54 protein-coding genes, 1 other RNA gene and 2 pseudogenes (1 of these 57 running past the window's edge) are annotated in these 57467 nt (G+C 43.4%); 36 read left to right on the top strand and 21 right to left on the bottom strand.

The window, feature by feature from the left end:
* The 3 genes from ACERC5_RS00285 to ACERC5_RS00275 all read left to right on the top strand — a co-directional run.
* Positions 1-273, top strand: partial view of a lactose-specific PTS transporter subunit EIIC gene (locus tag ACERC5_RS00285; RefSeq protein WP_373658471.1) — the 3' end only. The gene continues 1428 nt to the left of window position 1, outside the view; 273 of the gene's 1701 nt are visible here — the last part of the coding sequence; the start codon falls outside the window, past its left edge; its stop codon occupies positions 271-273.
* Positions 274-349: 76 nt separating this feature from the next.
* Positions 350-1756, top strand: coding sequence for a 6-phospho-beta-galactosidase (lacG, locus tag ACERC5_RS00280; RefSeq protein WP_373658470.1), 1407 nt, complete (start codon positions 350-352; stop codon positions 1754-1756).
* A gap of 63 nt (positions 1757-1819) precedes the next feature.
* On the top strand, positions 1820-2704 hold the full coding sequence (locus tag ACERC5_RS00275) for an aldose 1-epimerase family protein (RefSeq protein WP_373659909.1): 885 nt from the start codon (positions 1820-1822) through the stop codon (positions 2702-2704).
* 243 nt (positions 2705-2947) lie between these two features.
* On the opposite strand, the gene ACERC5_RS00270 is transcribed toward ACERC5_RS00275, so the two are convergent.
* Positions 2948-3412 carry a MerR family transcriptional regulator gene (locus ACERC5_RS00270; protein WP_373659864.1) on the bottom strand — a complete coding sequence of 155 codons (465 nt, stop codon included), beginning with the start codon at positions 3410-3412 and terminating at the stop codon, positions 2948-2950.
* Positions 3413-3487: 75 nt separating this feature from the next.
* On the opposite strand from ACERC5_RS00270, the gene ACERC5_RS00265 reads away from it, so the two are divergent.
* Positions 3488-4597: a carboxylesterase family protein gene (locus ACERC5_RS00265; RefSeq protein ID WP_373659862.1), complete on the top strand. Its 1110-nt coding sequence runs from the start codon at positions 3488-3490 to the stop codon at positions 4595-4597.
* Between the two features lie 200 nt (positions 4598-4797).
* On the opposite strand, the gene ACERC5_RS00260 is transcribed toward ACERC5_RS00265, so the two are convergent.
* The 3 genes and pseudogenes from ACERC5_RS00260 to ACERC5_RS00250 form a co-directional block, all read right to left on the bottom strand.
* Positions 4798-5091, bottom strand: coding sequence for a DUF5960 family protein (locus ACERC5_RS00260; RefSeq protein ID WP_373659861.1), 294 nt, complete (start codon positions 5089-5091; stop codon positions 4798-4800).
* Positions 5078-5381, bottom strand: a pseudogene (locus ACERC5_RS00255) (hypothetical protein). Before ACERC5_RS00255 ends, ACERC5_RS00260 begins: the two are co-directional and overlap by 14 nt.
* 102 nt (positions 5382-5483) lie before the next feature.
* On the bottom strand, positions 5484-5702 hold the full coding sequence (locus ACERC5_RS00250; RefSeq protein WP_373659860.1) for a hypothetical protein: 219 nt from the start codon (positions 5700-5702) through the stop codon (positions 5484-5486).
* Positions 5703-5731: 29 nt separating this feature from the next.
* Here ACERC5_RS00250 and ACERC5_RS00245 point away from each other — a divergent pair, with 29 nt between their 5' ends.
* From ACERC5_RS00245 to nox, 14 genes are all read left to right on the top strand, one after another.
* A complete protein-coding gene (locus ACERC5_RS00245; protein ID WP_373658463.1) occupies positions 5732-5884 on the top strand; it encodes a hypothetical protein in 153 nt (50 codons plus the stop codon).
* A 34-nt stretch (positions 5885-5918) separates the two neighbouring features.
* Positions 5919-6206, top strand: coding sequence for a hypothetical protein (locus ACERC5_RS00240; protein WP_373659859.1), 288 nt, complete (start codon positions 5919-5921; stop codon positions 6204-6206).
* 103 nt (positions 6207-6309) lie between these two features.
* The gene (gene gyrA / locus ACERC5_RS00235; protein WP_373659858.1) at positions 6310-8775 is read left to right on the top strand and encodes a DNA gyrase subunit A; all 2466 of its coding nucleotides are present in this window, start codon (positions 6310-6312) and stop codon (positions 8773-8775) included.
* Positions 8759-9508: a class A sortase gene (locus tag ACERC5_RS00230; RefSeq protein ID WP_373659857.1), complete on the top strand. Its 750-nt coding sequence runs from the start codon at positions 8759-8761 to the stop codon at positions 9506-9508. The genes gyrA and ACERC5_RS00230 overlap by 17 nt, the downstream gene beginning before the upstream one ends.
* A gap of 47 nt (positions 9509-9555) precedes the next feature.
* The gene (locus ACERC5_RS00225) at positions 9556-9975 is read left to right on the top strand and encodes a VOC family protein (protein ID WP_373658459.1); all 420 of its coding nucleotides are present in this window, start codon (positions 9556-9558) and stop codon (positions 9973-9975) included.
* 420 nt (positions 9976-10395) lie between these two features.
* The gene (locus tag ACERC5_RS00220) at positions 10396-10995 is read left to right on the top strand and encodes a class I SAM-dependent methyltransferase (RefSeq protein WP_373658478.1); all 600 of its coding nucleotides are present in this window, start codon (positions 10396-10398) and stop codon (positions 10993-10995) included.
* The gene (locus ACERC5_RS00215; protein WP_373658458.1) at positions 10982-12259 is read left to right on the top strand and encodes a pyrimidine-nucleoside phosphorylase; all 1278 of its coding nucleotides are present in this window, start codon (positions 10982-10984) and stop codon (positions 12257-12259) included. The genes ACERC5_RS00220 and ACERC5_RS00215 overlap by 14 nt, the downstream gene beginning before the upstream one ends.
* Positions 12260-12272: 13 nt before the next feature.
* Positions 12273-12935 carry a deoxyribose-phosphate aldolase gene (gene deoC, locus ACERC5_RS00210; RefSeq protein WP_373658457.1) on the top strand — a complete coding sequence of 221 codons (663 nt, stop codon included), beginning with the start codon at positions 12273-12275 and terminating at the stop codon, positions 12933-12935.
* On the top strand, positions 12922-13311 hold the full coding sequence (locus ACERC5_RS00205; RefSeq protein ID WP_373658456.1) for a cytidine deaminase: 390 nt from the start codon (positions 12922-12924) through the stop codon (positions 13309-13311). Before deoC ends, ACERC5_RS00205 begins: the two co-directional genes overlap by 14 nt.
* A gap of 81 nt (positions 13312-13392) precedes the next feature.
* A complete protein-coding gene (locus ACERC5_RS00200) occupies positions 13393-14454 on the top strand; it encodes a BMP family protein (protein WP_373658455.1) in 1062 nt (353 codons plus the stop codon).
* 129 nt (positions 14455-14583) lie between these two features.
* The gene (locus tag ACERC5_RS00195) at positions 14584-16116 is read left to right on the top strand and encodes an ABC transporter ATP-binding protein (protein WP_373658454.1); all 1533 of its coding nucleotides are present in this window, start codon (positions 14584-14586) and stop codon (positions 16114-16116) included.
* The gene (locus tag ACERC5_RS00190; RefSeq protein ID WP_373659856.1) at positions 16109-17170 is read left to right on the top strand and encodes an ABC transporter permease; all 1062 of its coding nucleotides are present in this window, start codon (positions 16109-16111) and stop codon (positions 17168-17170) included. The genes ACERC5_RS00195 and ACERC5_RS00190 overlap by 8 nt, the downstream gene beginning before the upstream one ends.
* A 1-nt stretch (position 17171) precedes the next feature.
* Positions 17172-18119: an ABC transporter permease gene (locus ACERC5_RS00185; RefSeq protein ID WP_373658452.1), complete on the top strand. Its 948-nt coding sequence runs from the start codon at positions 17172-17174 to the stop codon at positions 18117-18119.
* Between the two features lie 295 nt (positions 18120-18414).
* Positions 18415-19782, top strand: a complete 1368-nt coding sequence (gene nox / locus ACERC5_RS00180) for a H2O-forming NADH oxidase (RefSeq protein WP_373659854.1) — start codon at positions 18415-18417, stop codon at positions 19780-19782.
* A gap of 415 nt (positions 19783-20197) precedes the next feature.
* Here the strand turns inward: nox and ssrA are convergent.
* Positions 20198-20544, bottom strand: a transfer-messenger RNA (tmRNA) gene (gene ssrA, locus ACERC5_RS00175).
* Positions 20545-20624: 80 nt separating this feature from the next.
* On the opposite strand from ssrA, the gene ACERC5_RS00170 reads away from it, so the two are divergent.
* Both ACERC5_RS00170 and ACERC5_RS00165 read left to right on the top strand, forming a co-directional pair.
* The gene (locus ACERC5_RS00170) at positions 20625-21224 is read left to right on the top strand and encodes a TVP38/TMEM64 family protein (RefSeq protein ID WP_373659852.1); all 600 of its coding nucleotides are present in this window, start codon (positions 20625-20627) and stop codon (positions 21222-21224) included.
* 12 nt (positions 21225-21236) lie between these two features.
* A pseudogene (locus ACERC5_RS00165) lies at positions 21237-21616 on the top strand (PH domain-containing protein).
* A gap of 29 nt (positions 21617-21645) precedes the next feature.
* Here ACERC5_RS00165 and ACERC5_RS00160 read toward each other — a convergent pair.
* Entirely contained in the window at positions 21646-22839 is a 1194-nt protein-coding gene (locus tag ACERC5_RS00160; RefSeq protein WP_373658448.1) for a cation diffusion facilitator family transporter, read from the bottom strand.
* A gap of 99 nt (positions 22840-22938) precedes the next feature.
* Here ACERC5_RS00160 and pcrA point away from each other — a divergent pair, with 99 nt between their 5' ends.
* A complete protein-coding gene (gene pcrA / locus ACERC5_RS00155) occupies positions 22939-25215 on the top strand; it encodes a DNA helicase PcrA (RefSeq protein WP_373658447.1) in 2277 nt (758 codons plus the stop codon).
* 115 nt (positions 25216-25330) lie between these two features.
* Here pcrA and ACERC5_RS00150 read toward each other — a convergent pair whose 3' ends face one another.
* Complete coding sequence (locus ACERC5_RS00150; protein WP_373658477.1) at positions 25331-25846, bottom strand: Gx transporter family protein; 516 nt, start codon at positions 25844-25846, stop codon at positions 25331-25333.
* Positions 25847-26112: 266 nt separating this feature from the next.
* Here ACERC5_RS00150 and ACERC5_RS00145 point away from each other — a divergent pair, with 266 nt between their 5' ends.
* The 5 genes from ACERC5_RS00145 to ACERC5_RS00125 all read left to right on the top strand — a co-directional run bounded on the left by ACERC5_RS00145 (position 26113) and on the right by ACERC5_RS00125 (position 31858).
* On the top strand, positions 26113-27996 hold the full coding sequence (locus tag ACERC5_RS00145; protein ID WP_373658445.1) for an FAD-dependent oxidoreductase: 1884 nt from the start codon (positions 26113-26115) through the stop codon (positions 27994-27996).
* Between the two features lie 261 nt (positions 27997-28257).
* Positions 28258-29229: a polyprenyl synthetase family protein gene (locus tag ACERC5_RS00140; RefSeq protein ID WP_373658444.1), complete on the top strand. Its 972-nt coding sequence runs from the start codon at positions 28258-28260 to the stop codon at positions 29227-29229.
* 61 nt (positions 29230-29290) lie between these two features.
* The gene (locus ACERC5_RS00135; RefSeq protein ID WP_373658443.1) at positions 29291-29818 is read left to right on the top strand and encodes an FMN-binding protein; all 528 of its coding nucleotides are present in this window, start codon (positions 29291-29293) and stop codon (positions 29816-29818) included.
* 53 nt (positions 29819-29871) lie between these two features.
* A complete protein-coding gene (locus ACERC5_RS00130; RefSeq protein ID WP_373658442.1) occupies positions 29872-30912 on the top strand; it encodes an FAD:protein FMN transferase in 1041 nt (346 codons plus the stop codon).
* Positions 30902-31858: a 1,4-dihydroxy-2-naphthoate polyprenyltransferase gene (locus ACERC5_RS00125; RefSeq protein ID WP_373658441.1), complete on the top strand. Its 957-nt coding sequence runs from the start codon at positions 30902-30904 to the stop codon at positions 31856-31858. The genes ACERC5_RS00130 and ACERC5_RS00125 overlap by 11 nt, the downstream gene beginning before the upstream one ends.
* A 30-nt stretch (positions 31859-31888) precedes the next feature.
* Here ACERC5_RS00125 and ACERC5_RS00120 read toward each other — a convergent pair whose 3' ends face one another.
* Entirely contained in the window at positions 31889-32296 is a 408-nt protein-coding gene (locus tag ACERC5_RS00120) for a NusG domain II-containing protein (protein ID WP_373658440.1), read from the bottom strand.
* Between the two features lie 144 nt (positions 32297-32440).
* On the opposite strand from ACERC5_RS00120, the gene efeO reads away from it, so the two are divergent.
* Genes efeO through ACERC5_RS00090 form a run of 6 tightly spaced genes read left to right on the top strand, consistent with a single transcriptional unit; the run spans position 32441 to position 37475 of the window.
* Positions 32441-33304 (top strand): iron uptake system protein EfeO, encoded by an 864-nt coding sequence (gene efeO, locus ACERC5_RS00115; RefSeq protein WP_373658439.1) that lies wholly within the window; start codon positions 32441-32443, stop codon positions 33302-33304.
* A 9-nt stretch (positions 33305-33313) separates the two neighbouring features.
* The gene (efeB, locus tag ACERC5_RS00110; protein WP_373659850.1) at positions 33314-34555 is read left to right on the top strand and encodes an iron uptake transporter deferrochelatase/peroxidase subunit; all 1242 of its coding nucleotides are present in this window, start codon (positions 33314-33316) and stop codon (positions 34553-34555) included.
* On the top strand, positions 34533-36230 hold the full coding sequence (locus ACERC5_RS00105; RefSeq protein ID WP_373659848.1) for an FTR1 family protein: 1698 nt from the start codon (positions 34533-34535) through the stop codon (positions 36228-36230). Before efeB ends, ACERC5_RS00105 begins: the two co-directional genes overlap by 23 nt.
* Positions 36227-36931, top strand: coding sequence for a twin-arginine translocase subunit TatC (gene tatC, locus ACERC5_RS00100; RefSeq protein WP_373658436.1), 705 nt, complete (start codon positions 36227-36229; stop codon positions 36929-36931). Before ACERC5_RS00105 ends, tatC begins: the two co-directional genes overlap by 4 nt.
* Before the next feature lie 2 nt (positions 36932-36933).
* Complete coding sequence (locus ACERC5_RS00095) at positions 36934-37107, top strand: twin-arginine translocase TatA/TatE family subunit (RefSeq protein ID WP_373658435.1); 174 nt, start codon at positions 36934-36936, stop codon at positions 37105-37107.
* Positions 37107-37475 (top strand): OsmC family protein, encoded by a 369-nt coding sequence (locus tag ACERC5_RS00090; protein ID WP_373658434.1) that lies wholly within the window; start codon positions 37107-37109, stop codon positions 37473-37475. Before ACERC5_RS00095 ends, ACERC5_RS00090 begins: the two co-directional genes overlap by 1 nt.
* A gap of 58 nt (positions 37476-37533) precedes the next feature.
* Here the strand turns inward: ACERC5_RS00090 and xerS are convergent, their stop codons facing one another.
* The 5 genes from xerS to ACERC5_RS00065 form a co-directional block, all read right to left on the bottom strand.
* Entirely contained in the window at positions 37534-38604 is a 1071-nt protein-coding gene (xerS, locus tag ACERC5_RS00085) for a tyrosine recombinase XerS (protein WP_373658433.1), read from the bottom strand.
* 160 nt (positions 38605-38764) lie between these two features.
* Positions 38765-39790 carry an adenosine deaminase gene (add, locus tag ACERC5_RS00080; RefSeq protein WP_373659847.1) on the bottom strand — a complete coding sequence of 342 codons (1026 nt, stop codon included), beginning with the start codon at positions 39788-39790 and terminating at the stop codon, positions 38765-38767.
* 148 nt (positions 39791-39938) lie between these two features.
* Positions 39939-41498 carry a signal recognition particle protein gene (ffh, locus tag ACERC5_RS00075; protein ID WP_373658431.1) on the bottom strand — a complete coding sequence of 520 codons (1560 nt, stop codon included), beginning with the start codon at positions 41496-41498 and terminating at the stop codon, positions 39939-39941.
* A 90-nt stretch (positions 41499-41588) separates the two neighbouring features.
* Entirely contained in the window at positions 41589-41921 is a 333-nt protein-coding gene (locus ACERC5_RS00070; protein WP_373659845.1) for a putative DNA-binding protein, read from the bottom strand.
* A gap of 133 nt (positions 41922-42054) precedes the next feature.
* The gene (locus ACERC5_RS00065) at positions 42055-42201 is read right to left on the bottom strand and encodes a hypothetical protein (RefSeq protein ID WP_373659843.1); all 147 of its coding nucleotides are present in this window, start codon (positions 42199-42201) and stop codon (positions 42055-42057) included.
* A 110-nt stretch (positions 42202-42311) separates the two neighbouring features.
* Between ACERC5_RS00065 and ACERC5_RS00060 the strand changes: the two genes are divergently transcribed.
* Positions 42312-43229 carry a neutral zinc metallopeptidase gene (locus ACERC5_RS00060; protein WP_373659842.1) on the top strand — a complete coding sequence of 306 codons (918 nt, stop codon included), beginning with the start codon at positions 42312-42314 and terminating at the stop codon, positions 43227-43229.
* Positions 43230-43267: 38 nt separating this feature from the next.
* Here the strand turns inward: ACERC5_RS00060 and ACERC5_RS00055 are convergent, their stop codons facing one another.
* The 5 genes from ACERC5_RS00055 to ACERC5_RS00035 form a co-directional block, all read right to left on the bottom strand.
* Positions 43268-43726 carry a Fur family transcriptional regulator gene (locus tag ACERC5_RS00055; RefSeq protein WP_373658427.1) on the bottom strand — a complete coding sequence of 153 codons (459 nt, stop codon included), beginning with the start codon at positions 43724-43726 and terminating at the stop codon, positions 43268-43270.
* A 41-nt stretch (positions 43727-43767) separates the two neighbouring features.
* A complete protein-coding gene (locus ACERC5_RS00050; RefSeq protein WP_373659841.1) occupies positions 43768-44760 on the bottom strand; it encodes an aromatic acid exporter family protein in 993 nt (330 codons plus the stop codon).
* 79 nt (positions 44761-44839) lie between these two features.
* A complete protein-coding gene (pyk, locus tag ACERC5_RS00045) occupies positions 44840-46345 on the bottom strand; it encodes a pyruvate kinase (protein WP_373658425.1) in 1506 nt (501 codons plus the stop codon).
* A 33-nt stretch (positions 46346-46378) separates the two neighbouring features.
* The gene (gene pfkA / locus ACERC5_RS00040; RefSeq protein WP_373658424.1) at positions 46379-47392 is read right to left on the bottom strand and encodes a 6-phosphofructokinase; all 1014 of its coding nucleotides are present in this window, start codon (positions 47390-47392) and stop codon (positions 46379-46381) included.
* Positions 47393-47505: 113 nt separating this feature from the next.
* The gene (locus tag ACERC5_RS00035; protein WP_373659840.1) at positions 47506-50613 is read right to left on the bottom strand and encodes a DNA polymerase III subunit alpha; all 3108 of its coding nucleotides are present in this window, start codon (positions 50611-50613) and stop codon (positions 47506-47508) included.
* A gap of 531 nt (positions 50614-51144) precedes the next feature.
* On the opposite strand from ACERC5_RS00035, the gene ACERC5_RS00030 reads away from it, so the two are divergent.
* The 3 genes from ACERC5_RS00030 to ACERC5_RS00020 all read left to right on the top strand — a co-directional run bounded on the left by ACERC5_RS00030 (position 51145) and on the right by ACERC5_RS00020 (position 53133).
* Positions 51145-51516: a GntR family transcriptional regulator gene (locus ACERC5_RS00030; RefSeq protein ID WP_018368935.1), complete on the top strand. Its 372-nt coding sequence runs from the start codon at positions 51145-51147 to the stop codon at positions 51514-51516.
* A 132-nt stretch (positions 51517-51648) separates the two neighbouring features.
* Positions 51649-52347, top strand: a complete 699-nt coding sequence (locus tag ACERC5_RS00025) for an ABC transporter ATP-binding protein (RefSeq protein ID WP_373659839.1) — start codon at positions 51649-51651, stop codon at positions 52345-52347.
* Between the two features lie 9 nt (positions 52348-52356).
* The gene (locus tag ACERC5_RS00020) at positions 52357-53133 is read left to right on the top strand and encodes an ABC transporter permease (RefSeq protein ID WP_373658420.1); all 777 of its coding nucleotides are present in this window, start codon (positions 52357-52359) and stop codon (positions 53131-53133) included.
* A gap of 62 nt (positions 53134-53195) precedes the next feature.
* Here the strand turns inward: ACERC5_RS00020 and ACERC5_RS00015 are convergent, their stop codons facing one another.
* From ACERC5_RS00015 to murF, 3 genes are all read right to left on the bottom strand, one after another.
* Positions 53196-54740 (bottom strand): peptide chain release factor 3, encoded by a 1545-nt coding sequence (locus tag ACERC5_RS00015; protein ID WP_373658419.1) that lies wholly within the window; start codon positions 54738-54740, stop codon positions 53196-53198.
* A 183-nt stretch (positions 54741-54923) separates the two neighbouring features.
* Positions 54924-55592: a TIGR02206 family membrane protein gene (locus ACERC5_RS00010; RefSeq protein WP_373658418.1), complete on the bottom strand. Its 669-nt coding sequence runs from the start codon at positions 55590-55592 to the stop codon at positions 54924-54926.
* Entirely contained in the window at positions 55585-56952 is a 1368-nt protein-coding gene (murF, locus tag ACERC5_RS00005; protein WP_373658417.1) for a UDP-N-acetylmuramoyl-tripeptide--D-alanyl-D-alanine ligase, read from the bottom strand. Before murF ends, ACERC5_RS00010 begins: the two co-directional genes overlap by 8 nt.
* Positions 56953-57467 lie beyond the last annotated feature (515 nt).

The following is a 57467-nucleotide window of genomic DNA, read 5'->3' as shown; positions in this document are numbered from 1 at the left end:
GGTCTCCTGGCTAATGCCTTGAATAAAGCGGCTAAAGAATATGGTGCTCCAGTAACTGCTGCTGCTGGAAGCTATGGTGCTCACCGTGAAATTTTGCCACAGTATCAATTGGTTATTCTAGCCCCTCAAGTCGCTTCTAACTATGAAGATATGAAGGTGGAAACAGATAAACTTGGCATTAAATTGGCTAAGACTGAAGGGGCTCAATACATTGGTTTGACCCGTGATGGTCAAGGTTCACTTGAATTTGTTAAGCAACAATTTGAAAATTAAATAAGAAAACATGGAAGGTTGGGGGAACTAAGCCTTCTCTTTGGCTTAGAAGAACTAGTTTTAGAAGAGGAATATGATGACAAAAACATTGCCAAAAGACTTTATTTTCGGTGGCGCAACAGCTGCTTACCAAGCAGAAGGGGCAACAAAAACAGATGGTAAGGGGTCGGTTGCTTGGGATAAATACCTGGAAGAAAATTACTGGTACACTGCAGAGCCAGCTAGTGATTTTTATAACCGTTATCCAGTTGATTTGAAGTTAGCAGAGGAATTTGGTGTTAATGGCATTCGGATTTCAATTGCTTGGTCACGCATTTTTCCAACTGGATTTGGAGAGGTCAATCCCAAAGGTGTTGCATACTATCACAATCTTTTTGAGGAATGCCATAAACGTGGGGTGGAGCCATTTGTCACGTTGCACCATTTTGATACCCCGGAAGCACTACATTCAAATGGTGACTTCTTGAACCGTGACAATATTGACCACTTTGTGAATTATGCAGCCTTTTGCTTTGAAGAATTCACAGAAGTTAATTACTGGACAACCTTCAATGAAATTGGTCCAATTGGTGATGGGCAATACTTGGTTGGAAAATTCCCTCCTGGAATCCAGTACGATTTAGCTAAAGTGTTCCAATCTCACCATAACATGATGGTTTCTCATGCGCGTGCGGTTAAACTCTATAAAGATAAGGGTTATACTGGTGAAATTGGTGTGGTTCATGCTTTGCCGACCAAATACCCATATGATCCTGAAAACCCAGAAGACGTTCGTGCAGCGGAATTAGAGGATATTATCCATAATAAATTTATCCTTGATGCCACCTATTTGGGTCATTATTCTGAAGCAACTATGACTGGTGTTCGTCACATTTTAGCAACAAATGGCGGGGAATTAGATCTCCGTGATGACGATTTTGCAGCCTTAGAAGCAGCCAAAGCTCTTAATGATTTCTTGGGAATTAACTATTATATGAGTGATTGGATGCGGGCTTTCGATGGTGAGACGGAAATCATTCATAATGGCAAGGGAGAAAAAGGCAGTTCTAAATACCAAATTAAGGGGATAGGACGTCGTGAGGCACCTGGCAATATTCCAAAAACTGACTGGGATTGGATTATTTACCCACAAGGGTTGTATGATCAAATCATGCGTGTCAAAACAGATTATCCAAACTATAAAAAAATCTATATTACAGAAAACGGTTTGGGTTATAAAGATGAATTTGTCGATGGTACTGTTTATGATGATGGTCGGATTGACTATGTCAAAAAACACCTAGAAGTGATTTCTGATGCGATTGCTGACGGTGCAAATGTCAAAGGCTACTTTATCTGGTCTCTGATGGATGTTTTCTCATGGTCAAACGGCTACGAAAAACGTTATGGTTTGTTCTATGTTGATTTTGAAACTCAAGAAAGATACCCTAAGAAATCGGCTTATTGGTACAAAGAAGTAGCTGAGACATTAACAATTTTATAAGAGATATTTTTGATGGGAGGGTCGCACTTAACGCCTCTCCCTCTTCTGCGTGGAGGATAGATGATGGTTATTCAATTAAAAAATGATGAGCTAACGGTTGAATTTTCAACTTTTGGCGGAGCTCTTTCGTCAATCAAAGATAAAGACGGTATCGAATACCTTTGGCAGGGAGATGCCACTTATTGGAGTGGGCAAGCACCAGTTCTTTTTCCTATTTGTGGCAGCTTGCGAAATGACAAAGCTATTTACGACGATAATGAAGTTGGTTTTATGCCACGTCATGGTCTTGTTCGTAAGTGTGAATTTGAATTAGTAGACCATAGTGAGAATCAGGTAACATTTGGTATTCAAGCAACTGATGAGATGTTGGCACAATACCCTTATCGGTTTGAATTGAAGATTACTTATACCTTAATTGGAAAAACGCTTAGGACAACTTATCAGGTAATCAACCATGAAACAGAGAAGGAATTGCCTTATTTTATCGGTGGTCATCCTGGTTTCAATTGTCCTCTACTTGATGGTGAAGCTTACGAAGATTATTATCTGGAGTTCGAGACTGATGAAACCTGTACCGTTCCACGGAGCTTCCCAGAAACTGGTTTGTTGGATGTAAACGACCGAACACCATTTTTGAATGGACAAAAGATTTTAGATTTAGATTACGATTTATTTAGTCATGATGCGATTACGCTAGATCAACTGATTTCTCGTAGTGTCAGCCTCAAATCTAGAACAAGTCATAAGGGTCTGAGAGTGGATTTTGCTGACTTTTCAAATCTTATCATTTGGTCAACAACCAATAAAGGTCCATTTATTGCCCTGGAACCCTGGAGTGGTCTCTCGACGTCTCTTGAGGAAAGTGATGACTTCCATCAAAAACGTCAAGTTGAAATGATTGAACCTGATCAAATGAATCGTAAAGAGTTTGACATCACGATCTTATAAAGGTAAGAATCGTTTTAATTTTTATTAGCGAGCCTCCATATTGTTCGTGGAGGTTTTTATTATTAAGCATAGCCAGGAGCACTCTGAAAGTCATACAGTAACTTCGATTGTCCAAATAGGACAATTCAAAAAAAGTCTTTGGCACTAGAACAGGTGACCAGGCTAGTGAATCCACATAAAACAATTTATACTTTTGTTTGTTATAGCAATTGTACTAATTAGAAATTTAATTTTTCAGTCATTTTAGATTAATAAGCTAGCGATATCGGGATGTAGTTGTCCACTGTTAACCTGTTCAATCCAACTGTTAACAGGCTTATGAGATGAATTGTGTTCAAACCAATCAAAGGATACGAATTCATCAATAAGTTGTTCGTGTGATTCAAGAGCGTTAAGTCTACGTTTTAAGGATATGAGTTGTTTAAGCTGATTCTCACTGTGAGATTTTTGGTCATTGATTAACTCTAGAATCAGTGTTTTTGTTAGGGTCTTCTCAGTTATTTTTCTCAATATTGTCCTGATTTGTTCAAGAGTTAAGCCCAAGCCTGAAAAGTACAAAATGAGATGGAGTGTTTTGACTCTTTGGTCAGGGTAATTACGGTAGTTATTGGGTAAACGCTCAGGCTCAGGCAGAAGTCCTCTTCGCTCGTAATATCGGATGGTGGAGATAGGTAGTCCTGTTGCTTTTGCTAATTCTTTAATTGTCATAATCTTACCTCTTGACATTAAACTATGGTTCATAGTTTATACTAAGTTGGATAAAAAAACAAGAGGTTATAGACAATGAGAGCAAGTGTATTTCAAGAGACAACTTTTGGTCGTGTGCACGGTAGTAGCGACGGGGTAACTGAGCGGTTTGCAGGGCTTCGATATGCCCATGCCCAGCACTATGGTATTCCTCAGCCCTTTTCTTATGAAGGTGGCGTGATTGATGCGACCAAGCTGGCACCAATTGCAGCCCAGCCAAACATCTATTTCAAGGAATACTACTTCAAGCAAAATTACAGCAGTCAGGAGCAGACTGAGCACCCGCAAATCCTATCCATTTACCGACCGGTCGGAACGACAGAGGCTGACCAGTTGCCTGTCATGATTTGGATTCATGGAGGAGCATTTACGAATGGGAGTGGGGAGAGTAGTGAGTACACTCCAGATTTATTGGTTTCCCAAGAGCGGGTCATCGTGGTTAATATCAGCTACCGTTTTGGGGGGTTGGGATATTTGCGAGACCAAGCTGGTCACTTGGCCAATCTTGGCTTGCTAGACCAAATTGAAGCAATTAAGTGGATTAAGGCACAAATTGCTCAATTTGGTGGTAATCCTGCTCAAATGACACTCTTTGGCCAATCGGCTGGAGCAGAATCAGTACGAGCCATCCTGCTTGCAGATGGGACAGAAGGTCTTATTCAGAGAGCGATAATACAGAGTGACCCAATCGGGGCTGCACAAGCTGACCGCTCTGCCATGTTCCAAGAGATGCTGGACAAGTTGCTGGAACTCCCGCTAGATGCTCCCCTGTCTGAACTGTTGACTAAGCAGGTGGAGATTGAGGAGACGACCAAGGTCAGGGGGCTGGCTCGTTTTATGAAGTTTGACCCGCACTATGGGGTCTATCCTTTGCCTAGTTTGGCTGAGATTCCTGATCGTTTAGAGGCGCGTGCCAAGGAGGTGACCCTCTTTATCGGCAGTAACACCAGAGAAGTGGCCAGCTTTTTGCCGACCCAGCCTAAGATTTTGGGATTGAGCGACAAACGCCTGGGCCGCAAGGCCATTGAGCTAGTGGTCAAGAAGCTCAGTCGGAAGATTTTTAACCAACCTGCCCTGGACTTTGCCCAAGCCTATGCTGAGGCTGGTGGGAAAACTTACCATTACAGCTTTTTTTGGCAAGATTAGAGCCACCTTGTTGCTGCGGGTCACGATTTAGAATTGCCACTACTTTTTAATTTCTCTGCTTTTCCGGATTCGCCCTTTCTTTTGGGAAAAAGCTGATCTGAAACTCAAGTTGATGGTCAACGACTTCGCAGAGTTTGGGGACAGTTTGCCCGAACAGGTCAGGTTGACCTAGTCGGTATACCGCTTATGTTGGAAATTAATCAAGTTAAATATGTTGTAGTTTTCTTATACGAATATTGGTAGATTAGTGGATTCTCTTCTAAGGTTCTTACCTCAAAAATGAAGAAGTGATCACGGTTATCTCTTGCCTTCTCCTTATTTAGGACAAAGTAATTCTTACGTGAAGTCGCCATTGTTTTGAGGATATCATCGATCAGGAAGGTCAATGGAATATTCATGTTGGAGTAACGGTAGAAGTCACGTTCAAAATCTTGGTAGCTCTCGCTATAATAGTCCATTTGCAGGTGATTACGCTGAAACTCAAGCTGATTCATAAAGCACCTCCTCAACAAGTTCAATACTCAAAATATCTTTCAATTTCAAATTGATGTGGGCTGTTGTAGTTTTTATCAAAATGAAATCCTTATTCAGACTTGGTATTGTTCCAGTGTAGGAAGTTTTTATCAATCAGATGAATGCGCGTGTGTAGCTGCCCAGCGTATACTTGACTGAGGAGTAATAATTTCTTCTCCAGTGACAAATCTGACATGTACGTTATTTTGTTTGTGTCATCAAAGAGTGCTGATGTATGCTCAGATAGGAAAAATCCCATCCATTTTTGCATCTTAGTATCCTGGTGCTCTCTTGCTGACTGAAATGGTAAGTATGAACGGTCAACAGTCTCTTGCGTGATGCGCACGCATTCCATGAAAATTGATTAAATTTTTCATTTCCTACCTGAAAAGACGGGGTCTTCATTGTCAATATTTTTAAATGTATCTAAAACTGTAGGTACATCTTTTGGTAAGATTAATTGTTCCTGCCGTTTACCTCCTTTACCGCGTTTAACGACAACATAAAAATTTCCAGCTTCATCTTGAATGAGATCTTTTCCGGTTAGGTTATGTTTGTGTCTCTTTTTTTTGTGTCTTTTTCGATGATCCATTCAAAATTTTTGGGAAGAAGGATGACGTAATGATGTTAAATGCAACTATTGAAATAAGAGACATAGATGAATTAGCAAGATTTTTGGAAGAAATGCTAGAAAAATATGGAAACAAGGTAATGGATCAAATAAATAAAGATAATCTCTCATATTCCAAAGGAAGTTTTGAATCTGGTTCGTAATTTAAGGAATGCTGCAGCCCATAACAATTGCATCTTGTCTGATTTGAATTCTAAAACAACAGTTTCAACTCAAGCTATTATTGACTTTGTAAAAAGTATAGAAGGAATTACAAAATTCAGTAGAAGAAAAAAATTATCTTCTCGGGCTTTATTAGAATCTGTTGCACTTATTTATGTTTATGATATCTTTTTTGAGATGAACTTTCTTGATGTAGAGTTGCTCATTCCAAGCAATGGCATAAACTACGCAGTTATAACCAATCTTATAACCATATTTTTAGCCCTGATGTTCTGTCATCAATCACTTAAAAACCATCAATGACTTTAAAATAATTAACTGAGAAGTTTAATCGCCGATAAATCTGCTAAATTCCTTAATTTGTGGTATAATGGTAATTGATTAACCTCAAAGAAAGAGAATGGTTATGCAAGATAAAAACCTAGTTACGGTCAATTTAACCAGCGAAATGAAAACGAGTTTTATTGACTACGCCATGAGTGTCATCGTGGCTCGGGCTCTTCCGGATGTTCGAGATGGGCTTAAACCTGTTCATCGCCGTATCCTCTATGGCATGAATGAACTTGGTGTGACGCCTGATAAGCCTCACAAAAAATCCGCCCGTATCACGGGTGATGTCATGGGTAAATACCACCCTCATGGGGACAGTTCTATCTATGAGGCCATGGTGCGAATGGCTCAGTGGTGGAGCTACCGCCACATGCTGGTTGACGGTCACGGCAACTTTGGCTCCATGGATGGTGATGGGGCTGCTGCTCAGCGTTACACCGAAGCTCGCATGAGTAAGATTGCCCTTGAAATGCTCCGTGACATCAACAAAAACACCGTTGATTTTACCGACAACTACGATGGCAATGAGAAAGAGCCCTTGGTGCTTCCTGCTCGCTTCCCTAACCTCTTGGTGAATGGAGCGACAGGGATTGCCGTTGGTATGGCAACCAATATCCCCCCTCATAACCTCGGTGAAACCATCGAGGCAGTCAAGTTGGTGATGGACAAGCCAGAGGTGACGACGCGTGAATTGATGGAGGTTTTGCCTGGACCAGACTTCCCTACAGGGGCTCTGGTTATGGGGAAATCAGGCATTCACCGCGCTTACGATACAGGTAAAGGGTCGATTGTTCTGAGGTCACGAACTGAAATCGAAACCACCAAGTCTGGTCGAGAACGCATCGTGGTGACAGAATTCCCTTACATGGTCAACAAAAGTAAGGTCCTTGAGCATATTGTTAAGCTTGCTCAGGAGAAGCGAATAGAAGGCATCACCGCTGTTCGGGATGAGTCCAGTCGTGAAGGGGTACGGATGGTGATTGAAGTTAAGCGTGATGCCTCAGTTAGTGTTATCCTCAACAACCTCTTCAAGCTGACGCAGCTTCAAACTAATTTTAGTTTTAACATGCTGGCCATTGAAAATGGCATTCCAAAAATCCTCTCCCTGAGGGCGATTTTGGATAATTACATCGCTCACCAGAAGGAAGTCATTGTTCGTCGCACCCAATTTGATAAAGACAAGGCAGAAAGTAAGGCGCATATCTTAGCCGGTCTTTTGATTGCCCTTGATCACATTGATGAAGTCATTCGGATTATCCGAAATAGTGAGACAGATGCCCAAGCTCAGGCAGAATTGATGGCTAAGTTTGACCTGTCAGAGCGTCAGAGTCAAGCTATCTTGGATATGCGTCTGCGTCGTTTGACGGGCTTGGAACGTGACAAGATTCAGTCCGAATATGATGAGTTAATTGCCTTGATTGCTGATTTGGCTGATATTCTGGCTAAACCAGAGCGGGTAGTGACCATCATTAAGGATGAGATGGATGAGATTAAGCGCAAGTATGACGATGCCCGCCGCACGGAACTTATGGTCGGTGAAGTATTGTCTATTGAAGATGAAGATTTAATCGAAGAAGAAGATGTCTTGATTACTCTGTCCAACAAGGGTTATATCAAACGCTTGGCGCAAGATGAATTTCGTGCTCAGAAACGAGGTGGTCGTGGGGTGCAAGGAACTGGTGTCAATGATGATGACTTTGTTCGTGAGCTAGTGTCTACCAGCACCCACGACGCCATGCTCTTCTTTACGAATAAAGGAAGGGTATATCGTCTGAAGGGCTATGAAATTCCAGAATACGGTCGGACTGCCAAGGGTCTTCCTGTCGTCAACCTGCTCAAGTTAGATGAGGGGGAAACGATTCAGACCATTATCAATGTCAAAACTGATGACTTCAAGGATAAGCACCTCTTCTTCACGACCCGTCAAGGAGTGATTAAGCGGACTAGCCTATCTGAATTTGGCAACATCCGTCAAAATGGACTAAGAGCACTCAATCTGAGGGACGAAGATGAGTTGATTAACGTCCTGTTGACATCGGGTCAAGACGACATCATTATCGGGACTCAGACGGGTTATTCTGTTCGTTTCAACGAAGAAACCATCCGAAGCATGAGCCGTGTCGCGACCGGGGTTAAAGGTGTAACTTTAAGAGAAGGTGACCGTGTCGTCGGCGCAGCCCAAATCAATGATGATCAGGAAGTCTTGATTATCACCGAAAAAGGCTTTGGTAAACGGACCTCAGCGACCGAATACCCAACCAAGAACCGTGGAGGTAAAGGTATTAAAACTGCTAACATCACCAGCAAAAACGGGGCCTTGGCAGGTTTAGTAACCGTATCAGGAGATGAGGACATCATGATTATCACTGATACAGGGGTTATTATCCGAACACGCGTGGCAGATATTTCTCAAACCGGTCGCTCAACCCAAGGGGTTAAGGTTATGAGACTAGATGAGGAAGCAAAAATTGTCACCTTTGCTTTGGTCAAGCCTGAGGAAATAAATGAAGAAAATGAGGCAGAACATGACGAAAACTCGTAAAACCAAACATTCAAAAAGACTAGGACGTTTCCTCTACAATCTATTCTTGTTTCTTCTAGTTATTGTTGGTTTGGCTTTGATTTTTAACAAGTCTATCCGCAATTTTATCATAGGGCAAAATAGTAATAAATATCAGGTGACACAAGTCACTAAGGAAGAAATTGAGGCCAACAAAGAAGCGGAAGCTAGCTTTGACTTTGCTGCTGTACAGTCGCTCAGTACGGAAGCTGTTCTAGCAGCCCAGATGAATGCTCAAAACTTACCTGTTATCGGAGGCATTGCTATTCCTGAGTTGGAAATTAATCTACCGATTTTTAAAGGGGTTGGGAATACCGAGATTGCTTATGGTGCAGGCACCATGAAGCCTGATCAGGTGATGGGAGAGCGTAACTATGCACTCGCTAGCCACCATATCTTCGGTATTGAAGGAGCTTCTAAAATGCTCTTTTCACCGCTGGACAATGCTCAAAACGGTATGAAAATCTACTTGACTGACAAGGAGAAAATCTATACCTATGTCATTTCTGAGGTCAAGGTCGTATCACCTGAACACGTTGAGGTCATTGATGACCGTCCTGGTCAAACGGAGGTGACCTTGGTGACTTGTACAGACTTTGATGCGACGAATCGGATTATCGTCCACGGCACTTTCCAAGAGTCTGTAGAATTTGCAAAAGCACCAACGGAAGTCCTTAAAGCCTTTGAAATGAAGTACAACCAGCGTATTTTTTAAGACAATCCCCCTCGCAAATGCGAGGGGTTCTTAGTAAGGAGAAAGAGATGACACTTGACTTATCAGCCATTCATCATGTGGCGATTATCGTCTCAGACTATGATCGGTCCCGTGATTTTTATGTTAACAAGCTGGGTTTTGAAGTGATTCGTGAGAACCATCGTCCAGAACGCCATGATTATAAATTAGATTTACGTTGCGGGACTATTGAGCTAGAGATTTTTGGCAATAAGCTGAGCGATGCTGCCTACGTTGCACCGCCCAAGCGGATAGGCAGACCAGAGTACGACCGAGAGGCCTGCGGTCTTAGACACCTAGCCTTTTATGTTCCAGACGTTAAAACAACAGTAGCAGAATTAACCAAGCTAGGGATTGCTTGTGAACCCATTCGTTATGATGACTACACAGGGAAAGCCATGACCTTCTTTTTTGATCCAGATGGCTTGCCACTAGAGTTGCATGAGTAGAACAATTAAGTTTTATCAATTTAATAATTAGTTCAAATCCATACTTCTAATTTACAACCGGTGATTCTTTTAAATAGCACCTTAGAGCATCAGATAACAAATCTAAGCTCTAGGGTGTTTTTAATGACATGAGGTTAAGCGGTGAACGAGAATTGGAATAGATTGCGTCAATAGAACATTCTAAAATAGAAAAATACTGCAGGATTTTTCTATTTTAGAATGTTTGCAAGGTTAAATATACAACGAATAGTGAACCATTAGAAGATCTCTTATATTTAGTTCTAGTAGCAAATGTGGTGACAACACTCTTATACGTTTATCTGAGGGGATATGGTTTTTATTTACTAGTATCAGATAGGTGTTGAAAACATTTTCAAAAAATGTTATAATTACTTTCTGGGATGAAAGTAGGTGATAACGATAACACAGATGTATTATGCGGAAAATCCAGATGCTGCTCATGACATTCATGATTTAAGCGTGACCTTGCTAGGTGAAACGTTTCAATTTTATACTGATGCAGGGGTTTTCTCGAAAAAAATGATTGACTACGGTAGTCAGGTATTGCTGAGTTGCTTAGATGATGTGACTTCAGGTCAGACCTTGCTTGATGTTGGCTGTGGCTATGGACCTCTTGGCATTGCTCTGGCAAAAACACAAGGTGTGGTGCCTACTATGATTGATGTCAATAGCAGAGCGATTGGGCTTGCCCAGAAAAATGCTGAGAGAAACGGTGTGATTGCGACGATTTACCAGTCAGATCTCTACGCTCAGGTGGAGGGACAGTTTGATGCCATTATCAGCAACCCACCCATTCGAGCAGGAAAACAGGTTGTTCATGCCATTATCGAGCAGGCGCCAACTTATCTGAAAACAGGTGGGCATTTGACTATTGTGATTCAAAAGAAACAAGGCGCACCGAGTGCCAAAACGAAGATGGCAGAGGTTTTTGAGAATTGTGAGATTTTGAAAAAGGATAAGGGCTACTATATTCTAAGGAGTTACTATGAGAACAGTTGACTTAATCCAGAAAAAACGAGACGGCAAGGAGCTGTCAACAGAAGAAATTTATTGGTTAATTGATGGCTATGCCAAAGGTGATGTGCCAGATTATCAGATGTCAGCTTTGGCTATGGCAATCTATTTTAGAGGCATGACCACGAGGGAAACCAGTGACTTGACCATGGCCATGGTAGGCACTGGTCAGCAGATTGACCTCTCAGCCATCCCAGGGATAAAGACTGATAAGCACTCAACAGGTGGTGTCGGAGATAAGGTGACCTTGATCCTAGCTCCCCTCGTTGCTAGTTTTGAAGTACCTGTGGCAAAAATGAGCGGTCGAGGTCTAGGGCATACAGGTGGTACTCTGGACAAGCTGGAATCTATCAAAGGATTTCAGATTGAGCGTAGCGAGGAAGAATTTATCAAGCAGGTTCAGGACATCAATATCGCAGTCATCGGTCAATCTGATCAGTTGGTGCGAGCAGACAAGCTCCTCTATGCCCTGCGCGATGTGACAGCGACTGTGGATATTATTCCTTTAATCGCAAGCTCGGTCATGAGTAAAAAAATTGCTGCGGGCTCAGATGCTATTCTGCTTGATGTGACTGTTGGAGACGGGGCTTTCATGAAGACCATTGAGGATGCCAAACAGCTCTCTCGTACCATGGTTGACCTCGGAAAAGCTGTTAACCGCCAGACGATTGCGGTCATCACAGACATGAGTCAGCCACTTGGACGCGCTATTGGCAACCGCTTAGAGGTATTGGAAGCTCTTGACATCATGCAGGGACAGGGGCGCGAGGACATCACACATTTTATCTGCGAACTGGCTCAGCTCATGCTTGATTTAGCAGGCGTTACCAAGTCTCTTGATGAGATTAGAGAGCATTTGGTCAATGGCAGAGCTTTGGACAAATTCAAGCAGATGATTCTTGCTCAAGGCGGAGACCTTGATGACCTGTTCCGTCCGAGCACAGCAGCCTATGTTACAGAGGTTTATGCTAAAAAAACAGGTTACATTACTGCTCTTCCAGCTTTAGAATTTGGCCTATATGCTATGCGGCTAGGTGCAGGACGCGCTGTAAAAACCGATTCATTGGACTTTGAAACAGGCATAGTGTTCGATAAAAAGGTGGGTGACTCGGTTAAAGAAGGGGAAGTTATCGCCAAAATCTATTCCAATGAAAAAATTGATTCAAAAGGGCTTACAAATTTCCAAAAAAATGTTACAATAGGTGAAGAGAAAATTGTCCCTAAAGAAATCATCACCATTATCAGATAAAGGAGGAGATTAAATGACAATCAATACTTACATCGACCATACCCTGCTTAAAGCAGACAGTCGCAAAGACCAAATCGACCAACTGATTGCAGAGGCTATTCAACATCAGTTTGCTAGCGTCTGTGTCAATCCGACTTGGGTGAGTTATTGTTCGGAAAAGCTGAATGAAACAACTGTAAAAGTGTGTACCGTTGTCGGATTTCCTCTGGGAGCGACAACCAGTGCTGTCAAAGCATTTGAAACAACGAACGCTATCGAGAATGGCGCAGACGAGATTGACATGGTTATCAATATCGGTGCTGCCAAAGACGGCAACTGGCAGTTAGTTGAAGACGATATTCGAGCTGTTGTTGAGGCGAGTGGTGACAAAATCGTTAAAGTCATCATCGAAGCCTGCCTGCTGACAGACGAAGAAAAAGTCGCCGCTTGTGAGGCGAGTGTTCGTGCTGGGGCGGATTTCGTTAAGACGTCAACCGGTTTTTCAACTGGCGGTGCGACCTTGGAAGATGTCGCTTTGATGCGTCAGACTGTTGGTCCAGATGTAGGAGTTAAGGCAGCGGGCGGTGCTCGTAGTTTAGCAGATGCCGAAGCCTTTATCAAAGCTGGGGCAACCCGTATTGGAACGTCGTCTGGCGTAGCCATTGTCCAAGGACAGGAGGTCAATGGTGGCTACTAATCTGATTGAATTAGCCATTGAAGCCAGCCAAAACGCCTACGTTCCTTATTCACATTTTCCCATTGGTGCAGCCGTGAAAACCGCAGATGGACAGGTTTACACAGGGTGCAATATTGAAAATGCCAGTTTTGGTCTGACTAATTGTGGTGAGAGAACAGCTATTTTCAAAGCCGTTTCCGATGGGCATCGCGACCTGATTGAACTAGCCGTTTATGGTCAGACAGATCAACCTGTATCGCCTTGTGGCGCTTGTCGCCAAGTCATGGCAGAATTTTTTCCACAGGATGCAAAAATTACATTGATCGCTAAAGACGGTCAGACGGTCGAGATGACGGTCAGGGAATTACTTCCATACTCTTTCACAGACTTGACCTAGTTTGTGAAAACCGCCTCTTTGAGGCAAAGCCATTTAACTTGCAACATTTTGTTGCCAAAAAAATTAGGAGGGTTCATTCAAATGAACAAGAAATATATCGGTGTTGGTTTGACAGCAGTTGCTGTTCTTGGTTTGGCTGCTTGTGGCAACCGTGGTGCTTCTAAAGAAGCTGCATCAGGTACTGAAGCTAAGACTGATTTGAAGGTTGCTATCGTTACAGATACTGGTGGTATAGATGATAAATCATTTAACCAATCAGCTTGGGAAGGTTTGCAAGCTTGGGGTGCTGAAAATGGTTTGTCTAAAGGAAATGGTTACCACTATTTCAGCTCTAACAATGAATCAGAATATGTGACTAACTTTGATACAGCGGTATCAAACGGCTACAATCTTGTTGCAGGTATCGGCTTCCTATTGACAGAAGCTGTTGAAACAACAGCTAAAAACAATACCGACACAAACTTTATCATTGTTGATAATGTTATTGAAGGTTTGGATAACGTTGCTAGCGTAACCTTTGCTGACCACGAAGCTTCTTATTTAGCAGGTGTTGCTGCTGCAAAAGCAACTAAAACTAAGAAAATCGGTTTTGTCGGTGGTATGGAAGGTGTCGTTATCACTCGCTTTGAAAAAGGTTTCTTAGCAGGTGTTGCCTCAGTTGACCCATCAATCAAAGTTGACGTTCAATATGCTGGTTCATTTAGCGATTCAGCTAAAGGTAAAACCATCGCTGCAGCTCAATACGCTGCAGGTGCTGATGTGATTTTCCAAGCTGCTGGTGGTACTGGTGCAGGTGTCTTCTCTGAAGCGAAAGCAATCAACGAAACAAAAAATGAAGCTGAAAAAGTTTGGGTTATCGGTGTTGACCGTGACCAAGCAGAGGAAGGTAAATACACATCTAAAGATGGTAAAGAATCTAACTTTGTTTTAGCATCAACCATCAAAGAAGTTGGTAAAGCTGTTCAATTGATTGCAACTCAAACACAAGACGGTAAATTCCCAGGTGGTGTTGTTACTGTTTACGGTTTGAAAGATGCTGGTGTAGAATTGGCAACAACTAGCCTAGATGATGACGCGAAAAAAGCTGTAGAAGAAGCAAAAGAAGCGATTATCTCAGGTAAAGTTACTGTTCCTGAAAAATAATATAAGAGAAAGGCGACCTGACTAGAGTCGGTCGCTTTTTCCAAAACTGAAGCCTTATGCTTCAGCAAAACCTATCATCGTTTTGATAGGTTTTACTGAATTATAATGTTTGGATGAAAGGAAAACGATATGGCACAACCTGTCATTGATATGCGTGAAATTACCAAGAAATTTGGTGATTTTGTTGCAAACGATCGCATCAATCTTCAAGTCAAAAAAGGCGAAATTCATGCCTTATTGGGTGAGAACGGTGCTGGTAAGTCAACGCTCATGAACATGCTAGCTGGTCTCTTACAACCGACTAGTGGTGAGATTGTGATTAACGGCCAGCCTGTTGTCATCGATTCACCTTCTAAATCAGCTCACCTAGGTATCGGGATGGTTCACCAGCACTTTATGCTTATTGAAGCTTTTACGGTTGCTGAAAATATTATCTTAGGCAATGAAGTTGTTAAAAACGGTGTGCTTGATTTGAAACAAGCTCATAAGGAAATTAAAGCTTTGTCAGAAAAGTATGGCTTGGCTGTTGATCCAGAAGCCAAAGTTGCAGATATTTCTGTTGGAGCACAACAACGTGTAGAGATTTTGAAAACCCTCTATCGTGGTGCTGACATGCTCATTTTTGATGAGCCAACAGCAGTTCTGACTCCCGCTGAGATTCAAGAATTGATGGTTATCATGAAAAATCTGGTCAAGGAAGGCAAGTCGATCATTTTGATTACCCATAAGCTTGATGAGATCCGCGCGGTTGCAGACTGCGTGACGGTTATTCGTCGTGGTAAATCCATTCAAACAGTTGATGTGGCCGGGGCTTCTGCACAAGATTTAGCTGAAATGATGGTCGGACGCTCAGTTTCATTTAAAACTGAAAAACAAGCAGCACAGCCTAAGGACGTTGTCTTGTCTATCAAGGATTTAGTTGTCAATGAAAATCGTGGTGTCCCTGCTGTAAAGAACTTGTCTCTGGATGTACGAGCTGGAGAGATTGTTGGTATTGCAGGGATTGATGGTAATGGACAGAGTGAGTTGATCCAAGCTATCACAGGTCTTCGTAAGATTAAATCAGGTAGTATTACGATAAAAGGGCAAGAAGTCTCAAAAATGACGACCCGCCAAATCACAGAGCTCAGTGTTGGTCATGTTCCTGAGGACCGTCATCGTGACGGATTGATTCTTCAAATGACATTAGCTGAAAACACCGCTTTGCAAACTTACTACAAAGAACCGCTTAGCAAAAATGGTGTCCTTAACTACAATAAAATGAATGAGTACGCTAGAAAGCTAATGGCTGAGTTCGATGTCCGTGGAGCAAATGAATTGGTGCCTGCTAAAGGTTTTTCAGGTGGTAACCAGCAAAAAGCCATTATCGCTCGTGAAGTGGATAGAAACCCTGATTTGCTGATTGTTAGCCAACCCACTCGTGGACTTGATGTTGGTGCGATTGAGTATATTCACCGTCGTCTCATTGAAGAACGTGACAAAGGCAAGGCTGTTTTGGTGGTGAGTTTTGAACTGGATGAAATCCTTAACCTATCTGACAGAATTGCAGTTATCCATGATGGTCAGATTCAAGGTATTGTCTTGCCAGAAGACACCAACAAGCAAGAATTGGGTATTTTGATGGCAGGTGGTCGTATTGAAAAGGAGGCAAACAATGTCTAAAAAAACGCAACAGATTGCTGTACCTCTGATTTCGGTACTGATGGGTCTGATTTTAGGGGCTCTGATTATGCTGCTCTTTGGCTATGATCCTATCTGGGGTTATGAAGGGCTGTTCCAGACAGCATTTGGTAGCTTGAAGAATATCGGTGAAATTGTTCGTGCGATGGCGCCTCTGATTTTAGTGGCACTTGGCTTTACAGTAGCTAGCCGAGCAGGCTTCTTTAATATCGGTCTGTCTGGTCAAGCCTTTGCGGGCTGGTTGGCGGCAGGCTGGTTTGCTTTAGCTTTCCCAGACTTGCCACGACCGCTGATGATTTTCTTAACCGTTGTGATTGGTATGATAGCTGGGGGCATTGCAGGGGCTATCCCTGGTATCTTGCGGGCATTTCTCGGCACAAGTGAAGTTATCGTTACCATCATGATGAACTACATTATCCTTTATTTTGGGAACTATGCTATTCAACAATTGATGGCAGAGCCGCTTAAAAAATCCATTGATTCAACCGTTGCTGTTTCTGCTAATGCGACTTACCGCTTAGGGTGGCTGTCAAGTTTCACCAATAATTCTCGTGCTAACTTAGGCATTTTCCTTGCCTTGATTGCGGTGGCGATTATTTGGTATTTGCTCAACAAGACAACCGTTGGTTTTGAGATTCGCTCAGTGGGACTTAACCCCTATGCCAGTGAGTATGCAGGTATTTCCTCCAAACGAACCATCATTCTCTCAATGATTATCTCAGGTGCTTTGGCGGGATTAGCTGGTGTTGTTGAAGGTCTAGGCACTTTTGAAAACGTCTTTGTTCAATCAAGTTCATTGGCCATCGGATTTGATGGTATGGCTGTCAGTCTTCTGGCAGGTAACAACCCAATCGGCAGTATTTTTGCAGCTTTCTTGTTCGGTACTTTGAGTGTCGGCTCTCCTGGTATGAATATTGCAGGCATTCCACCGGAAGTAGTTAAAATTGTGACAGCTTCTATCATTTTCTTTGTCGGAGCTCACTATGTGATTGAGCGTTACATCAAGCCTAAAAAAGCAGTAAAAGGAGGGAAATAAGATGAATATGTTTGCAATTTTAGTTCCGTCAATGCTGGTTTATGCGGCGCCTCTCATTTTAACGTCCATTGGTGGCGTCTTCTCCGAGCGCTCAGGCGTTGTCAATGTTGGTCTTGAAGGAATCATGGTTATCGGTGCCTTTACAGGTATTGTCTTTAATCTTGAAATGGCGGAGAATTTGGGGAAAGCGACCCCTTGGATTGCCCTCTTAATGGCAGGAGTTGCAGGACTAGCATTCTCACTAATCCACGCGGTTGCTACGGTTAATTTCCGTGCTGACCATGTGGTTTCAGGGACTGTCTTAAATCTAATGGCACCAGCCTTAGCCGTTTTCTTGACTAAAGTTTTCTATGGCAAAGGTCAGACAGATAACATTAGACATGCTTTTGGTAAATTTAATTTTCCAGTACTAGCAGATTTGCCAGTGATTGGAGATATTTTCTTCAAAAACACTAGCCTTGCAGGCTATCTAACGGTTGCTTTTGCTTTCGTGGCTTGGTATATCCTTTATAAGACGCGATTTGGATTGAGATTACGTTCAGTAGGGGAACACCCACAAGCAGCAGATACCTTAGGGATTAACGTTTATTTGATGAAGTATCTAGGCATCATGATTTCAGGCTTCCTTGGTGGTATGGGCGGTGCCTTGTATGCACAATCTGTCTCTGTTAACTTTGCCGTAACAACCATACTGGGTCCTGGGTTCATTGCGCTAGCAGCCATGATCTTTGGTCGTTGGAATCCAATTGGGGCGATGCTCTCTAGTTTGTTCTTTGGTTTATCACAAAGTTTAGCAGTTATTGGCGGGCAAATATCATTCTTGTCAAAAGTTCCGACGGTCTATTTGCAGATGGCTCCGTATCTCTTGACAATTATCGTTCTTGCTGCTTTCTTTGGTAAAGCCGTTGGACCAAAAGCAGGCGGTGTCAATTATATCAAATCAAAATGATAATAGTCATCATAAGACCAGTGAGACACGCCGGTCTTATGATGCTATTTTTTCTTATTACTGTTAGGTCATTCCAGATAAATCCAACAAGAAAACAATATGAGCTAAAACCTTCTTTAGTAGTATTTGATTGATTTATGATTCCAGAAAGTTACAAATTTCACAAAAACTTGGATAAAAATCTTGATTTTTGTTAATTTAAGGGCTTTCAGAGAAAAAACTTGAAACTCTTTGTGAAGTATGCTATAATAGTTATTGTAAATGATTACATAAAATGAGAAAGAGGAATTTACACATGGCTAAAATCGTTGTTGTCGGTGCTAACCACGCCGGTACATCAGCTATTAACACTATCTTGAACAACTATGGCGATCAAAACGAAGTAGTTGTTTTCGACCAAAACAACAACATCTCATTCTTGGGATGTGGTATGGCGCTTTGGATTGGTAAACAAATCTCAGGTCCAGAAGGTTTGTTCTACTCAGATAAAGAAACGCTTGAATCAAAAGGCGCTAAAGTTTACATGGAGTCACCTGTTGAGTTCATCGACTACGATAAAAAAGAAGTGCATGCTATTGTCAACGGTGAAAAACATGTTGAGAGCTATAACAAGTTGATCCTTGCGACAGGTTCACAACCAATCTTGCCTCCAATCAAAGGTGCTGAAATCCAAGAAGGTTCACGTGAGTTCAAAGCAACTTTGGAAAACTTGCAATTCGTAAAACTTTACCAAAACTCTGCTGAGGTTATCGAAAAACTCAACAACCCAGACATCAAACGTGTAGCTGTTGTTGGTGCAGGTTACATCGGTGTTGAGTTGGCTGAAGCCTTCAAACGCCTTGATAAAGAAGTTATCTTGGTTGATATTGCTGAAACATCACTCGGTGGTTACTACGATTCAGAATTCACTGATTTGATGAACAAAAACCTTGAAGAAAATGGTATCAAGTTGGCATTTGGTCAAACTGTACAAGCCGTGGAAGGCGATGGCAAAGTTGAGCGTTTGGTGACTGACAAAGAAACTTTCGATGTTGATATGGTTATCTTGGCTGTTGGTTTCCGTCCAAACACTGCCCTTGGAGATGGTAAGATTGAACTCTTCCGTAACGGTGCCTTTGTGGTTAACAAAAAAGGTGAAACCAACATCCCTGATGTTTATGCCATTGGTGACTGTGCAACTGTTTATGACAACTCATTGCAAGATACAAACTATATTGCTTTGGCATCAAACGCAGTCCGTACAGCTATTGTTGCAGCACATAATGCTTGTGGTACTGAGCTTGAAACAGCTGGTGTTCAAGGATCTAACGGTATCTCTATCTTTGATCTCAAGATGGTATCAACTGGTTTGACACTTGAAAAAGCTAAACGCTTCGGATTCAATGCTGTTGCAACTGACTTTGAAGATTTGCAAAAACCAGAATTCATGGAACACGATAACCATGATGTGAAAATCCGTATCGTTTACGATGCTGATACTCGTATTATCTTAGGTGCACAAATAGCTTCTAAAGAAGACATCTCTATGGGTATGCACATGTTCTCACTAGCTATCCAAGAGCAAGTAACCATCGACAAGTTGGCTCTTCTTGATATTCTCTTCTTGCCACATTTCAATAAGCCATACAACTACATCACCATGGCAGCTTTAAGTGCGAAATAAGATTTTAAATTATTATTGCCCTTAAATAAATTAGCGAAACGCTAAAATTTGGAGAGAACTAAATTAGTTCTTTCCTTTTTATTATTATTCACTAAGTAAGACATAGCTGAACGCTCCAAAGTGCCTGAGCCTTGACAGTTGTAAAACGTGAGTTGCAGATCATCTCTATTCCCTAATGAGTTGATGTCATCAGCTTTTATAGCTTTGACGATAACCCGATTAAGCCCCACTCTATATGATGTTAGACAAGGTATTTAGAGACATCTGTTATTAAGCACGAAACAGTCGAACTGACAGAACCGACTGTTAAACCGTGATAGATGACATTTTAAAATATTGCAAATTAGCAAGGGAAAAACTAAAGACGCTGCTTTAACAACGTCTTTAGCTATTTTAAAAAAATTTTAAGAACTTATTATGGAGCCGGTGGGAGTCGAACCCACGTCCAAACACCTGCTAACATATTCGTCTACAACCATAGGTGGTGTTTTGCTTTAACTAATCGCCGACACACCACTCAGGCCTGCGACTAGCGAGTTTCTAAATCTCGTTGACAAGCACGAAACCTCTCTTGTCAACCAGCTTACTAGATTAAGACCTCAGGTTGCCGTAAGCAAACAGCCGTCAGTCACGCTTGCAGGTTATTAAGCTGCGAGAGCGTAAGAAGTGTTATTTTTTGCAGTTATATTTAACTGAGCGTTAACGTCGCCACACGAGTTGCAGAACATGCCTCATAATGCCTGTCGAATCCGTAACGACCCCGAAAATTATGTTGCTTACAACATTGTAACATAAACAGTAAAAAATAGCAAAATAAAAAGGATTTTGGTATGATAGAATCCATGTATAAACGATTACAGCAATTTTTCCAGATTTTAGGTATTTTAGCTCTGGTAGGATCAGCAGTCATGGTTATCTGGCTCTTTAAGCAAGGGATCCTCAATGATAGCAATGCGTTCAAAGATTGGGTCTTACAGTACAAATTACTTGCTCCTGTTATTTTTATTCTCATTCAAATCGTTCAAATCGTTATTCCAATCATTCCAGGTGGGGTCACGACAGTAGCAGGTGTCTTGGTTTTTGGTCCAATATGGGGCTTTATTTACAACTATACAGGTATTGTCATCGGTAGCATTTTGCTATTTCTCTTGGTTAAGAAATATGGCAAAGCTTTCATTTTGTTATTTGTTAAAGAAAGTGAGTTCAACAAGTACGAGAAGAAGTTAGAGAGTAAAACGTATGAATGGTTCTTTATCTTCTGTATGGTCTCTCCTGTCTCACCAGCTGATATTATGGTGATGATAACAGGCTTGACTAAGATGAGCTTACGACGATTTACGACCATCATCCTTTTGGCAAAACCCTTTTCTATTATCGGCTACTCTGTGCTGTGGGTGTATGGTGCAAAGTTACTACAGTATTTAATTCATCTATTCAAATAAAAGGAGCTAACAATGGGATTATTTTTAGGACTTTTAGGCAATGCGTCCCAACGTGACAACGATAAGGTCGAGCGCGACTTAGCAGACATTCTCATTCCAAACGAACAGGTACACCTGGCTTTTAGCCTGATTCGAGACTTGATTGTGTTTACAGAGAAACGTTTAATTTTAGTGGATAAACAGGGAGTAACTGGGAAAAAGTCTCTTACAAGTCCATTCCGTATCGTTCCATTTCACGTTTTACTGTTGAAACCTCTGGTCATTTTGACCTTGACTCTGAGTTGAAAATTTGGATTTCCTCGGCAGCAGAACCGGCTGAAATTCTCCAATTCAAGAGCGATAACAGTGTCATCCAGATTCAACAAGCCGTGGCAGAAGCTGTTTTACGATGACGCTATATGAAATCCCTCGCTAAGGTTACTTAACGAGGGATTTGTGTTACCTGATGAAACATCAGTTGCCAGGTTTCATGCCGTCGCCAGAGGGAGCTGTGATGACAGCCGTCCAGCTCGTAGGTCAGGAGTTTGGTTTTCTGACTGATAGAGACTAGTTCAATAGCCGTCATGTCGTTGCCAATAGACGGTTTATCATGGTCAAAGTCTCTTGCTGAAAGGACTTGACCAGTATAATCAACATATCTAAATTCACTTGTCAACAAGTTCTCGTAATCTGGGATTTTAGAGAGGACAGTTTTTTCCAGTTTAATGAGCTTGTGGTAAACATTCTCGTAGACTTCGTCCTCAGGAACAGGAGAAGGCTCGACGTGAATGTCAATGTCGTAGACACCAAACTGGTCACGTAGGAGCTGCTCGACCTGTTCAGTTACCTCATGGCTCTCGTAAACCGATAGGTCGGGGTGCATTTCCAGCACAATATCCAGATACACATTCGAACCGTAGGTTCGACCCCTTTGGGATTTGACTGCCAAAACCTTAGGCAACTGGAGGATAGCCGTTTCGTACTGAGTCAGGTGCTGGTCGTCAAAGCCGTCCGACAAACTAAAGGTAGCGCGGCTGAAGATCTCATAGGCGGTTTTGAGGATAAAAAGCGTGATAACCAAGGCAACGAGTTTGTCGAATAGGGGAAACTTGAGGGTTGAGGCGACAATAGCTAAGCTGGTTCCAAGCGAAGTCACCGCATCTGAGAGGTTGTCCTTGGCAGCAGCTAGGAGTGAGCCCGACTTTAGGGATTGAGACAGGTGTTTGTTATAGCGGTAGAGGGCAAACATGACGCCAGCTGAGACCAAGCCGACCAGACTGCCTAGAGGGTCAGCTGTCACAGGGCTGTCAGCGACAATGTCTCTAGTTGTTTGAACCAGAACCTGAACCCCCACCACAAACATCAGAAAAGAAGTAACCAGACTGGCCAAATCTTCAATCTTCCAGTGCCCAAATTTATGGTCACCGTCGGCTGGTTTCTGTGCCATTTTTAGTCCGATGAGGATGGCCAAATTTCCCAGAATGTCTGAAAGGTTGTTAAAGCCATCGGCAATCAATGACGATGATGTTAACCAATACCCAGCGGTCAATTTGCTGATCGCTAAAATGAGATAGGTCACAATGCTAATCAGCGGTCCACGCTCCGCTAACTTGAGGTTCTTACTAGGATGTGTCATGAGACTATTATAGCACGAAATGACGCAAATCGCTTGTGCCATTCTTTTTTTCCTGTTGGAAATGTGCTATAATTTTCAAGACAAAGAAATGAGGATAATATGAACCCATTATTAAACGGAATGAATGACAAACAGGCAGAGGCTGTGCAGACAACGCAAGGACCGCTCTTGATTATGGCTGGGGCTGGCTCTGGTAAGACCAGGGTATTGACCCATCGTATCGCTTATTTGATTGATGAGGTCGGTGTAGCACCTTGGAACATTCTCGCCATCACCTTTACCAATAAGGCCGCACGCGAGATGAAAGAGCGTGCTATGGCCCTCAATCCAGCGACAGCGGATACCTTGATTGCCACTTTTCACGCCATGTGCGTGAGAATCTTGCGCCGTGAGGGAGACAAAATCGGCTATGGTCGCAACTTTACCATCGTTGATCCTGGTGAGCAGCGGACGCTGATGAAGCGTATCCTCAAACAGCTCAATCTGGATCCGAAAAAATGGAATGAACGCGCGATTTTAGGTACCATTTCCAATGCTAAAAATGATTTACTGGATGACAAGGCCTACGAGATGCAGGCTGGCGATATCTACACACAAATGGTCGCCAAGTGCTACAAGCTCTATCAGGCTGAACTGCGCCGCAGCGAGGCTATGGACTTTGATGACCTGATTATGGTGACCCTGCGCCTCTTTGACGAACAACCTGAGGTGCTCAGCTATTACCAAAACCGTTACCAGTATATCCACGTGGACGAGTATCAGGACACCAACCATGCTCAGTACCAGCTGGTTAAGCTCTTGGCCTCTCGTTTTCGCAACATCTGTGTGGTCGGAGACGCAGATCAGTCCATCTACGGCTGGCGGGGTGCGGATATGCAGAATATCCTAGATTTTGAAAAGGACTATCCTGAGGCTAAGGTGGTGCTCCTGGAGGAGAACTACCGCTCAACCAAGACCATCTTGCAGGCAGCTAACGAGGTCATCAAAAATAATCGCAATCGCAGGGACAAGAAACTCTGGACGCAAAATGATGACGGCGGCAAGTTGGTTTATTATCGGGCGCGTGATGAGCATGAGGAAGCAATTTTTGTCGCTAGCCAGATTGATCAAGCTGTCAGACAGGACGGCAGGTCTTTCAAGGATATGGCTGTGCTCTATCGGACGAATGCCCAGTCTCGTACCATTGAGGAAGCCCTGTTAAAGGCCGATATTCCCTACACCATGGTCGGCGGCACCAAATTCTACAACCGTAAGGAAATACGAGACCTCATCGCCTACCTTAATGTCATTGCTAACCCGGCCGACAACATGAGCTTTGAACGGATTGTCAACGAACCCAAGCGTGGTGTGGGGCCGGGCACGCTGGACAAGCTCCGCGATTTTGCCTATCCAGCTGGCCTATCCTTGCTGGAGGGGGCTAGTCAGGTTATGCTATCTGGCATCAAGGGCAAGGCCGCTCAAGCTCTCTTTGAGCTGGGTAATCTCTTGCTCAACCTCCGTGACCGATTAGACAATTATAGTTTGACTGAGTTAGTGGAGACCGTTCTTGACAAGATAGGTTACCTGTCCGCCCTTGAGTTACAAAATACGCTGGAGAGTCAGGCAAGGGTAGAAAATATCCGAGAATTTCTCTCGGTGACTAAGAACTTTGACGACAAGGAAGAAACGACAGAAGAGATAGGGATTGATAAACTCAGTCGCTTTCTCAATGACTTGGCCCTGATTGCAGACACCGATGATGGCGACAGTCAGAGCGCTGAGGTGACCCTCATGACCCTTCATGCGGCCAAGGGACTGGAGTTTCCGCTGGTCTTTCTTATCGGCATGGAGGAGGGCGTCTTTCCGCTCAGTCGTGCGACTGAAAACCCTGAGGAGCTGGAGGAGGAGCGCCGTCTAGCTTATGTCGGCATCACTCGAGCTGAGACTCAGCTTTACTTGACCAACGCCAACGCCCGCACCCTCTTTGGTAAGCTGGGCTACAACCGTCCTAGTCGCTTCCTTAACGAGATTTCAGCGGATCTGCTGGATTATCAGGGACTGGCACGTCCAGCCCACACGTCTTTTATTGCCTCTTCTGCAAATGGCGGAGCAACCCAGTTTGGTCAAGGGATGAGTTTATCTCAAGCCTTGCAAACTCGCAAAGCTCAGGCTCGCCCAGCCACCTTCGGACAGCCTGTTCGACCAAGTGTCGGTCAGCCAGACACCAACGCAACTGATTGGCAGGTGGGAGATGTTGCCATTCACCGCAAATGGGGGCAAGGTCTAGTGCTTGAAGTCACGGGCACAGGCAGCAACCAAGAACTCAAAATCAAGTTCCCAGAAATCGGTCTCAAAAAACTGCTCGCCAGCCTAGCACCGATTGAGAAGAAAAACTAATCTCATAAAGAAAAAACCGAGACAGGTTCGCAGGGCTGACTGGCAGTTATGCGAATCTATCTCAGTTTTTTTGTAGAGTACATCCTTACTAATCAGCTATTTTCCTAAAAAATAACTACAGCCAAGTCTTGGCTAGTTCAGGATAATAGGTGCGTAGAGGTGCAATTTTTTTGAGGAGGAAGTGACCAGCTAGACCAACGACAAATCCTGAGAGGATACCTGAAAAAGCTAGGATAGGGAGGTAGTTCAGCGGGGCAAAAGATCGCGCTAAGATTGAGAAGACCAGGAGTTGCCCAAGATTATGAAGTATCCCACCTAAAGTAGAAATCCCGATTAGGCTGACCCGTCTTGGTCCTAGCTGTTTGCTAGCCAGCATACCCAGGTAGCTGAGTAGGGTTCCGGCCAAGGCATAAAGAAAGCTAGAAAAGCCCCCAGCCAGAAGAGTAGAGACACCTAGCCTCAGGCTGATTACCTTAAAACTGTCTTTGGGACTGAGACTAAAAATGGCGATTAAGCTAATCAGGTTACCTAGACCTAGCTTGGCTCCAGGTGCAAAGGCAAAGGGAGCTGGGATAGTCCGCTCAACTAGACTGATAATCACTGCCTGTGCTGCCAACATGGTGATAAACATGGTTTTGTTAATAGATTTGGTCACGTCAGTCCTTTCTAAAACTATTATTACTTAAAATTATTCTTACTTTAATACTAACTCTTTTGAGTCAAATAGGCAAGTGAGGATTGTTGTGGAAGTTGAGCGTATATTGAAAGTAAGATAAAAAAAGCCCATTATTATTCTCTAAAACTCCTATTATTAGGCTTGGTCGAAATATTTCCCTTGCTCTTTCTTGAGAACCTGCTATAATAGAACTTATCAATAGTTAGAGAGGATTTTTCCCAATGAAACGGATTGTTATTGTTGGTGCTGGCTATGCTGGTGTTTCAGCTGCTCGCCATTTAGCAAAGACCTTTAAGAAAAATCAAGATATCAGCATCACCTTGATTGACAAGAATCCCTTTATGACCTATATGACTGAGCTTCATGAAGTAGCAGCTGGTCGGGTGGAACCTGATGCGGTCAAGCATGATCTACAACGAATTTTCAAAAAGTACCCCAAAGTTGATCTAGTGACCGACAAGGTGACCAAGGTTGACTATGATAAGAAGGCAGTTCTTGCTGAGCACGGCACTTTTTCTTATGACTACCTGCTCTTAGCTATGGGGGGTGAAGCCAATGACTTCGGCACACCTGGTGTTAAAGAGAATGGTTTTACCCTCTGGTCTATCGAAGCAGCGGAAGCCCTGCATGCCCAAATCATTGATGCCTGCTACCGCGCAAGCCGTGAACATGACGAATCCAAACGCCGTGCCCTCTTGACCTTCACTGTTATTGGGGGAGGCTTTACAGGGATTGAGATGATTGGTGAGCTGATTGATTGGGTACCAATCTTGGCTAAACAGTTCCGTTTGGACGAAAAAGAATTTTCTCTCAAATTGGTTGAAGCCACACCAAACATCTTGGCTATGGTGACTGAGGTGGAGCGTGAGAAGGCGACCAAGTACCTGACGAAAAGAGGTGTTGAATTGATTTTGGCAGATGGGGTAACGTCTGTTGACAATCATCAGCTCAATCTGGCGTCAGGTCGTTCCATCCCAACTTATACATCAATTTGGACAGCTGGTGTTCAGGCCAATTCAGATACTGAAAACTTCAACATCAGTAAAGGGCGTGCTGGACGTCTCATGGCTAACCAATGCATGGAAGCCTTGGACAAGGAAAATGTTTATGTGGCTGGTGACTTGGTCTACTATGAAGATGCCAGTCAGGAAGGGCGACCAGTACCTCAGATTGTTCAAGCAGCTGAGCAAACTGGGCATACCGCAGCTAGCAACATTGCAGCAGCCATTACCGGAGGGGAAAAACACACTTTCGAAGGCAAGTACGATGGTTTCATGGTCTCTATCGGTGCCAAATATGCCGTGGCTTACCTCAATGACAAGTACCACCTGTCAGGCTTTATGGCGACCCTGGTCAAGCATCTGGTCAACCTAGTTTACTTCTTCAGTATCAGCTCCCTCTACAACATGGTGACCTATACCCGTCACGAGTTCTTTGATGTCAAAAACCGTCGTAACGTCTTTGGTGGCCATTTGTCCAGCAAAGGCAATCGTCTCTGGCTAGTGCCTTTGCGGGTCTTCTACGGTAGTGTCTGGCTTTTTGAAGGCTTGAAAAAAGCTTTTGGTCTCTTCGGCACAACCTCGTGGTTGGGAGACAAGGTGGTCTTTCCATTTCCTTGGTTGCAAGAGACAGTTTCAGGTGCTTCTCAGGCAGTGGAGGCAACAACCAGTGCCTCAATGGCAGCAGCAGAAGTGGCTGAGCCAGTCTTTAGCCTGAGCTACACTTACGGCGAAACCCCGATGACGGTCTTTGAACAAATGCCAGATTGGTTTGCGTCCATTATGGAATTTATGATGCCTAATCAAGAAGTAGCTCTTCTCATGCAAAAATTCATGGTCTTCGTTGAGATTGCCATCGGTTTGGCTCTGATTGCTGGTCTCTTTGTTTGGTTGATTTCTGCAATAACCGCTGGTATGGTGGCTATGTTCAGCCTGTCGGGCATGTTCTATTGGGTAAACATCTGGTTTATTCCAGTTGCTATCGCCCTCATGGGTGGCGCTGGTCAAGCCTTTGGTCTGGACTACTGGGTAATGCCTTGGCTAGGTAACCAGCTAGATCGCCTCCTATACGGTAAAGAACGCCACATTTATGGGCAGAAGAAATAGTTTATGGATTACCTTTGGGAAATAGCAGAGCAATGCGTTTTCTCAACCAGAATAAGGATAAAAAGAAAATGTAAAAAGGTTAGGACAAGGTTCCTGACCTTCTTAGGTTCGCGGTTAATGAAATAAGACACAGGGGGAAGAATTGGCAAGTTATTCTTATCTTTTCACCCCGAGTAATCGAGCAAGGGGTGAAAAGATGAAATACTATCTCTGGCCCCTCACTCCCTCTGCAAGCGACAAGAGACGAAAGGAGAGGTTATTATGGTTCACCCGATTTGGGATGATTTTCCTCAGGTTCAGGCTGGGCTGATTAAGGTTCGTCAGATTATGCTGGATGAATCTAAGGGTTTGCCTGGTCTGATTGGACAGGAAGTAGCACGTTATATCACCGCTCCTGGTAAATACCTGAGGTCTGGTCTAATCCTCCTGGTCGCCTTGGAGTTGGATGGAGAGTTAAGGGAAGGGCGTTACTACCTGGCTGCTGCTTTAGAACTCTTTCACTTGGCCACCCTGGTGCACGATGATGTGATTGATGGGGCCAGTTACAGAAGAGGCATTGAAGCCCTGCATCAGGTAACTTCTAATCGCTTAGCCATTTACACAGGAGATTACCTCTTAACTAAGGCGGGACATTTGGCAACCAAGGGATTACAACTGCTTGGTCTGAAAGAATCACCAGACGGTCTTAAAGATCGGCTGATTGATGGGGTTTTAGTTGGTGAAATCCGTCAACTCCTCAATCACTACAATCTCCAAATTACCTTCAAAGACTACCTCAAACAAATCCAAGGTAAAACAGCTCTGCTATTTTCCTTAGCCTGTCAAGGTGGTAGTCTGAGAGTGGGAAGTAGTCCTCGTGAGCTCCAGTTAGCCCATCAGGCAGGACGGGCTCTGGGGATGGCCTTTCAGCTAGCGGACGACCTCTTAGATTATGAGCAGGCTTTAGGTCAGTCAGGTAAACCTCGGTTTCAGGACGTGCAAAACGGTATTTATACGGCTCCAATCCTCTATGCCTTTGTTGGTTATCCTGATTTTAAGGGCTGGATAAATGAGCGACAAAAACACGGTTGGTCAGAGGAAGATTTGCAGATTTTGATGGATAAACTGGCAACCAGTCAGGCTCTGGAAAAAACGAGAAGGTTAAAAATAGCTTATTTGGCTAAGGCCGAACGAGCTTTCAAGGAATTGGGGATATCCTCACAGTCTTTGGCAAAATTGTCGAAAAAAATTTGACAATTTTATCACGATATGGTAACATTAAGTAGTAAAAAAACAAATAGAAAAGGGAACATACATGTCTAAAAAATGGTTTTTAAACAGTGCTCTTGTTTTGGCTGCTAGCTTGACGCTGGCTGCTTGTGGTGCTAAGAAAGAAGAAACTGCCGCTACATCTTCAGAAGCAAGCTCATCAGTGGTAGCTTCAAGCTCAGCAGAAGCAACATCAGGTGCAACTAACGGCACTCTTGTTGATGGGACTTACACAGCAGAAGGTGCTGAAGCAGATGAGCACGGTTGGAAAATTACTCACACGATTGTTGTTAAAGACGCTAAAGTAGTTGAGTCTAAATTCGACTACATCAACGCTGAAGGTCAACTTAAAAGTGAGAGTGCTGAGTATAACACCAACATGAAAGATAAAGTTGGCGTTTCTCATGCAGAAGCTATCGAGAAACTTAACGCTGGCGTTGTTGCAACACCAGGTCTTGAGAACATCGAAGTAGTTTCAGGCGCAACAACCATCTCTAACGACTTCAAAAAATCAATTGCTGAGTTGATTGCAGCTGCTAAAGAAGGCAAAACTGAGACTATCATCATCAAATAATTGTCAAGAAAGTCCTCATTTGAGGGCTTTTCGCCTATCAAAGAAAGGATCTTATGAAACGCTTTTTTGTCCTTGTAGGTCTGGTTTTGACCCTCTTGACCGCCTGCCAGACCAAAAACACTGACGGTCTGACCGTCACCAAAACACCCCTGACCCGAACCGAGTCCCTCCTTCACACCGTCGTCACCCTTAGCATCTACCACGAAGGTCTAGAGGAGGTTATGGAGGAAGCTTTGGCTGAAATAGCAGAGCTTGAAAGCCTACTCTCCACTAATTTAGAAACGTCCGACATTTACAAGATTAATCAGGCTGCAGGTAAAGAGGCTATTAAGGTGGATTCGCGCACCTTTAGCCTGATAGAAGAAGCTATTGAGGTCTCTAAGACCAGCCAAGGTCGTTTTGACATCTCTATCGGGGCTATCAGTCAGCTCTGGCGAATTGGGTCAACTGAGGCCAGAAAACCATCGGATGAAGAAATTACTGAAGGGCTAAATCATATCGACTATCGAAAAATTGAATTAGACAAGACCAACCAGACCGTAAAAATTCCAGCAGGCATGATTTTGGAGCTGGGAGCCATTTCTAAAGGCTTCATTGCTGACCAGATTAGAAATCTTTTTGTCAAGAAAGGCATCACAACAGCCGTCATCAATCTAGGAGGTAACGTCATTGTTATGGGTAGCTCTCCCAACAATCCTGACGGCTGGAAGATTGGTGTTCAAGACCCTGACGAAATCCGTGGAGCAACGGTTGGCAGTGTGCTTCAGACCGACAGCTCTATTGTGACTTCTGGCATTTACGAGCGGTATCTGGAAGTGGATGGGGTTCGATATCACCATATCCTTAATCCTAAAACGGGCTACCCGATTGACAACAGTATCTCCGGCGTAACGGTCTTTACCAAGTCATCTACCCAGGCTGATGCTCTCTCTACGAGTCTCTTTGTCATGGGCTTAGAGGAAGGACTTGCCCATATCAACCAACTGGACGATGCGGAAGCTGTTTTCGTTGACAAGGACCACGGAGTTCATGTTAGTGATGGTCTGAAAAACACCTTTGAATTAAGCAACGAGGAGTATCACCTTGCCAACTAAAACCAAATTAACCCTACCAATTTTTTTAGAGTTTGTGGAACTTAAGACCAAAGTGGCTAGTATTTTCCCACTGATCATGGGCTTGCTCTGGTACCGTTACTGGTACGGTCAGCTGGATTGGCTCAATACCTTTTTGTTTAGCCTAGCGGTCTTGACTTTTGATTTGACGACCACTGCCATCAACAATACGATGGACTATAAGAAGGCTAAGGACATACTCTATAAAACAGAAGATAATATCATTGGGCGACATCGGCTCGATTATAATCGAATGGTCCAAATTATCTTTGGTCTTTTAGGCTTAGCAACTGCCTTATCTCTGGTCTTGGTCTGGCAGACGGACTGGTTGCTCCTGCCTATGGGTATGGTTTGCTTTTTGATTGGGATTTTCTATACCTTTGGTCCTCTGCCCCTGTCTCGCCTGCCTCTGGGAGAAGCTTTTTCTGGAGTGACCATGGGTTTTGGCATCTTCTTTTTGGCCAATTATGTCCAGTACCCAACCTACTTTGTCCGCAGTGGCTGGGTGGATGGTTTCTTCAGCTTGCAAGTCAATGTCAGGCCTCTCGTTGAGCTAGCCTTAATCAGCTTGCCTCTGGTGGCCTTGATTGCCAATATCATGCTTGCCAACAATATCTGCGACTATGAACAGGATGTGCGCAATCACCGTTACACCTTGGTGCATTACTTGACCCCGGACCGCTCAGTCAAGCTCTATCAAATGTTGTCCGCTCTGCCTTGGGTGAGTTTTCTTTTAGCTGTTCTGCTAAGGCTGTTACCTTGGTGGAGCTTGCTTATCTGCTTAGCTATTCCCTTGCACCTGAGCAGTATCAAACGTTTTTCAGCCAATCAGGTCAAACGGGAGACTTTTATAGAGAGCATAAAGAGTTTTGTGCTTTGGAGCGGGCTCTATGTGCTGGTCTTGCTGATTGCTGGACTGTTTCGTTAAGAAGAAAAAGCCCTAGTTTGGGCTTTTTTGCTATCGCGGTAAAATAAGCTCATCCTCGCTAGCCTGACCTTGGATTTCGATGAGAAATTGGTGGGGCAGGCAGACCAGAACTTGTCCAGCCTGGCTAATCCATCCAGTCCGAACAGCAATCTGATCAGGACTGTTGTCTTCCTTGACCCGAATCCGCCCGCTGTCGATTTCGACAATATTATACTGACCAGGATTTGGGGTATATGTGATGGTCTGATTGGTGCTGTCAGCAGTCAGGTCGAACTGGTCAACAATTTCACCCTTAATTTTGACAACAGCAACCAGGTTAGCTGGTTGCGGGTGTTGGGCTTTCCAGAGAGTAATAAACCAAGGCGATAGGCTGATTAGCAGGGTTACCCCAATTAAAAGATAGTCATAAGGTTTGAAATGTTTAAGAATGCTTTTCATTTCTTTATTTTACCAAAAAGCCAGGCAAAGGTCACGATAGAAGAGAGTGGAGATAGCTTATTTTATAACAGTTCTCATATTTGAGAAATGGTTTACAAGCCTCGTTCCTATCCGTTATAATATAAGCATTAGAAAGAGGTTACAATGAAGAATATTTTGCGTTATTCCCTATTGGCAGTAGCTACCCTTAGCCTTGCAGCTTGTGCTCAAAACAGCCCGACGGCAACATCTCCCTCGTCTGGTCAGACGGTTGTCCTAAATAATCAAGACCAGTTAAATCAGATTACTAAGGACTATCAGGCTTTTGTTGAACAGCAAATCGACCAGCTGCTGACGGATACCGAAAAATGGGCGGAGCTCTTAAAAGCGGGCAAACTTGAAGAAGCTAAAGCGCATTATCCCATTATCAGGATGGCTTATGAACGGAGCGAACCGATTGCAGAGAGTTTCGGTGAGCTGGATGTTCGAATTGATTTCCGTTTGGTAGACTATGTCGATGAGAATAACACGGAGGAGGGCTGGTCTGGTTTTCACCGTATCGAACGCATTCTCTGGGAAAATAACACGACCGAGGGAACGGTCGAATACGCTGACCAGTTGGTCAAAGACATCAAGGAACTCCGTGCCAAGGTATCAACAGTTGATGTGACTCCAGACATGATGACTACGGGAGCGGTTGATTTGCTCAACGAAGTTGCCACAAGCAAGATAACCGGTGAAGAAGAAATCTACTCGCATACCGATCTGTACGACTTCCGCGCCAATATCGAGGGAGCAGAAAAGATTTTTGACCTCTTCCGTCTGCTCTTACAAGAAAAGAATTCTGACCTTGTTAAAGAGTTGGAGGCTCGATTTGCATATGTACATGCGCTACTTGACAGCCACATGACGGATGGTACCAACTACAAATCCTATACTGACTTGACCAAGGAAGACACACGTGCCTTGTCAGAAGCGGTCACGAAGTTAGGTGAACCCCTATCTCAAATGGGGATTGTCATTGAATAGGAGACATCGATGACTCAAGATGATAAAAAAACAAGATTTTTCGACAAAAAACTGAGTAGACGAGATTTTCTCAAGCAGGCTAGTTTAGCAGGTGCTGGAGCACTGGTCGGTTCATCAGTCGTCGGAGGTCTCTTGACCAAGCAGGTTCAATCAGTTAAAAACGAGTTGGTCGGTCAGGATAGTTTTGCCTTTTACGGCCGTCATCAGGCCGGTATCGTCAGCCCAGTGCAGAAAAACATCTACCTTGTGGTACTCGATTTGGCGACAAAAGATAGAAATCAGTTGCGTCAGGTCTTTAAGGACTGGACGGTCTATGCTGAGAACCTCATTGATGGTAAGGCTGTCGAAGACGAACCAGATAACATTCACTTACCGCCAAAAGATACTGGAGAAACCGTCGGGCTAAATCCTTATCGCTTAACCTTGACCTTTGGCATTAGCAGACGTTTTCTGGAAAAATTAGGCTGGACCCATAAAATTCCTAGTGTTTTTAAAGAGTTTCCGCCCTTTCCTGGTGAGCAGCTAGAGGAACGTTATACAGGTGGCGACATCATGATTCAGGCCTGTGCAGATGATGAGCAAGTCGCCTTTCATGCTGTTCGCAATCTAATCAGGAAAGCCAGAGGTTCAGTCACCATGAAATGGAGTCAGTCTGGGTTTACAGCCATCGGCAACGGTAAGGAAACACCACGTAACCTTTTTGGATTTAAAGACGGAACTGCCAACCCAACAAAACCTAAAGCCCAGCAGGATATTATCTGGTACGATGGTAAGGACTGGCTGGCAGATGGGACATTTATGGCGATTCGAAAAATTCGTATGCACTTAGAAACCTGGGATAGGACCAGTTTGAAAGAGCAAGAAAACACTTTCGGTCGTCATAAGATTAGCGGAGCACCCTTGGGAGAAACTGATGAATTTGCCACAGTCGATATTGAGAAAACAGATGCTCAAGGAAATCCTGTCATTCCTGTTGATTCTCATGTTCATCTGGCTAAGAAAACCGGTCTGGAGCTTTATCGTCGTTCTTATAGCTATTCTGACGGGATTAACGAGACAACAGGGCAATTTGAGTCTGGTCTGCTCTTTATCTCCTTTCAAAAGGACCCTGACCAATTTGTCAAAATCCAGACCATGATGGGGGCCAGTGATAAGCTTAATGAATACATCACTCATATTGGTTCTGGGCTATTTGCTTGCTTTGCTGGTGTCAAAAAAGGAGGCTATCTTGGTCAAGACTTATTTGAATAGACTTGTGTTGCTGATAATAGCGGCATTTGCCTTGTTTGTCAGCCCAGTTCATGCCCAGTCTTACAGTGAATTTTTTATCAAAATCTCCGATGCCAAAACAGCTCTACAAAATCATCAAGCAGACAAAGCTCTCACAGAGCTAGAAAATTTCCAGCAAGCATTTGTTGCTTTAGAAGAGAGCAAGTCTAAAGCAGGTCAGGAAGTTTTAGTTGCAGTAGCCGATAGCTTATCTGATAAAACCATCACAGAAGCTGAACTCACTAATCTATCCAAACAGTTGCTGCAGTTTGAACAGGAACAAAATCCTGTCGATTACGAGACCGAACTTGAAAAATTTGAGAACAAGGTTTTTCCAGCTCTTGAGCGCCTGCGCCAAACCATCAGCGGTGTAGAGGATAGAGAGGAGTTAAAAACAGCCTTTTTAGCCTTTAATAGTGTTTGGACACGTCATGAGGCTCTGGTTCGCCCAACCATTAAGCATTATGGGCGTATCGAAACAGCTTTATCCTTTTTGCGAGCAGCTATCGAGACCGACCCTTTAGACAAAACACTCATCATTAGCCAGTTAAATGAGCTAGAAACGGCGCTTAAGGCATTTGTTTCAGGAGAAGACGTAGCTGCCATTTCCACGATTTCTAGTCTCAGTCAAGGCATTGCCACCCTAGAAGCAGCAGTAAAAGCTTCTAACGAGGGAAACTTGATCAAGGGACAACAACAGTTGCGTGAATTTATTCTTGCCTGGCCGAGCTTTGAAAGTGCCGTCAGCACAAGGAATGCCAGTTTGTACCGTCAGGTAGAAAGCCAGATACCGATTATCATGGCAAAGTTTTCTGAAAAAGATTCGCAGCAAGACCTGCGTGACTTAATCAGTCAGTTAAAAACCATTGATACGACAGCGGCTTATACACCTTTTGATAGCATGTTGATTTTGCTACGTGAAGGAGTTGAAGCTCTGCTCATTGTTTTGAGTTTAGTGGGTGTCTTACGCTCAGTCGGGCAAAAGAAAGGCTTACGCTGGGTATATGGCGGAGCAGTAGCAGGACTAGTAGCGAGCGCAGTGACAGCTTGGTTGCTCCATCAGCTCTTTCCAACTTTTACCTCAGGTGCTAACCGTGAAATTTTAGAAGGATTTATTGGTATTTTTGCGGTTGTGATGATGCTGACCATCGGCATGTGGTTACATCGTAAATCTCAAGCTACTGCCTGGCAAGCTTATATGACAAAACAACTGTCTCTTGTCATGTCAACAGGATCTTTCTTTTCCATGTTTCTTCTATCATTTTTAGCTGTTTTTCGTGAAGGAGCTGAGGCCATTTTGTTTTATGCAGGCATGTTGCCTCACATTTCCCTGCCTGATTTTTTGGTTGGTATTGGACTAGCCCTAGCCTGCTTACTCGTTTTGACCGTCATTTTCTTGAATTCTGCCAAACGATTGCCGATTAACCGTCTCTTTTATGTTTTGGGGTGGTTGATTTATGGGCTAGCCTTTAAGATGTTAGGTGTCAGCATTCACACCTTACAGTTGACCAATCAGGTTTCGAGCCATCACATCACTTGGCTGCCAAGTATTGACTGGTTGGGCATTTATCCGAGCTGGGAAGTTGTCCTACTGCAGATAATCCTTATTCTGGCGGTCGCTGTTAGCCTGTTTGTTATAAAAAGTAGGGAAGCATGACCCATAAAGAAGAAAGTATCTTAGAGCATTTGACCGAACTTAGGAAAAGGCTCATCATTGTCTTATTGACCTTTGTCGGATTTTTTATCCTAAGTCTGTACTGGTCACCTGAACTGTATCGTTTTATCACCAGTCCCCTGAAACAAAAATTGCTGGTTCTTGGTCCGAATGATATTTTATGGATTTATGTTCGGTTGGCGAGCTTGATGAGCTTCAGCCTGATATTGCCATTCATCACTTATCAGATTTGGGCTTATGTTCGTCCCGCGCTAAAACCTAGTGAAGTAAGAGGGGTACTGACCTATATTCCAGCTGTTTTTGCCTGTTTTATCACAGGCTTAGCATTTGGTTTTTATCTGGTTACACCGTCTTTATTTCGGGTCTTACTATCATTGGGAGATGATTTATTTATCACCCAGATAACAGCACAAAATTACCTGTCTTTCGTTTGGCACACCACCCTGCCGTTAGCTATTTTGTTTGAATTTCCAGTTATTATCGCCTTTTTGACACGTCTAGGTCTTGTTAATGCTCGCTTCCTAAGAAGCTATCGTAGGCAGGCTTATTTTGCCATGATTTGTTTGGCAGTGATGTTAACACCAGCAGATGTGATTAGTGACCTGATCATGAGTTTACCCTTGCTATTGATTTATGAAATTGGTATCATAGTAAGTAGAAGTGTAGAAAAGAAACGAGGATAATAATGGGATTGTTAAGAGATATTGGTGCACCAGGTGTTTTGGTTATTGTGATTGCAGCTCTGATTATCTTTGGACCGCAAAAACTACCAGAACTAGGCGCTTCCATCGGTAAAATGATTACCGAATTCAAAAAAGCTGTATCAGCCAATGAGGATGAGGATCAGGAGAACAAGTGATGTATCAGACATACGTCAAAGGGGAACAGCTATTTCAAGTGAAATCAACAGGTTATGGGGAGCCAATCACCACATTTGCAACAACTGAACAAGGAGAGACCCCTGTCAGTTTGGTTGTCGTTGCCCTAGCCTCTTGTGTCAGCATGTGTGTCCAAGGCTACTTTGCACGACGACACGGAAACGAGGATTTTCCAGTTGAGGTTTCTGCAAGCTATAGTGAGGCAACATTTGATATACAGGTTGCCCTATCAGAGCCAATACAGCCTGACCTTGAACTTGAGTTAGAAGCTTACATCGCCGATAAATGTCGGGTTAAGCAGTTATTGCACCCCGACCTTGTTATCAATATCGTATTCACAAGAAGTTAACCGTAAAAAAACACCGACTTTCCGAGTTGGTGTTTTACATAATTATAAATATGTAACATTATAGCTTGTTTAAGGCATCTTTTTGCTCATCATTGACAATATGGGTATAAAGGTCTGTGACTTGGGTATTGGCATGCCCGAGCTGGTGACTGACAAGGACCTGAGACTTGGTGGCATCGTAGAGGCGAGTGGCTAGCGTATGGCGGAGTTTGTGAGGAGTGACACGGATTTTGAAGTCAGCGGAGTACTTTGCCACCATTTTTTCAATAGAAGAAGCGTCGATACGATTAGCTTTACCGCGGTATTCAGACAAGAAAAAGGCAACATCCGTTTTTTCTGATCGGTAGCGTTGCTTGCGAATAGCGACATAGGCTTCCAGATACGGTTTGGCAAAATTTGCCACATTAACAGCATCGCGCTTGCCACCTTTTCGCGTCACGTCGATGATCATCATCTTGAGATTGACATCCTTGAGGTCGAGGTTGACCGCTTCGGATAATCGCACGCCAGACGCCAATAGCAGAGCTAAAATCGCTAAGTCCCGCTCCTTGTTTTTTCGGAAAGAAGAAGAAGCACGATTGGAGAGTTTGTGCTCGTACTCGGTGTTCACATAGTCGAGAAAGGCAGTCGTTTCATCACCTAAAAAGAGTTTTTGCTTGATGTTTTCCGCACGAGAGGCTAGAGTCTCTCTTTTTTTCTGGGTGGAGACTTTTTTCATGACATTGCGGTAAAAATAAGACTCTCCTTGTTCGTTTTCGACCTCTTCCGTCAGGTATTTATAAAGACTTGAAAGAGCTGACAGGGTACGGTTAATGGTCGTTTGCGAGACTCCCTGTTGGGTGGTATTAGCATTGAGCAGAGGACGCTCTCGTAGGTAGAGGATAAAGGCTTCGACATCTTTTTTGGTTAAATGTTCCAGTGTATCCAAGGGGATATCTGCCAGCCGCTGAGCACTGACCAAGTCTGTATCTTGCAACCATTCAAAAAATCGACGGTATTCCTTTAGATATTCGTACAGGGTCGTGAAACTATAAGGAACAGCGAGCTTGGACTGGTAATAATCCAAGACATACCAGGGCATCATTCCTTTTAATTCCTCAATTTTCTCCAATAACAACTCACGTCGCATAAATCACCTATACTATATCTTTCTATATAAGTAGTATAGCATAGAAAGATATATTTTTCAAGAAAATTATAGTTTTTCGGAAAGATGTAAGGTGAAAATTAGAGTAGGATGCGCTGACAATCTCAAGTATGAATTGTTTGCTCATCTCAACTCTGTCTAGTTAATTGCTGTCTGTGTTTAAAAATGGTGCGTAGCCCTGATGTAATTTTTCCAAAAGTTTCATTTTTTCCGCTGGAGTGGTAAAGCTGGCTTCTAAAGCATATTCATTAAACCTTAAAAAATCTGTTATAGATACCCCAAAATAATCAGCAAATAATTGGTATTCTTTTGTTAAATTGGTGTCAGAAACTGTTCGGTTATCGGTGTTTATCGTTATTCGTACGCCTTTATCGTAGAAAATATGGTAAGGATATTCACTTAATTCAGAAATTGCTTTTGTTTGAAGATTGCTTGTTAAGCATAATTCAGCAGTTGCTTCTTTCGCAACAAAATCGTCAAGAATCTCTGCTGATAAGGATAGGGCTGTCGCATGACCAAACCGCTTAATGCCTAGTTTCAGACCTTGTGCAATATTGTTAGCGCACCCGCATTCTCCAGCATGGAGGGTAAAAGGCAACCCTAGCGCCTGAGTATCTGTGATGATTTTTTCTAAAACACCAGTCGGAAAATCAGCCTCATTTCCTGCAAAGTCAAAACCAACTAGCCCTCGTGTCGCAAGACGACTAACTTCCTTAAACATGCGATAAGTTTCATCAAGATTTGACTGCCTCATCCCACAAGCCAAGGCTTTGACAACAATACCAAAATCATATTGAGCCTGTTCAAAGCCATCTAAAACCGCTTCGACGACTTCTATGGCAGTCAGCCCCTTAGCGGTGGATAGGGTTGGTGCGAAACGAATTTCAGCATAGATGGCACCTTCTTTAGCGGCTTGCTGAGCCACATCATAGGCAGCAAACCTCAGTGCTTTTTTAGTCTGTAACAAAGGAAGAATAGTATCAAAAGTACTTAGATAATCATTAAGGCTACTAATATCTGAAGGAGCTGTGACAAGTCTTTTTAACTCCTCATCGCTTTCTGGAAGACTGATATCGGCCCAACGGGCTAGTTGACGAATGGCTGAGAATGATAGGGAACCATCCAGATGGCAATGTAGCTCGGTTTTAGGTAGTTTTTTAATATCCATCTATAATACACCTTTTTTCATTCGGATTTTATCAATTATAACTGATAAAAAAATAAAAGTCAACTATTTTATTAATTAAAAAGTGCATGATTAAAAAACACCTTTTGTTTCTGTCAATCGCAGATCAAAAGGTGTGAGTTTGATTATCTTATTTACGCTTCTTCTTGGCCTTTTTCATTTTATTAACCTGACGTTTCATGGCGGACTTCATGGCAAATTCACCAATTTTCCCTTTGAGACCGCCGCCAAACATATCTGACATAGATGGCATAGCACCGCCCCCCATCATATCGCTGAGGGAAGACATATCCATACCACCAAAATCAGGCAGACCCCCCCCCATATTTTGGAGGTTTTTCGGCAGATTGTTGGGATTGATACCCATCTGCTTCATCATTTGAGTCATATCCCCATTCATCATCCCCTGCATCATGACCTTAGCTTGGTTAAAATCTTTGATAAACTTGTTGACCTCAACAAAGCTATTGCCTGAACCGCTAGCAATACGGCGACGACGGCTCGGTGTCAGTAAGTCTGGATTTTCCCGTTCTTCAGGGGTCATGGATGAGACAATGGCGCGTTTTCTAGCGATTTCGCGCTGGTCAACCTTGAGATTAGCAAGTGCCGGGTTACCAGCCATACCTGGTAGCATTTTAAGTAGGTCTTCCATTGGGCCCATGCTTTGTACCTGATTCAGCTGATCGATGAAATCATTAAAATCAAAGGTATTTTCCCGCATTTTTTCAGCCAATTCTAACGATTTTTTCTCATCATATTCGGCTGAAGCCTTCTCTATCAAGGTTAAGAGGTCACCCATCCCTAAGATACGACTGGACATGCGGTCTGGGTGGAAGGTTTCTATGTCAGTAATTTTTTCACCGATACCAGTGAACTTAATCGGCTTACCAGTAATGTGGCGGATAGACAAGGCGGCACCACCGCGAGTATCACCATCAATTTTGGTTAAAATGACCCCTGTGATGTCTAACTGGTCGTTAAATTCACGAGCAACATTGGCGGCTTCTTGACCAATCATGCTGTCGACAACCAGCAAAATCTCATTTGGCTGAGCTAGTGCCTTGACATCACGTAGCTCCTCCATAAGCTTCTCATCAATCTGCAACCGACCTGCCGTATCGATGAGGACGTAGTCATTGCGATTTATCTGTGCCTGCTTGAGACCTTCTGCTACGATTTGAACCGCAGGGACCTCTGTCCCCATATCAAAAACAGGGACATTGATTTGCTGACCTAAGGTTTTAAGTTGGTCAATGGCAGCTGGACGATAAATATCCGCTGCAATCATCAGTGGGCGAGCATTTTCTTCTTTGATGAGCTTGTTTGCGAGCTTGCCTGCAAATGTTGTTTTACCAGCCCCCTGCAAACCAACCATCATGATAATCGTTGGGATTTTTGGCGATTTGTTAAGACCAGCTGTTTCAGAACCTAAAATGGTTGTCAGCTCTTCGTTGACAATTTTGACAATTTGCTGACTGGGATTGAGCGTGTCGATGACTTCGTGACCAATGGCTCGCTCACGAACTTTTTTGATAAAGTCCTTAACGACAGGAAGAGCAACGTCAGCTTCTAAGAGAGCCAGACGAATTTCCTTGGTGACTTCTTGAACATCTTTTTCATTCAGCTTTTTCTTACCACGCAGGTTTTTGAAAACGCCCTGCAAGCGTTCTGTTAAACTTTCAAATGCCATAAAATATTACATAAAATAAATTATGTAAACCTCCTTTTGTCTATGTTTTGATGTAAATTTGATTTTTACATAAATAAAGTTACGTAAAAATCATTCACGGTTATCGATACTGCTGAGGATGGCTAGTCGCTCTTGTAGGAACCCCTCCTCTGGATAGCGCTCTGCTATTTCTTCAAAAATCTGGGAACGAACGATGTAATCAGAGTACATATGGAGCTTCATCTCATAATCTTCTAAGATTTTCTCTGTCCGCTTGATATTGTCATAAACAGCCTGCCGACTAACTTGAAACTCCTCTGCAATCTCTGCTAAACTATAATCATCGGCATAGTAAAGCTCGATATAGTTCATCTGCTTATCTGTTAAGAGCGCTGCATAGAACTCAAACAAGGCGTTCATTCGGTTGGTTTTTTCAATTTCCATAGGTTTATTATAGCAGATTTTCCCTTGTTTTAATAGCATTTTCTATTAGGAAATACTATGTTTTTGCGTAATTATAATTATGTAAAAAGAGTTGGAAAGTATACCAACTCTAACCTTATCATGTAAACCGTAGTTAATTCTCATTTTTTTCTGCTTGTTTAGCTTCTTCTGCCTCTTTTTTGATTTTTTCAGTCATGAGTTTGGTGACTTTGCTGATTGAAACGATTTTGACAATAGAAAAAGCTACTAAAACAATAATAATAATTAGCTCAATGGACATGTTGCCTACCTTTCTAATTGCCATTATAACCTTTTCATAAACTAAAGGCAAGTCTAATGACATTTTTAAGAAAATAACGTATAATAAGGCTATCACTAAAGGAGAATCGTATGAAAACTGATCATTTACGAAAAAGTAACAACGTCGAAGACCGACGTGGGCAATCGGGTTCATTGCCAGGCGGGAACTATGGAAGACAAGGTGGCATGTCTGGTGGTAACATTTTACTACCACTATTATTTTCACGCATGGGCTGGAAGGGTAAATTACTTCTTCTCTTGCTTTTACTGGTCTTTGCTGGGGGAGGAATGGGGAATCTTCTGGGCGGAGATACTGGCTACTCTTCCTACCAATCAACTCAAGTTGGGACGCCAGCCAGTGATGTGACTGATGACGAAGCTGAATTTGTTAGTAAGGTTCTGGCATCGACAGAGGACTTTTGGACAGAAGAATTCCGTCGCCATGGTCAGACCTATAATGCGCCGAAGTTGGTCTTCTATACCGGACAAACACATACAGCTTGTGGAGTCGGACAGGCATCTTCTGGACCTTTTTACTGTTCAGCTGATCGAACTGTCTATTTAGATATTTCTTTCTATCGTGAATTAACGACCAAATACCGTGCCAAGGGTGATTTTGCGATGGCCTATGTCATTGCACATGAAGTCGGTCATCATGTGCAGAATGAGTCAGGAATCATGAACCAATACGCACGTTCACGTCAAGGGATGTCTGAAAAACAAGCTAATGAGCTAACTGTTCGTTTAGAACTGCAGGCTGATTATTATGCAGGCGCTTGGGCAAAATATGTTGATGGTCTAGGTTATCTTGATGTCGGCGATATTGAAGAAGCGATGGCTGCTGCTCATGCAGTTGGAGATGATACCTTGCAAAAAGAAGCTTACGGGCGAGTGGTGCCTGATAGTTTCACACATGGGACATCTGAGCAGCGTAAACGCTGGTTTGACCGTGGCTACCAGTATGGTGATATTGAACATGGTGACACCTTTAACGCTGTAACATTATAATCGAAAAAATCCATTCTGAATAAGTTCAGAATGGATTTTTAATTGTTCTGACAGCTAGGACAAATCCCGTAGAGGAGAAACTGTTCCTTGCTGATTTTATAGCCAGTCGCCGATTGGGCAGTCTGTTTGAAAATCGAAACATCTGCATCCATGATATCCGCAATTTTGCCGCAAGACTCACACACAACATGCAAGTGCTCGTGACCTAAAAAGTCAAAATAAGTCGTGTTATCGTTAGAAAGTTTGAGTTCAGAGACAAATCCCGCTTCCACTAATACCCTCAAGTTATTATAAACGGTAGCCAGGCTCATTCCAGGAATCATAGGGAGTAGGTCTTGATAAATTTGCTCAGCACTAGGGTGATGCGTTGTGGTAATCATATAACGGGTGACAGCTTTTCGCGTTTCTGTAATCCGTATCTGCTTGCTCTTAAGGTGTTCAATAACATGATCATAGGCATTTTCCTGATCCGGTTTTAACAATGGTTGCTCTAGCATCAGCTCCTCCTTTTCAACTACTTCTTCTATTATAACAGATTTTATAGTTCAGGTGCCGAATTTGGCTCATTTTTGAGCAAGATTCCTTCATAATGCTGATAAAAATCCAACTTCACTTGAATAAAGTGTTGCATATCATTGAGTAACTGAAAGAGCAAGGCTCGATTTTCAAATGCTAATCGTGTCTGAGGCAGTTCTCGTTTGCGGAAAGAGGTCAAGAAAGCATCAATATCCTTGAGCAGTTTATAACCCGAATTTTTTTCACTAATTTGTTGGGCTGTTTCTGAAAATAGCTGAGCTAAAATAATGCTCTCTGGAGATGATTCCTTGAGTCCGTTGATGAGCTTTGCCATTCGTTTTAGAATAGTTGCTTGCATCCGTCTCATTTCAAAATAATGGACATCATAATTGGTTTGATGGAAGATTTGGTTATGACGTTCTTGATAAACTAGATCCAGGGCAGTTTCTAAAAGCTGTTCAAGCTCGATGACAAGCAAGCCTTCGTTAATACCGTTGCCTGACAGGAGAAAAGACTCGAATCGTCGCATAATCACTCGCAACTGCTCCTCAACCTGCTGACGGTATTGGGCGATAGCTGTTGCTTTTGAGGGCATGTAGAGATTAACTACTAAAGCAAGCCCAGTCCCGATGCCAAACAAAGCCAATTCATTTAACAAAAGCTGGAACATTACTTGCCCTTCTTGAAAAAGATGAAGAACAAGGACAGTACTTGGCGCAATCCCTTTGTCAAGTTTCCAATAAAATGCCGAGGGCAAATAGAGCACCAGAAAAGAAGTTAAGCTAAGTTGTGAGAAACCTAGTATCGAAAAAACAAAACTAGCTAGAAACAGACCCAACAAATTCGCCAGCAATCGCTCCTTTGCGACAAGTAAAGAGGTACGTCTCGTATCTAACACACTAAGTAAAGCGATAACACCAGCTGAATTAGCGTACAGCAAACCAAATTGATGAGCTAAATAGATCGCAAAACTAGTAGCAAGGACAAGCTTTATTGATTTTTGAACAATTGACATATCAGACCTACTTAATCAAATCAGAAGTGCAAAAAGCCAGTAGATAAGTAAGTATCTAACTGGCTACTAGCGGTTTAGATTATTGTACTGTACGTACACGCATTGTGTTGGTTGAACCAGCCACACCTACAGGAACTCCAGCAACGATAATGATGTTGTCACCTGCTTCGACAAGACCTTGTTCGATTGCAACTTTTTCAGCCAATTCGAACATGTCATCAGTTGATTTTGGCTTGTCTGTAACAACTGGGATAACACCCCAGTTGAGCATGAGGCTCTTTTGAACAAGTTCAGTAAATGTCACTGCGAGAATATCAGCATTTGGGCGGAATTGGGAAATAGCACGTGCAGTATGACCAGTTTCTGTCACAGTTACAACAAGTTTGATGTCCATTGAGTTAGTTGCATCTTTTACTGCTGAGGCGATGACATCTGTCTTAGAATCACGGTGGTAAGCGTCAGATGACAAGTGACCGTATTCATTAAGAAGGTGTTGGGCATTCTTATTGATAGTTGCCATAGTACGAACAGCTTCAACAGGGTATTTACCATTTGCTGACTCACCAGAAAGCATGGTTGCATCGGTACCATCAATGACGGCGTTGAACACATCAGAAACTTCTGAACGAGTCGCACGTGGCTTCTCAGTCATGGTTTCAAGCATGTTTGTTGCAGTGATTACTGGTTTACCAGCAGCGTTACATGCTGAAATGATTTGTTTTTGGTAAACAGGAACCATCTCAAATGGTACTTCGATACCCATATCACCACGAGCTACCATGATACCGTCTGAGGCTTCAAGAATCTCTTCAAGGTTCTCGATACCTTGTTGGTTTTCGATTTTAGAAATTAGTTGCACATGCTCATTGCCAGTCTCGCGAAGGATATTACGAACTTCTTCAACATCTTTAGCCGTACGAACAAATGAGATAGCAATGTAGTTGAGACCTTGCTCAAGACCGAAACGAATATCCGCGTTGTCACGTTCAGCAAGAGCAGGGAAAGGAATTTTGGTGTAAGGGATGTTAACACCTTTTTGTTTTTCGATCTTGCCATCGTTTTCGACACCAACGATAAATTCACGGGTATCCTCATCTTTTGCGATGACAGTCAAACCAAGTTTACCATCGTCAACTAAAATTTGGTTTCCTACAGCAACATCATCAAAAATATCAAGAGCACCTGCAACGTTGAGGGCGATGACATCACGTGTTGATTTGATACCTTGTTTAGTAGCGACACGCAACTGATCACCAGTTTTGTAATCATATCCCTTAGCATCGTCAGCAAAAAGTTCTGTACGGATTTCAGGACCTTTAGTATCAAGCAGGAAACCTACTTTTCTTCCCGCAATTTCTTCTGCACGACGCACAGTTGCCATACGAGCGCCTTGCTCAGCGTGGTCACCATGAGAGAAGTTGAAACGGAAGACGTTAGCACCTTCTTTAATTAACTGAGCGATAATTTGAGCTGATGCTTCAACATCAAGCTCACCAGCCCAATAACCTTCTTCACCGAAGCGTTTACCGCCACGGATTTCAACTGCAGGACCAAGGGTTGAGACAATTTTTACACGTTTATTCATTTGTTAGGATACTCCTTTTTGTTTTACGATAGATTAATGTGCTAAGTCACGGTTAAGGGCCGCAAAGTCAAGACGTGCCTTGTGTGGGTTATTAACAATAATATTGCCGTCTTCAGTCAAGCTAAACAGGGCACCTTCTTCTGCTGTACCAAGGATTGGGCTTTCAACCAATTCTTCGTTGTGAATACCAACAGCAAGACCTCCACGACCAGCTTTAAGCAACTCAACAGCATGAGCTCCCATCCATGAAGCAAGAACACGGTCACGTGGCGTTGGGTTCCCTCCGCGCAGGATATGACCAAGGTCTGTCACCCTGAGGTCACTTGTGTCACCGGCTGCTTTTAATTGCTCTGCGAAATCTTCTGCTCGCATCACCCCTTCAGCTAAGACGATAATGTGGTGATTTTTTCCTTTTTTCTCATACCCATCACGAATATTAGCAACAACATCATTGATGTCGTGCTCTTCTTCTGGGATAATGATTTGGTCAGCACCTGAGGCGATACCAGACCAGAGAGCAATATCACCGGCGTTGCGTCCCATAACTTCAACCACAAAGGTACGTTTATGGCTAAATGAGGTGTCGCGAATTTTATCCAAGGCTTCTGTCGCAGTATTAACAGCTGTATCAAAACCGATAGTAAAATCTGTACCGACAATGTCATTGTCAATTGTGCCAGGAACACCGATAGCTGGGAAGCCATGTTCTGTTAAACGCATAGCACCATGATAAGAACCGTCACCACCGATAACAACAAGACCTTCGATACCGTGTTTTTTCAGTTGCTCGATTCCTTTGAGTTGGCCCTCTAATTCCCTAAACTCAGGGTAGCGTGCAGACTGGAGGAAGGTACCTCCACGTGTTAAGCGATCAGACACCCCGCGAGCGTTTAGCGGGAAAATGTCTCCCTCAACCATGCCTTTGTAACCACGGTTAATACCATAGACCTCCATACCTTCGACAATCGCCTTACGAACGACGGCACGGACAGCAGCGTTCATACCAGGGGCGTCACCACCACTAGTTAAAACAGCAATACGTTTCATTTGTAACTCCTTTTCTAGGAAAATAACCAACTGTCAACCAGTTGACTCAAAATCAATTTGACTTATCTATTATAGCATAGTTAGAAAAAAATGTAATGAATAGTATCAAAATTTTATCGAAAAATCGTTTTCATTACAAGAGGTTTTAGTTCCTCAATCAGTGCAAGCGTTTTTTGCACTCGTGGCTGTTTTATCTGAAGTGTTTTCTTAGTGTCCTCATAGTGTAGAACGACAGGATAGTTACCAGGATGTTCTGTTAAAACAGCTAAAATTTCCTTGTCTTGGTCATGGTTAGACAGTTGAATCCAGCACTTTTCCGTGACAGGCTGATGCAGCTGGGAGAGAATCATCTGCAAGTTACCATTTCGCTCCTGCAAACGCCCCGTCATCAGGTAGATTTGCCCTTCCACTAACTGCTGATGGTACAACTGATAAGTTTCTGGGAAAAGGGTCACATCCAATTGTTGCTTGGTATCTGTTACGGTGGCAAAAGCCATTTGTTGCCCGTTCGTTTTTGTCCTAATGACGCGAAGTCTCATCAGTTGAACGAGAATGGTGGCTTGACTATTAACAACTAGCTCAGATAAAGGGATGAAATTACCCTGTTCTTGTTTGCTAATGGTTACAAGAGGGTGTGGACTAATGCCAACACCTAACAAGTCAATTTCTAGCTGATACTTCTCTGATGGGCTGTAATCCTCAGCAGTCAGCCAACTGTAGGAGCTACCCGAAAACAGACTACCTAGCTCGGTGACAAAGGTGAAGAGATGGCTTAGGTTGGAGATGATTTTACGACGATTGCGATCAAATTGGTCAAACAGTCCGACCTGCACCATGGGCTCTAGTAGCTCAGTTTTGTGGTACTTGACAGGTAGACGGGTGATGAAATCTTCTATGCTTTCGAAGGGTTGACTCGCTCTGCTTTCAAGAATCGAGTAAGCAAGCTCTCTTGGCACTGCCCGTAGGTGACGTAACCCAAGTGTAATCGTCTGCTCTGCTATTTTGTCATAGTAAGGAACCGTGTTTATCGAGAGTCGTCCCAGCTGAAAGCCTGCGGCTAGTGCATCGTCAATGTAATCGGTGTTCGAGTAATTGAGCATGACATCGTAAAAAACGGCTGGGTAGTGGGCCTTAAAATAGCAGAGCTGAAAAGCTAATGCTGAATAAGCAAAAGCGTGGCTTCGGTTAAAACCGTATCCTGCAAATTTTGCCATCATTTGATAGAGGCGTTTTGCTGTCTCTAGGTTGCGACCAAGTGTAGCCGCGCCTTGAAGGAATTCTGTTTCCATCTTGTTCATTTCAGCCTTATCTTTTTTCGACATAGCACGCCTTAGCAAATCGGCTTTTCCAAGGCTAAAGCCAGCATAGGCCTGGGCAATCTGCATCACCTGCTCCTGGTAAAGCATGATACCATAGGTTGGTGCTAGAATCGGTGCGACCACATCATCGATTAAATCAACGGCTTCTCTTCCTTCTCGTCGCTTGATAAAATTATCGATGTAATCACTAGCCCCTGGACGATTGAGGCTGGTCGTTGCGACAACATCTTCAAATCGTCTTGGCCTAATTCGTTTCAACAGGTTAATAGCCCCAGCTTGTTCAAATTGAAAAATGCCCTTGGTCCGACCTTGGGCAAACAGTGCCAAGGTTGCTGAGTCTTCTAGGTCAATAGCTGCAATGTCAATCGTAACACCTGTCTCTTCCTTGACTTTTTCTGCCATTTTTTGAACAAAGGTCAAATTTCTTAAGCCTAAAAAATCCATTTTCAAGAGGCCATTTGCTTCGATGGCAGGAGCATCATACTGCGTGATGAACATCTCCTCTCCATTTTTAAGGGGAATATGGTCTGTAAGCTCATCGTCACTCATCACGATACCAGCCGCATGGATAGAGGTCTGACGTGGCTGTCCTTCAATACGCTTGGCGATAGCGAAAGCCTTTTGGTATTCGGGCTTACTGTTGATGAGCTGTCGAAAGCTGATATTGTTCTCGTAAGCGCTGGCTAATGTGTCTCTGAAACCGATTTTCTTCGTTATGTTGGTTAATTCGTATTCAGACGTTCCGAAGCGTTTGAAAACATCACGAATAGCTTGCTTAGCACCAAATGTTGAAAAAGTGATAATTTGAGCGGTGTGCTGACTGCCATAACGATCACGGACATAGCGTAGAAACTCACTACGATAAAGGTCAGGCAGGTCAATATCAATATCTGGCATGCTGTAACGTTCGCGATTGAGGAAACGTTCAAACAGTAAATGATTAGCCACGGGATCAATACCAGTAACATCTAGGGCGTAAGCGACAAGACTGCCAGCTGCAGAACCTCTTCCCATACCCATATAATAGCCTTGATGACGTCCGAAACGGAGCAAGTCCCAAACAATAAGAAAGTAATCATCAAAGCCCATGTCGTGGATAACGGCCAACTCTTCATCTAATCGATTGCAGTAAAGGGGCTGCCAGAGATTTTTTGAACGCAGTCCTTGTTCTGAACGGTCACGTAATTCTTCATGGGCAGGGCGGTTTCGGTTAAACCGCGGTAGTTTTAGAGCTGTATCAAACTGATAATCGATACCTGTCACCAAATGTTCGAGGTTTTCCAAAGCTTCTGGAAACCTTTGTCTGAACTGCTCGGTCATCTGTTCAGCAGGATAAAGCAACTGATGAGAGGTTGGCTGCGGAATATCTCGCAAAGGTAGATTATCACGGATAGCATGCAAAACGCGTAATTCCTGCGTCTCTTCCTCGCGAAAGTAACGAACAGTTTGTAGAGCGAGCAGTGGACGGTTAAACACTTTTTGCGGACTATCTAAAAAAACACCGATAAAGGCATGATGGGGCAAGTCCAGCTCTTCAATGCCCTCTTGGTAGGGGACAACAACAGCAACATCATCAGTTTCTGGCAGGTCAGGGACAACATCATCAGTGAGCCGTTGACTGGAGTATTTGAGCAAGGTTTTGTAGCCTGCTGTGTTCCTAGCAATGAGATAAATTGGCAATTCCAGCCCAGCAATCGCTTGATGGATTTCAATCCCTAGAATGGGTTGCAAGCCAGCAGCTTTAGTCTGACGAATAAAATGATAAGCAGCGTAGAGGTTCTCCTTATCCATGATACCAATGCTCTGATAGCCCAAAGCTTTAGCTGTACTGATGTAGGTTGGCAAATCGATCAAACTATCTAAAAATGAGTAGACTGTCTTTGTGTCTAAGGGTACAAACATTCTGACCTCCTCAAAACTTGTGGCAGTAGTTTTTCTGGGAACAACTACTACTTGATGCTTATGTCTATTATACTATTTTATAAAAGAGTTTTCACTTGACAAATCTAAGTTTTTTTCGTATGATTAGAATAGTACAAACTGATGCTTGAGAAATCAAGAGTGTGACAAGCGTTACAGCCTTCCATGTTATTGTTATTAAATCAACGAGACACAATGGTTAGGGGTAATTTTTATCAGCTTTGTTGGATGTTGAGTTTTCCCTCCACCGTTCTAGTAGGTACTTTAGTGTTGAAAAACACTGCTGGGTCCCTCAATCCCTACGGACTTTAAAGGTCAATCATCTTGATTGACGGAACAACTCGTCAAATGCGCTAGTCTCAGCAACCTAAAAACAAAGGTTGGACTAGGCAAAGCAGCACGACAACATCAACTGCTGATAAATGACTGATTGAGTTTCACTTTCATCTCATTTATTAGATAGGAGATAAACTAACAGACCCTTTGGGTCGTTGAAGCGAAAGGAAAAAGATTATGGTCTGGACATTTGACGAAAGATCGCCCATTTATTCACAAATTGTGCAAGAAATCAAGCTACAAATTGTTAGCTACCAAATAAAGAGTGGCGAGCAGTTGCCAACGGTGCGTGATTTTGCAGAAAAAGCTGGTGTAAATCCTAATACGATGCAGCGTGCTTTTACAGAATTAGAACGTGAGGGCTTGGTTTATGCCAAGCGGACATCTGGACGTTTTGTAACTGATGATCAGGAACTCATCGACCAAAAACGTCACGAACTCGCTGCAAATGAAATTGCAACCTTTATCAAAAAAATGCTGACCCTTGGTTTTAGCGAGAAGGACATCACTTCTGAGATTAAAGCCTATCTCAAGGAAACTAAAGGCTAAGAAATTTTCCAAAAAGAGTGGAGACTCACTACTTATCTTAGCGATAATGTTAGGAATAAGTAATAGCATACCCTTTACCTCAATGCCTCTACTCGTTTACCTCTATACGATAAGAAGATAAGGAGACTGACAATGACGCACTTATTGCACCTATATCACCTCAGTAAATCATATGGCAATCACCAAGCCATCAATGACTTGAACTTGACAATTGATGCTGGAAAAATTATCGGTCTATTGGGACCAAATGGAAGTGGGAAAACAACCCTCATCAAACTCATCAACGGTCTGTTGCAACCAAGTTCTGGTGAGTTGCTTGTAGATGGTCAACGCCCTTCGCCAGCAACCAAAGCTATCGTATCCTATCTACCAGATACCACTTACTTACGAGACGACATGAAGGTATCAGACCTCTTAACCATGTTCAACGATTTTTATAGTGATTTTGACCATGGCAGAGCGATAATCTTGTTGGCTGACCTTGACATTGACCCAACTAGTCTCATGAAAAACCTGTCCAAAGGAAACAAGGAAAAAGTTCAACTGATTCTTGTGATGAGTCGTCGTGCTAAACTTTATGTGCTTGATGAACCAATTGGTGGGGTTGACCCTGCTGCACGAGATTATATCTTACGCACCATCATCAATAATTATAGCCCTGATAGTTCTGTCATCATCTCTACTCATCTCATCAGTGATGTCGAGCCGATTTTAGATGAGGCCATTTTCATCAAAAAAGGGGAACTTGTCTTACAAGGCAACACCGATGACCTGCGAACTGAGCATGGGAAATCAATTGATGCTCTCTTTCGTGAGACATTCAGAGTTTAGGAGGATACTATGTTTGGAAAACTCATCAAATATGAAATTAAAGCTGCAGGGAAATGGTATCTGTTGCTCTATCTGGCAACCTTAATCATCTCACCAATTTTTGGATTTGTTACCAGGGCTTGGCTCGACAATACCTTAGAATACTCAGAAAGTATCTTTTCCTTACAGGATCATCTCTACTTTCTTGCTTTACTAACGATTATTGCTCTAACCATCGGTTTAGGACTTGCAACCCTGTTTTTAGTCATCAACCGCTTCTATAAAAACATTTATGGGCGCGAGGGCTACCTAACGTTAACCTTGCCGGTGTCAAATCATCAGATTATCCTATCTAAATTAACGGCGGCGTTTTTCTGGATGACTGCCTCATCAGCAACAGTAGTCTTGGCTTTCTTCTTTTTCATTGCGCCATTAATTGATTTACCAAATCTCTTGGTGCTATTGCCAAACCTCTTGCCCCAACTTTCTCAGTATATTTCAATTCCTCTACTTCTGCTGGTGGTCATCGTCAGCCAGTTAGCAAGTATTTTACTGATTTATTTGGCGATTTCCATCGGTCAACTCTTTCAGAATCGGCGTGAACTGATGAGTGTTGTCGCTTATTTTGCCCTTTATATTCTGATTAGTTTCTTATCAAGTTTTATCTTGCCAGACTCAAGCAGTGATACAGGATTATTATTCGATAATGGCTACCTTATTTTTGTACTCTTGACATCAGCTGTTCAGGGTGTAGGATGCTACTTGGCGACAAATTATATCATGACACATCGATTAAACTTGCAATAAAATCTAAAAAAAGCTTAGCATTAAGGTCTCATTAACCCTAATGCTAAGCTTTTTAATAACATCTACATCTTCTCTTCCAATTCCACTTTGGGATACTTGTCCGCAAACCAACGCAGGGCAAAGTCGTTTTCAAAGAGGAAGACGGGCTGACCAAAGCGGTCTTTTGCTAGGATATTGCGGCTAGAAGACATACGCTCGTCTAGGTCTTCTGGCTTGATCCAGCGAACGGTTTTCTTGCCCATGGGTGTCATGACAACCTCGGCATTGTACTCACCTTCCATGCGGTGCTTAAAGACTTCAAACTGGAGCTGACCGACCGCTCCCAGCATGTATTCGCCTGTCTGGTAGTTTTTGTAGAGCTGAATCGCCCCCTCCTGCGCCAGCTGCTCAATGCCTTTGTGGAAGGATTTTTGCTTCATGACATTCTTAGCGGAGACCTTCATGAAAATCTCTGGAGTAAAGGTCGGCAGAGGTTCAAATTCAAACTTGTTCTTTCCAAAGGTCAAGGTATCGCCGACTTGGTAAGTTCCTGTATCGTAGACACCGATAATGTCGCCAGCCACCGCATTTTCGACATTCTCACGGCTTTCCGCCATAAACTGGGTCACATTGGACAACTTGGCTCCCTTGCCAGTGCGAGGGAGATTGACCGCCATCCCACGGGTAAACTCGCCTGACACCACACGAACAAAGGCAATCCGGTCACGGTGACGAGGATCCATATTGGCTTGAATTTTGAAGACAAAGCCTGAAAAATTCTTATCCAGTGGGTCAATGACCTCACCTGTCGTGGTCTTGTGACCGTGCGGCTCTGGTGCAAACTCTAAGAAAGTATCAAGGAAGGTCTGCACGCCAAAGTTGGTCAAGGCTGATCCAAAGAAAACAGGGGTCAAATCTCCAGACAAAATCGCCTCACGGGAGAACTCATTTCCAGCTTCAGCCAAGAGCTCAATGTCTTCCAAAACCTGCTCATAAAAGGGGTTATTGGCAAAGAGAGCTCCGCCATTTTCCAAAGGCGCAAACCGCTCCTCACTACGGTACAGCTCCAGACGTTGGTTATGCAGGTCATAGAGCCCCTCAAAGCTCTTGCCCATCCCAATCGGCCAGTTCATCGGATAGCTAGCGATGCCTAGCACCTCCTCCAGCTCTTGGAGCAAATCTAAGGGCTCACGACCATCGCGGTCCAGCTTATTGATAAAGGTAAAGACAGGGATATTGCGGTGCTTGACGACCTCAAAAAGCTTTTTGGTCTGCGCCTCAATCCCCTTGGCCGAATCAACGACCATGACCGCCGCATCCACCGCCATCAGGGTCCGATAGGTGTCCTCAGAGAAGTCCTCGTGCCCCGGGGTGTCCAGGATATTGACCCGCTTGCCCGCATAGTCAAACTGCATGACAGACGAGGTCACCGAAATCCCCCGCTGCTTCTCAATGTCCATCCAGTCGGACTTGGCAAAGTTACCAGTCCTCTTGCCCTTGACCGTCCCAGCCTCGCGAATCTCACCCCCAAAGTAGAGGAGCTGCTCAGTGATGGTGGTCTTTCCTGCGTCTGGGTGACTGATGATGGCAAAGGTACGGCGTTTTTGAATCTGATCTTGTAAACTCATGGTATTTCTTTCTTCTTTTTTGATAAATAGCAGAGCTGGTCTGCTGGTTTTCAATACGGATATGATGATTGTCTATTGCTACATTGGATAGTCCTCTTATAATCTTAACCCTCCTATTATACCAAAAAAGAAGGGCTTTTTCAAACCTTATAAAAATTCCTCCTGAAAAACAGAAGGAATTAGTTAACTAAGCTCTAGCAATCGCTTCTGCCCTTTCTGCACCAAGGCTACCAAGGCAAGGTTGGCAAGCGTAACAAGAACAAGATTGAGCCAGATATTATGGCTGTTGACCAGAGGTGTTACCGCTAAGAATCCGTAATTTCCGCCTGTCAGCTGGTTGACCAACAAGAGGAACAAGTTAATCACCAAGCTATACGTCAAACTCCTCAGCACAGTGAGGTTTTCCTCTTTCTGTTTACCAAGTAGATACAGCCAGCCATTGACAAAGAGGGTGTAGTGCCCCAGCACAAAGGAAGCAGTCGTCACATGCCAGATAGGAAAGGGATCAAAAACAGGATAAACAAAGGCAACAATGGCACCACCAATCCCTAAATAAGCGAGATAATCTTTGATGAGCGATGCTTTTGGCAAGAAGAGTACCGCAAACATGGCAATCCGGCAATGGTAAAGTGGCAAACTCTCCTCCAGCGGAAAACCGTCTGATAGGTACCAGCTATACAGAAATACCAATTGTACCAGCTGCAACCCTTGGAAAATCCGTTGATAGGCTACTTTGTCTCTATAGCGAATGGTCAGCAAAAGCAAAATCGGTAACATTCCTAACAAGCTAGCACGCACCAACAAAGATAGCTCAGGAGCTTGACTAGCTTGGGTCGTGAAAAAATCAGGCATTCTCAACCTCCAGTGCCTCTACCACATGGCTCAAGTTCATGGAATTGGACCCCTTAAAGAGGACTTGGTCGGCTGGCTCAAGGACTGCTCTGAGCGCCTGCGTCAATTCCTCTAGCTGATCTAGATTTTTTGTCTTGATAAAATGGCTGACGCGACCAGCTGGAAAGACTGATACAGCCTGATCATAGAGCGCTCGGATGTCCTCCCCATAGAGGAAGACCCTGTCTAGCACCTTGGGGTCTAGGCTGTCCATCATCTGAGCATGAAGGTCAAAACTAGCTGCTCCTAACTCCTTCATATCTGCCAAGACCACGATTTTTTGCCCGCCAGGATTTTTAGGAATGGCTGAAAAGGTCTCTAAAATCAAGCGCATCGCCGTCGGATTGGCATTGTAGACATCGCTAAGCAGGTCAGCACCGTTGGCTGCCTTTTTCCACTCGGTACGGTTGCGGGTCAAGACGAGATCAGCTAGACTGGTCACAATCGCCTCTTCTGTCACCCCTAGTTCCTTGCCGACATAGGCTGCCAGCATGGCGTTGGTGGCATTGTACTTGCCTGTCACAGGCAGATGAAGCCCTTTCGCCATAAAATTGACCGAAAAGTCCACACTCTCTTTGTGCTCGACAAGTTCTGTCAGCTGGATGTCCTGACCAGCCCTGATGATAGTCTGATGGTGAGGTAAAAATGGCAGAATAATCTCATCGTCTGGAACAATCAGCAAGCCCCCGTCTGGCATGTGGTCAGTGATTTGCATCTTGCCCTCAGCGATTTTTTCCCGACTACCAAAGAACTCCAAATGCGCCTCTCCAATCATGGTCACCACAGATAGACGAGGGCGTGCAATCTTAGACAGTAGCGCAATATCACCCAGACGATCCTGCCCCATCTCCAGCACCAGCTTTTCTGTATCATCTGGCATCTGAAAAACAGTGTAGGGCAGCCCAATCTCGTTGTTGTAGTTGCCTTTGGTCTTGTAGGTCTTGTAGGTAGTTGCTAGGACTTGGGCAATCATGTCCTTGGTCGTGGTCTTGCCATTTGAGCCTGTGACAGCGATGACCTCCACCTGCATTTTGTCAATGTAGTAGCTAGCCAGCTCTTGCAAGGCTACCAAGCAATCATCGACCAACAAGTGAGGGCGCTCTCCCAAGTCACGCTCCGAAAAGGTCGCTACTGCACCGTTCTCAAAAGCTGTCTCGATAAAGTCATGACCATCCCTAGCACCCTTGAGCGGGACAAAAAGATGGCCTGATGCAATCTTTCGGCTATCAAACTCTAGTCCTGTCAGTGGCAGGTCATCAAAGGCAGCCACATCATTTTTAGCACCCACCACTTGGGCGATTTCGTGTAAGGTTAATTTCATTGATTCTCCAAATTCTCATCAAGATCGGTAAAGCTATCCAGGTAACCAGCCAGCTCCTCTGGTTTTGGTAGCTGAAATCGTAAGTTGTCATGAGCATAGCTAGGGTCATAACTAATGATTTCTTGTCGCTCACGGATCGGTCGATAAGTGTTTTTCTGGTATAAATACTCGGTTAAAAGTTTGGTCTTCTGAAAAAAACAAACCAGAGGTCTTATGGGTGTACACAATGGTATAAGCCTGCCCTTGATAGACAACATCAGCGTAGCCATAGGACCATTACCCAATAGTCAAGAGGATAACAGCAAGAGCTGTCCCAAAATACAGAACAGCAGGTAGCATCAAGAAACAGAGAATACTTAGCAGGTACCTCAATACCGTCGACTGATTTTTCTGAATCGGTTACACTAAACTAGACAGAATTTATAAAGTGTTCTACACTAAAGAAAACAGGAGAACTCTATGTCTAGAAAAATCCGTCGTCAATTTAGTGATGACTTTAAGCAACAAATTGTTGA

The sequence above is a fragment of the Streptococcus sp. E24BD genome, from assembly GCF_041807825.1.
In the GTDB taxonomy this organism is placed as follows: domain Bacteria; phylum Bacillota; class Bacilli; order Lactobacillales; family Streptococcaceae; genus Streptococcus; species Streptococcus entericus.
Note: the sequence above shows the minus strand (reverse complement) of the source record. Positions and strands in the feature narration are given on the sequence as shown.

Bases quoted from the DNA above. Each gene is read 5' to 3' on its own strand.
- lacG (WP_373658470.1), top strand. From the start codon at position 350: ATGACAAAAACATTGCCAAAAGACTTTATTTTCGGTGGCGCAACAGCT.
- ACERC5_RS00275 (WP_373659909.1), top strand. From the start codon at position 1,820: ATGGTTATTCAATTAAAAAATGATGAGCTAACGGTTGAATTTTCAACT.
- ACERC5_RS00270 (WP_373659864.1), bottom strand. From the start codon at position 3,412: ATGACAATTAAAGAATTAGCAAAAGCAACAGGACTACCTATCTCCACC.
- ACERC5_RS00265 (WP_373659862.1), top strand. From the start codon at position 3,488: ATGAGAGCAAGTGTATTTCAAGAGACAACTTTTGGTCGTGTGCACGGT.
- ACERC5_RS00260 (WP_373659861.1), bottom strand. From the start codon at position 5,091: ATGAATCAGCTTGAGTTTCAGCGTAATCACCTGCAAATGGACTATTAT.
- ACERC5_RS00250 (WP_373659860.1), bottom strand. From the start codon at position 5,702: ATGGATCATCGAAAAAGACACAAAAAAAAGAGACACAAACATAACCTA.
- ACERC5_RS00245 (WP_373658463.1), top strand. From the start codon at position 5,732: ATGATGTTAAATGCAACTATTGAAATAAGAGACATAGATGAATTAGCA.
- gyrA (WP_373659858.1), top strand. From the start codon at position 6,310: ATGCAAGATAAAAACCTAGTTACGGTCAATTTAACCAGCGAAATGAAA.
- ACERC5_RS00230 (WP_373659857.1), top strand. From the start codon at position 8,759: ATGACGAAAACTCGTAAAACCAAACATTCAAAAAGACTAGGACGTTTC.
- ACERC5_RS00225 (WP_373658459.1), top strand. From the start codon at position 9,556: ATGACACTTGACTTATCAGCCATTCATCATGTGGCGATTATCGTCTCA.
- ACERC5_RS00215 (WP_373658458.1), top strand. From the start codon at position 10,982: ATGAGAACAGTTGACTTAATCCAGAAAAAACGAGACGGCAAGGAGCTG.
- deoC (WP_373658457.1), top strand. From the start codon at position 12,273: ATGACAATCAATACTTACATCGACCATACCCTGCTTAAAGCAGACAGT.
- ACERC5_RS00205 (WP_373658456.1), top strand. From the start codon at position 12,922: ATGGTGGCTACTAATCTGATTGAATTAGCCATTGAAGCCAGCCAAAAC.
- ACERC5_RS00200 (WP_373658455.1), top strand. From the start codon at position 13,393: ATGAACAAGAAATATATCGGTGTTGGTTTGACAGCAGTTGCTGTTCTT.
- ACERC5_RS00195 (WP_373658454.1), top strand. From the start codon at position 14,584: ATGGCACAACCTGTCATTGATATGCGTGAAATTACCAAGAAATTTGGT.
- ACERC5_RS00190 (WP_373659856.1), top strand. From the start codon at position 16,109: ATGTCTAAAAAAACGCAACAGATTGCTGTACCTCTGATTTCGGTACTG.
- ACERC5_RS00185 (WP_373658452.1), top strand. From the start codon at position 17,172: ATGAATATGTTTGCAATTTTAGTTCCGTCAATGCTGGTTTATGCGGCG.
- nox (WP_373659854.1), top strand. From the start codon at position 18,415: ATGGCTAAAATCGTTGTTGTCGGTGCTAACCACGCCGGTACATCAGCT.
- ACERC5_RS00170 (WP_373659852.1), top strand. From the start codon at position 20,625: ATGTATAAACGATTACAGCAATTTTTCCAGATTTTAGGTATTTTAGCT.
- ACERC5_RS00160 (WP_373658448.1), bottom strand. From the start codon at position 22,839: ATGACACATCCTAGTAAGAACCTCAAGTTAGCGGAGCGTGGACCGCTG.
- pcrA (WP_373658447.1), top strand. From the start codon at position 22,939: ATGAACCCATTATTAAACGGAATGAATGACAAACAGGCAGAGGCTGTG.
- ACERC5_RS00150 (WP_373658477.1), bottom strand. From the start codon at position 25,846: ATGTTTATCACCATGTTGGCAGCACAGGCAGTGATTATCAGTCTAGTT.
- ACERC5_RS00145 (WP_373658445.1), top strand. From the start codon at position 26,113: ATGAAACGGATTGTTATTGTTGGTGCTGGCTATGCTGGTGTTTCAGCT.
- ACERC5_RS00140 (WP_373658444.1), top strand. From the start codon at position 28,258: ATGGTTCACCCGATTTGGGATGATTTTCCTCAGGTTCAGGCTGGGCTG.
- ACERC5_RS00135 (WP_373658443.1), top strand. From the start codon at position 29,291: ATGTCTAAAAAATGGTTTTTAAACAGTGCTCTTGTTTTGGCTGCTAGC.
- ACERC5_RS00130 (WP_373658442.1), top strand. From the start codon at position 29,872: ATGAAACGCTTTTTTGTCCTTGTAGGTCTGGTTTTGACCCTCTTGACC.
- ACERC5_RS00120 (WP_373658440.1), bottom strand. From the start codon at position 32,296: ATGAAAAGCATTCTTAAACATTTCAAACCTTATGACTATCTTTTAATT.
- efeO (WP_373658439.1), top strand. From the start codon at position 32,441: ATGAAGAATATTTTGCGTTATTCCCTATTGGCAGTAGCTACCCTTAGC.
- efeB (WP_373659850.1), top strand. From the start codon at position 33,314: ATGACTCAAGATGATAAAAAAACAAGATTTTTCGACAAAAAACTGAGT.
- tatC (WP_373658436.1), top strand. From the start codon at position 36,227: ATGACCCATAAAGAAGAAAGTATCTTAGAGCATTTGACCGAACTTAGG.
- ACERC5_RS00095 (WP_373658435.1), top strand. From the start codon at position 36,934: ATGGGATTGTTAAGAGATATTGGTGCACCAGGTGTTTTGGTTATTGTG.
- ACERC5_RS00090 (WP_373658434.1), top strand. From the start codon at position 37,107: ATGTATCAGACATACGTCAAAGGGGAACAGCTATTTCAAGTGAAATCA.
- xerS (WP_373658433.1), bottom strand. From the start codon at position 38,604: ATGCGACGTGAGTTGTTATTGGAGAAAATTGAGGAATTAAAAGGAATG.
- add (WP_373659847.1), bottom strand. From the start codon at position 39,790: ATGGATATTAAAAAACTACCTAAAACCGAGCTACATTGCCATCTGGAT.
- ffh (WP_373658431.1), bottom strand. From the start codon at position 41,498: ATGGCATTTGAAAGTTTAACAGAACGCTTGCAGGGCGTTTTCAAAAAC.
- ACERC5_RS00070 (WP_373659845.1), bottom strand. From the start codon at position 41,921: ATGGAAATTGAAAAAACCAACCGAATGAACGCCTTGTTTGAGTTCTAT.
- ACERC5_RS00065 (WP_373659843.1), bottom strand. From the start codon at position 42,201: ATGTCCATTGAGCTAATTATTATTATTGTTTTAGTAGCTTTTTCTATT.
- ACERC5_RS00060 (WP_373659842.1), top strand. From the start codon at position 42,312: ATGAAAACTGATCATTTACGAAAAAGTAACAACGTCGAAGACCGACGT.
- ACERC5_RS00055 (WP_373658427.1), bottom strand. From the start codon at position 43,726: ATGCTAGAGCAACCATTGTTAAAACCGGATCAGGAAAATGCCTATGAT.
- ACERC5_RS00050 (WP_373659841.1), bottom strand. From the start codon at position 44,760: ATGTCAATTGTTCAAAAATCAATAAAGCTTGTCCTTGCTACTAGTTTT.
- pyk (WP_373658425.1), bottom strand. From the start codon at position 46,345: ATGAATAAACGTGTAAAAATTGTCTCAACCCTTGGTCCTGCAGTTGAA.
- pfkA (WP_373658424.1), bottom strand. From the start codon at position 47,392: ATGAAACGTATTGCTGTTTTAACTAGTGGTGGTGACGCCCCTGGTATG.
- ACERC5_RS00035 (WP_373659840.1), bottom strand. From the start codon at position 50,613: ATGTTTGTACCCTTAGACACAAAGACAGTCTACTCATTTTTAGATAGT.
- ACERC5_RS00030 (WP_018368935.1), top strand. From the start codon at position 51,145: ATGGTCTGGACATTTGACGAAAGATCGCCCATTTATTCACAAATTGTG.
- ACERC5_RS00025 (WP_373659839.1), top strand. From the start codon at position 51,649: ATGACGCACTTATTGCACCTATATCACCTCAGTAAATCATATGGCAAT.
- ACERC5_RS00020 (WP_373658420.1), top strand. From the start codon at position 52,357: ATGTTTGGAAAACTCATCAAATATGAAATTAAAGCTGCAGGGAAATGG.
- ACERC5_RS00015 (WP_373658419.1), bottom strand. From the start codon at position 54,740: ATGAGTTTACAAGATCAGATTCAAAAACGCCGTACCTTTGCCATCATC.
- ACERC5_RS00010 (WP_373658418.1), bottom strand. From the start codon at position 55,592: ATGCCTGATTTTTTCACGACCCAAGCTAGTCAAGCTCCTGAGCTATCT.
- murF (WP_373658417.1), bottom strand. From the start codon at position 56,952: ATGAAATTAACCTTACACGAAATCGCCCAAGTGGTGGGTGCTAAAAAT.